Here is a 56,064-nt window from a genome sequence, read left to right as displayed (position 1 = left end):
AGCCGTTCGGCGCCGCCGACGTCTCGCTCGCCGAGGAACTCGTCGCCCGCACCGCCCTGGCCATCGACAACGCCCGGCTCTACCGGCGCGAACGCGAAACCGCCCTCACCCTGCAGCGCAGCCTGCTGCCGCAGGAGATCCACCGCACCCTCGGCCTGGAGATCGCCCACCGCTACCTGCCCTCCAGCGTGGTCAGCGAGGTCGGCGGCGACTGGTTCGACGTGGTCCCGCTGTCCTGCGGACGGGTCGCCCTGGTGGTCGGCGACGTGATGGGCCACGGCATCCGCGCCGCCGCCACCATGGGCCAGCTGCGCACCGTCGCCCGCACCCTGGCCACCCTCGACCTGTCGCCCGAACAGGTCCTCGGCCGGCTCGACGAGACCGCCTCGGCGATCGGCGACGGCCAGTTCGCCACCTGCGTGTGCGCCGTCTACGACCCCGTCGACCGCAGCGTGGTGATCGCCTCCGCCGGCCACCTCCCGCCGGTGCGGGTCGACCTCGACGGCACCTCCCACGTGATGCACCTGCCGCCCGGCGTCCCGCTCGGCATCGGCGGCGGCGCGTTCGAGTCCACCGAGTTCACGCTGCCCGCCGGATCGACCTTCGCGCTCTACACCGACGGCCTGGTCGAGCGCCGCGGCCGCGACATCGACGAGGGCATCGACCTGCTCGCCCGCACCCTCGCCACCCCCGGCCGCACCCTGGAGGAGAGCTGCGACGCGGCCCTGTCCGCGCTGGTCACCGACGGCACCGAGGACGACATCGCGATGATCATGGCCCGGGCGCTGCCCGTGCCCGCCGACCGGATCGCCACCCTGATCCTCCCCACCGAGGGCCCGCTGCCCGCCCGCGCCCGCCGCTTCACCCGCGCCACCCTGGACGGCTGGGGCCTGTCCACCCTCACCGACTACGCCGAACTCGTGGTCAGCGAACTCGTCACCAACGCCCTGCTGCACGCCGACGCCCCCCGCCGGCTGCGCCTGTTCCGCGACCGCACCCTCACCCTGGAGGTCTCCGACGCCGGCGGCCAGCCGCCCCGGCTGCGCAGCTCCGCCGAGGAGGACGAGGGCGGCCGCGGCATCCACCTGGTCAGCGAACTCGCCCACCGCTGGGGCACCCGCCCCACCAAGCACGGCAAGGTGGTCTGGGCGGAGATCGAACTGCCCTACCGGCCCGGCTGAACCGGGCCCGCAGGCACGCCGGGAAGGCACCCGCCCGGCGGACAGCGCTCGCCCGCACGGCGGGGCTGACGGACAGTCGGAGAAACCCCTCCACCGTCCGGAAGGCCCCGCCGTGCACCTCCGCCTCCCCGCCGCGCTCGCCGCCCTCGCCCTCGGCCTGGCCCTTGCGACCGCCGCCATCGCCGACGAGGACCCCGACGCCTCGGACACCGACACGGTCGTCGAGATCACCGAGGTCACCATCGACCCGGAGAGCCCCGACCTGGTCCGGGTCGACCTCAGCTACACCTGCGCCCCCGCCGACGGCCCGCGCTCCCTCAACACCTCCGTCGAGCAGACCGACCCCGAGGACCCCGCCACCATCGCCTTCGGCTCCACCCGCACCTTCCCCGCGCAGATCGAGTGCGACGGCGCCGAGCACAGCCAGACCGTCGTGGTGCAGTCCAAGACCAGCGACTGGCTGGCCGGCGTGGACGCCGTGGTGATCACCACCCTCACCGACCTCGGCGCGACCCCGCCCGCCTCCGCCGACGCCCAGCAACTCGTCCTCGACCTGCCGTCGGACGACTGAGGACTCCTGCCGGTCCGTCAGCCGACCGGCCGTCAACCCCGGCGCGCCGCCCGCCCGCCACCGCCCGGGCCGCCCAGACTGGACGCCGGACGGAAGGACACCACGCATGGCGCACCCCATCACCGCCGGTGACCGGAGCACCGAGGTGCGCCGCTGGCGGGCCCTCGCGGTGTGCCTGGTCGCCGGCTTCATGACGCTGCTGGACGTGTCGATCGTCAACGTCGCCCTGCCGTCGGTGCGCACCGGCCTGCACATGTCGGAGGCCGGACTCCAGTGGGTGCTGTCCGGCTACTCACTGGCGTTCGGCCTGGTCCTGGTGCCCGCCGGGCGGCTCGGCGACGCGATCGGCCGCCGTCCGGTCTTCCTCACCGGCCTCGCCCTGTTCACCGCCACCAGCGCGCTGGCCGGCGCCGCCCAGAACGAGGCCTGGCTGGTGATCGCCCGGCTGCTCCAGGGCATGTCCGGCGGACTGCTGGTGCCGCAGGTCTCCGGCTTCATCCAGCAGCTGTTCCGCGGCGGCGAACGCGCCCGCGCGTTCGGCCTGCTCGGCACCACCATCGGCTTCTCCACCGCCGTCGGCCCGCTGCTCGGCGGCCTGCTGATCGCCGCGTTCGGCGCCGAGGAGGGCTGGCGCTGGGTGTTCTACGTCAACCTGCCGATCGGCCTGACCCTCCTGCCGTTCGCCGGCCGCCTGCTGCCCGCCCCCACCCCCGACACCTGCGCCCGCCGCGACTTCGACCCGGTCGGGGTGCTGCTGCTCGGCACCGGCACCGTCCTGCTGCTGCTCCCGCTGGTCCAGGCCCAGTGGCACGACCTTCGCAAGTGGCTGCTGCTGGCCGGATCGGTGGTGCTGCTCGCCGCGTTCGCCGGGTGGGAGCACCGGTATGCCCGCGACCGCGAACCGCTGGTCCACCCCGCGCTGTTCCGCACCCGGTCGTTCACCTCCGGCTCGCTGGTGTCGCTGCTGTACTTCGCCGGGTTCACCGCCGTGTTCTTCGTCTTCACGCTGTACCTGCAGGCCGGCCGCGGCTACAGCGCGCTGTACGCGGGCCTGGCGATCACCCCGTTCGCGCTGGCCTCCGCGGTGGCCTCCACCGTCGGCGGGCGGATCGTGGTCCGTTACGGGCGGCGGCTGATCGCGTTCGGCCTGGCCACCGTCGCCGTCGGCCTGGCGTTCGCCGCGCTCGCCGTCCACCTGTTCAACGGCCCGTTCGTCGGCTGGGCCACCGCCCTGCCGCTGCTGGTGGCCGGCCTCGGCAGCGGCCTGGTGGTCTCCCCGAACCAGGCCCTCACCCTGAACGAGGTGCCCGTGGCCCGGGCCGGCAGTGCGGGCGGAGTCCTGCAGACCGCCCAACGGATCGGCTCCGCGGCCGGCATCGCCACCGTCGGCGCGACCTTCTTCGGCCACCTGCACACCCCCGCCGACTACCCGGGGGCGTTCCAGCTCAGCCTCGCCGTGGTGATCGCCTTCGTACTGCTGGCGCTGGTGGCGGCGGTGCGGCCCTGAGACCGGGGGACGGGCAGGTGGGCGCACAACCGGGGGCGCGGGGAACTGCGCGACAAGTGCACTTCACGTCCGCAAGGTCGCGATCAAGTGCAGGTCATTGTCCTGCGTCGCGATCTTGCGGGTGGGTGCCTTCCGCCTCGCGCAGTTCCGCCCCCTCGGCTTCGCCCGGGGGCACCCCCAGCGCCCCTGGTTGTGCGTCCCTCACCGCCGTGGCCCGGCGAAGCCGTACAGCGCGGTGCCGACCACCAGCAGGGCCGACGCCGTCACGGTGGCCTCCGTGGTGCCGGCGGGCTGGATCAGCCACATGCCGACCCGGCCCGCCGGGCCGCCCAGCGGGGGGACCAGCATGGTGAAGGCGAGCCAGCCGGTCGGCAGCGCCCACGCGTAGGTGGTGCCCCAGCAGGCGGCGCCGAGCGCGGCCAGGCCCGCCAGGCCGGCGCTGTCGCGGAGCACCACCGAGGCGGCGGCCAGGTGGGGCCCGGCGGCCTGGACGGCCAGCAGGGCCGCGCCGCCGACGACGCCGATCAGCAGGACGTGCGCGGCCCGTCGCGGCGCCCAGCGGATCGCGGCGGTGCGGTCGAGCACCACGTCCGACCCGCCGAGGCCGACGACGGCGGCCAGCACGTTCGCGGTCAGCACGAACGCGGTGGTCCCCAGGTCCTCCGAGCCCTTCGGGGCGCCGTCCACCAGCGCCCACACCGTCAGCGCGACGGCCGCGACCACGGCCGCCGACAGCGGCACCTGACGCGAACGGGCGTACAGCACCAGCCAGTTCATCGGGCCTCCGATCCGGCCAGGACAGGCAGCGGGTGCTTCGTCGAGCAGGACAGCGCGGCGTCGTGCAGCGCGGCGATCCGCGCGCGCTGTTCGGCCGGGGGCGCGGCGGCGAACGCGGTCCAGGCCGCCCGGGCGTCCTCCCAGGCCTGCCGGTCGTACGAGTTGGCGCTCGGGGTCTCCACCGGCACCAGGGTGCTCTCGCCGAGCGCCCAGCTCGCGGCGACGCTCTGCGCGGCGGCGTCCTCGACCAGGCCGCCCTCCCGGTCGGTGCGGGCGTAGCAGGTCGGGACGAGGCCCTGCGCGACCAGGGCGCGGGTGAGGTCCCGGCCGCTCGCGCGGACGAACTCCCGCTCGTCGAAGTCCACCAGGACCGTCCCGGCATCGACCTGCCTCAGGTCGCCGAGGCCGCGCAGCGCGCCGTCCTCGCGGATCGCCCGCGGCGCCCCGTCGCCCAGGACGTCGTGCAGGATCCGCAGCGCCTCCGCGCCGCGCGCCGACAGCTCGGGCAGCCGGTGCCGGTTCGCCGCGGTCACGCACACCGGCCCCTCGCAGACCGGCCGGGCCGCCGCCGCGTCCACCACGTACGTGCCGCGGGCGTCGCCGGGCAGCACCCCCAGCGCCAGGGCCGCGCCCACCAGCACCGGGACGAGGGACAGCAGCCGGGCGCGGCCGTTCGCGGCGACCAGCAGCGCGAAGCCGGTCGCGGCCAGGCCCAGCAGCCACAGCGTCTGGCCGAGGTGGACGGAGCCGGACAGCGTGAGCAGCGCCTCGCGCGGCTCGACCGTCACCGGGGAGAGCAGGGCGAGCCGGTTCGGCCCGACGATGGGCCGGGGCGTCGCGTCGTCGCCGCCGAACCGCAGCAGCGCGGCCACCGTCAGCAGGGCGAGCACCACCAGCGCGGGCGGCGTCAGCACCGACGGCACGGCCCGTGCCACGCCCATGCCGAACACCGCGGCCGCCGCCAGGGCGAGCGCCGCCACCAGCGAGATCGGCATCCAGCCGAGCGGCCGGTACCCGGTGTCGCCGAGCGCCACCTGCACCCCGCCGGCCGCCACCACCAGGCCGAAGCCCGCCACCAGCACCCCGGCCATCGCCCCGGCGGGGAGCGCGGCGCGCCGCCAGGCCGGCTTCGGCACGGTGCCGAACAGCTCCGCCGTCCCGGAACGCTTGTCGCGCAGGCCGTACAGCGCGCCGACACCGACCGCCAGCGGCCACCAGAAGGACAGCAGCCAGCGCGTCCACATCGCCATCGACGTCCACTGCGCCGTCCAGCCGGCCGTGCCGCGCCACCAGATGCCGTCGATTCCGAACAGGATCGCCAACGAGCCGCCGAGCACCAGCAGTCCGGCCCACGGCGCGGCCGAGCGACGCAGCTCGGTCCGCAGGACACGTGCGTTCACCAGATGCCCCCGGGCTGCTCGGTGTGGCGGAGCAGCGCCGAGTAGCCGCGCTCCAGCGGGCTGTCGCCCGGGTGTTCGGGCCCGCCGGCGGCGGCGAGGTCGTCCGGGGTGCCCTGGAAGACCAGGCGGCCGTCCGCGAACAGCACCACGTCGGAGCAGGCGGCGGCGACGTCCTCGACCAGATGGGTGGAGACCACCACGCAGGTGTCCCGGCCGAGTTCCTGCAGCAACTCGCGGAAGCGCAGCCGCTGCGCCGGGTCCAGCCCGGCGGTCGGCTCGTCCAGCAGCAGCAGGTCGGGGTCGTTGACGATGGCCTGGGCGATGCCGGCCCGCCGCACCATGCCGCCGGACAGCGTCTTCATCCGGTGGTCGGCGCGGTCCGCGAGACCGACCCGCTCCACCGCCCGCTGGACGGCGCCCGGGATCTCGGCCTTCGGGACCTCCTTCAGCCAGGCCATGTACTCGACGAACTCGCGGACGGTGAACCGCCGGTAGTAGCCGAAGTCCTGCGGCAGGTAGCCGATCCGGCGGCGCAGCGCCCGCAGCTCGGCGTGCCCGGCAGGAGTGCCGAGCAGTTCCAGCTCGCCGCCGGCCGGGCGCAGCACGGTGGCCAGCGCCCGGATCAGCGTGGTCTTGCCAGCCCCGTTCGGGCCCAGCAGGCCGTGGGCACCGGTGCCCAGGGCGAGGTCGAGGCCGTTGACGGCCATCTTCTTGCGTCCGGCCCGGACGAGCAGGCCCTCGGCCCGGATCTCCCAGGCGTGGGTTTTGGGCGCGACGGAGGCCGCGCTGACGGCGCGTGGCATGGAGGTGGTTCCTTCCGGAAGGGGGTGGGTCGGGTACGGGGCGCCGCGCAGGCGCGGCGGCGGAGGAGCACGGTGGCGGTGCGGAGGACGGGCAGCTGCTCGGGCTGCCGGACGGAAGGGGGTGGGTCAGGTGCGGGGTGCCGCGTGGGCGCGGCGGCGGGCGAGCACGGTGCGGAGGGGGTGGGTCAGGTGCGGGGTGCCGCGTGGGCGCGGCGGCGGGCGAACACGGTGCGGAGGGGGTGGGTCAGGTGCGGGGCGCCGCGTAGGCGCGGCGGCGGGCGAACACGGTGGCGGCGCCGAGGGCGAACAGCAGTGCCCAGCCGGGCAGTTGCTCGGGCCGCAGCACGAACGGCAGGCGGCCGGTGGCCCAGACGGGGGCCGCGACGGCGGCGGCCCAGACGGCGACCAGGGCGGCGGCGGCCCGGCCGACGCCGACGACGCTGCCCAGGGCGAGCGCGGTGGTGGTGAAGGCGAGCGAGGGCAGCAGCCACTGCGCGGCCGCCATCTCCCCGGTCAGCGCGCCCGCCGCCAGCAGCACCGGCACCACCGCGGCCAGCGCGGCGGCGGTGCGCCGCAGCAGCAGCGGGAGGCCGGAGCGCGGAGTGGCGGCGGTCAGCTCGTGCGCCGGGTCGAGGCCGGGCGCCCAGGCCGCGGCGGCCGCGCACAGCGGCAGCACGGGCGCGACCAGCAGCAGCGGCGACACCTGGCCGTGCGGGTCCGGCGGCCCCGAGGAGTCCAGCGCCAGCGCCAGCAGCACCACCGCGAGGGCGGTCAGCAGCCAGGGCACCACGGCCGGCGCGGCCCAGGCCGGCCGCCACGCCAGTGGGCGACGTACGGGCGCCGGGCGGGCCGCGTCCAACTGCGGTCCGAGCGCGGCACGGACGGAGTCGACGAGCGCGGCGACGTCGGGCGCCGCGGCGGGCACTGCCGTCGCGAGCAGGCCCCGGCAGGGCGCGCAGCCCTCCAGGTGCGCCTCCAGCGCCCAGACGGTGTCCGCGGGCAGGTCGGAGCCGCCGCGCAGGTACGCGCCGATCAGCCCGGCCGATGCGTGTTCCGCGCTCATGCCAGTTCCTTCCGCATCGCGATCCGGGCCCGGCGGGCACGGGTCTTGACCGTGCCCTCGGGCAGTCTGAGCAGGACGGCGGTCTCCCGGACGGACAGCCCGTCCAGCACGGTGGCCTGCAGCACCGCGCGCAGCTCGGGGGCCAGGCGCCGCAGCGCGTCCCCCACGTCGCCGCCGATCGCGGCGGCCAACGCCTCGTCCTCGGCGGCCGGGGCGTTGGCCAGGTGGGCCGCGGCGGCCGGCGGCTCGGCGTGGTGCGCCCGGCGGCGGAACGCGTCGACCAGTCGGCGGGCCGCGATGGTCCACAGCCAGCCGACGGCACTGCCGCCCACCACGCTGCCCGCGAACGCGCCGGCCGCGCGCCACACCGCCAGGAACGTCTCCTGCATCACCTCGGCGACGATCTGCTCGTCCGCGCAGCGGCGGCGCAGGCGCACCGCCAGCCACGGGGCGGTGCGTCGGTACAGCTCGTCGAACGCCCCGCGATCGCCTTTCGCGACCAGGCGGAGCAGACGTTCCTCGTCCAGCTCGTCCAGTGCTCTCCTGCGTGCTCTCACACCTGCCAGACGCGAGGGCTTGCGCCCGGGTTCTCGTTCTGGCGTGATGCCCGTCACATGCTGCGCGGGAGGGGGTGAAACCAGGGAGAGCACCACTGGGGGCGGGTGGAACTGCGCGAAGCGGACGGGCTTTGCGCTTGTCGCGGGCAGTTCTCCGCCAGCCCCGGCGGGCCGGGAGGTGCCCTCGTGCGCCCGTGGTGGTGCTCTCCCCGGTGTGCCCACCTGCCCGCGCGTCAGGCCAGCCCCGCGACCCCGCGGACGGCGACCCGCAGGGCCGCGGCCGGGTCGCCGACGGCGCCGGTCGCGCGCCAGCCGACGAAGCCGTCGGGGCGGACCAGGACGGCGCCGCCGGGGTGCAGGCCGTAGGCCTCGGGCCAGGTGGTGGGGGAGACCGGGCCGGTGGGGCGGGCGCCGGAGGGGAGGCCGGCGGGGGGTTCGGGCAGCAGGTCGCCGCCCTCGCCGATGAGCAGGCAGCGCAGTGGTACTCCGGTCTGCTCGGCCACCTGCCGGGCGGCCGTCGGCCAGGCGCTCCCGCCCACGGCGGGGGCCAGCAGCAGCGGGCCGTCGTCGAACAGGTCGAGGGTGGACAGCCGCGTCCCGGCGGCGTCGCGCAGCCACACGTGCGGGGCACGGGTGCCGGGCTCGCCGGTGGCGGCGAAGCGCTCGGGGACGACGCCCGCCGTGGCGTCCGCGCCGACCAGCGCGCCCTCGGGGTAGCGGTAGCCGAGCGCCACCGCCAGCACGTTGGTGCGCGGCCCGCCGGCGGGCGCCGCGTCGAAGCCGGGGTGCTGGTGCTCGACGGAGCGGGCCGCCGCCCGGGCCGCGGTCTGCACGGCGACCGGACGACGCTCGCTCTCGTAGGAGTCCAGCAGCCGCGGCCCGCCCCAGCCGGCCAGTACGGCGGCCAGCTTCCAGGCCAGGTTGTGGGCGTCCTGGATGCCGGTGTTGGAGCCGAACGCGCCGGTCGGCGGCATCTCGTGGGCGGCGTCGCCGACCAGGAAGACCCGGCCCGCGCCGTACCGGTCCGCGACGCGTTCGGCGGCGTGCCACGGAGCCCGGCCGGTGATCTCCACCTCCAGGTCGGGCACTCCGGCGGCGGCGCGGATGTGCGCGACGCAGCGGACGTCGGTGAAGTCCTCGACGCTCTCGCCGCGTTCGGGGTGCCAGGGCAGGTGGAACACCCACTGCTCGCGGTTGTCGACGGGCAGCAGCGCGCCGGCCCCCGCAGGGTCGGTCAGGTAGCAGGCGATGAAGCGCCGGTCGCCGACCACGTCCGCCAGCCGCTTGGCCCGGAAGGTGACGCTGACGTTGTGGAACAGGTCGCCGCGCCCGGACTGGCCGATGCCCAGGCGTTCCCGGACGGGGCTGCGCGGCCCGTCCGCGGCGATCAGATAGTCGGCCCGAACCTCGCGTTCCTCGCCGGTGGCCCGGTCCAGCAGTCGCGCCGTCACCCCGTCGGCGTCCTGCTCGAAGGAGAGCAGCTCGGTGTTGAACCGGACGTCGCCGCGCTCGGCGGCATGCCGCAGCAGCACCGGCTCCAGGTCGTTCTGGCTGCACAGGCACCACGCGGAGGGACTGAACCTGGCCAGGCCGCCGCCGGGGTCGATCTCCCGGAACAGCCACTCCTGTTCGCCGCCGGACAGCGTCTCGGCCTGCAGGATGCCGTGGTTGTCGGCCAGCACCGACGCGGCCGCCCGGATGTCGTCCTCCACCCCGGCGGCGCGGAACAGCTCCATGGTGCGCAGGTTGTTGCCGCGCCCGCGCGGGTGCCGGGAGGTCTCGGCGTGCCGCTCCACCAGCAGGTGCGGCACGCCGAGCCGGCCGAGGAAGAGGGACGCCGACAGCCCCACCAGGGAACCGCCCGAGATCAGGACCGGAACCCGGTCCGCCATCTGTGTGTTCATCAGCTCTGTTCCATCCGTGCGGGGCGCTGGATGCGCCAGACCCTGCATCCATCCCCCGCCGCCGACGGTCACGCAGGGTGCTTCGCCCGGATGGCCGTGAAGTCTCGCGCCCGCCCCGGACCCCCGTTGACGATCGAGTGCGAACCAGGCCCCGCCCGCCGACCGGACCCGCACCGACGACCGGCCGAGGGCCCCCAGTGCGAACCAACGACAGGATCCGCAGCCATGACCCTGCTCTCCGAACCCGAGGAGACCGCCACCACCGTCCGGCCCGCCGCGGGCCGGCTTCGCGTCGTCCTGATGCTCGACGTCCACGACGGCGCGCAGGACCACTTCCTGGACGTCTACGAGTTGCTGCGCCATCAGGTGTCCGCCGTCCCCGGCCACATCAGCGACCAGCTCTGCCAGTCCATCGACGACCCGGCCCGCTGGCTGATCACCAGCGAATGGGAGGACGCCGCGCCGTTCCTCGCCTGGGTCGACAGCCCCGCCCACCGCGACATGGTCAAGCCGCTGCACGGCTGCGTCCGCGACACCCGCTCGCTGCGCTACACCGTGCTGCGCGAGACCCACGGTGAGCGCACCTTCGACAGCCCCGCCGCCCCGCTGCGCACCGGCGAGCACCACCCCGGCGTGCCCGCCGCGCCCCGGCCCGGCCCCGACGGCGTGGTCCGGCACGCGCTCAGCTTCACCGTCAAGCCCGGCACCGAGGCCAAGGCCGCCGAGCTGCTGGCCGGCTACCGCTCCCCGCAGGCCCGGGTCGACGACACCACCCGGCTGCTGCGCACCTCGCTGTTCATGCGTGGCAACCGGATCGTGCGCTGCGTCGAAGTGGCCGGCGACCTGGTCGCCGCGCTGCGGCACGTCGCCCAGCAGCCCGAGGTGCGGGCCGTCGAGGAGGCCATCAACCCGTACCTGGAGGAGGACCGCGACCTGGACGACCCGATGTCCGCCCGGGTGTTCTTCCAGCACGCCGCGCTGCCCGCCGTCCACCACCACGCCGCGCTCAAGTCCGGCCAGGTGCAGCGGCACGCCTACCTGTACCCGGTCCGTCCCGGCTGCGGCGCGGCGCTCGCCGAACTGCTGGCCGGCGAGGACGCGCACGCCGCCGCCGACCCCGGCTCGCCGCTGGTGCGGGCCACCGTCCACCGCCGCGACGACCTGGTGGTCCGGCTGGTCGACCTGCTCACCGACCCCGCGAGCGACCCCGCCACCGCCCTCGGCGTGGCCGGCCCGCGCGCCGCCGCGGTGCTCGGCAAGCTCGCCGACATCCCCGCCGAACACCCCGTGCCCAGCGCCGACGGCCTGCGCCACCTGCTCGCCGAGTGCGCGATGACACCCGTCACCGACCGCCGCTCGGCCGACGTCTGACCCCCCGCCCGTTCAAACCGCCACGCCGGAGAGGAAGCCCACCATGACCACCGAGATGCCACGAGTCGTCCACATCGACGACGCGCCCCCGAATCGCAAGCGCGGCGGCGACCTGCGGGCCATGCTCACCCCGCCGGTGGTCGGTGCGACCAGCGGATTCATGGGAGTGGCGATCATCGAGCCCGGAGAGCGGATCGGCGAGCACTACCACCCGTACTCCGAGGAGTTCGTGTTCGTGATGTCCGGCGAACTCGAGGTCGACCTGGACGGCAAGACCCAGCCGCTGCGGCCCGACCAGGGCCTGATGATCCCGATCGGGATGCGGCACCGGTTCCGCAACGTCGGCGCCGGCCAGGCCCGGATGGTGTTCCACCTGGGGCCGCTGGCACCTCGCCCCGACCTCGGCCACGTCGACACCGAGGAGCACTGCGGCACCGAATCGGGGCCGCCGGAACCCGCCGGGGCGGCCTCGTGAACCGCCGCGTCGCGGTGACCGGGATCGGCGTGGTCGCGCCCGGCGGCATCGGCGTCCCGCAGTTCTGGGCGCTGCTCACCGACGGGCGCACCGCCACCCGCGGCATCACCCTGTTCGACCCCGACGGCTTCCGTTCCCGGATCGCCGCCGAGTGCGACTTCGACCCCGCCGCCCACGGACTGACCGCCGACCAGATCGCCCGCAACGACCGCTACGTGCAGTTCGCGCTGGTCGCCGCCGACGAGGCGATCGCGGACGCCGGACTCGACCCCGGGCGCGAGGACCCCTGGCGGATGGGCGTCTCGCTCGGCACCGCGGTCGGCGGCACCACCCGACTCGAACACGACTACGTGCTGGTCAGCAGCCGCGGCGAGCACTGGGGCGTCGACCACCGGCCCGCCGAACCGCACCTGGAACGGGCGTTCACCCCGGCCACGCTGGCCTCCGCGGTCGCCGAGCGGATCGGCGCGCACGGCCCCGTGCAGACCGTCTCCACCGGCTGCACCTCGGGCCTGGACGCCGTCGGCTACGCCGCCCTCGCCATCGAGGAGGGCCGCGCCGACGTGATCGTCGCCGGAGCCTGCGACTCGCCGATCTCCCCGATCACCGTCGCCTGCTTCGACGCCATCAAGGCCACCTCCGCCCGCAACGACGACCCCGAGCACGCCTCCCGCCCCTTCGACAAGAGCCGCGACGGCTTCGTGCTCGGCGAGGGCGGCGCCGTCGTCGTGCTGGAGGAGTGGGAGCACGCCGAGCGGCGCGGCGCCCGGATCTACGCCGAACTCGGCGGCTTCGCCACCTTCGGCAACGCCTACCACATGACCGGCCTCACCCAGGAAGGCGTGGAGATGTCCGAAGCCATCGACCGCGCCCTCGCCCACGCGCGGCTGCCCGGCGACGCCATCGACTACGTCAACGCGCACGGCTCCGGGACCAAGCAGAACGACCGGCACGAGACCGCCGCCGTCAAACGCTCCCTCGGCGCGCACGCCAGGCGCACCCCGATGAGCTCCATCAAGTCGATGGTCGGGCACTCGCTCGGCGCGATCGGCGCCATCGAACTGGTCGCCTGCACCCTCGCCCTGCACCACGGCGTGGTCCCGCCGACCGCCAACTACACCGAACGCGACCCCGAGTGCGACCTCGACTACGTCCCCCGCACCGCCCGCGAACTGCCGCTGCGCCACGTGCTGTCGGTGGGCAGCGGCTTCGGCGGCTTCCAGTCCGCGGTGGTGCTGAGCAGAGCGGAGGCGGCATGAGCCCCACCCGCAGTGCGGTGATCACCGGCGTCGGTGTGATCTCCCCGCACGGCATCGGCGCCGACGACTACTGGAAGGCCCTCGGCGAGGGCCGTTCCGCGCTGTCCCGGATCGACCGCGAAGGCTGCGAGAACCTCCCGCTGAAGATCGCCGGCCTGGTCCGCGGCTTCGACGCCGAGGAGTACGTCGAGCCGCGCTACCTGGTGCAGACCGACCGGTTCACCCACTTCGCGATGGCCGCCGCCGAACTCGCCATGTCCGACGCCGACCTGACGTCCCACCCGGACGACCCGTTCCAGGTGGCCGTGGTCACCGCCGCCGGCTCCGGCGGCGGCGAGTTCGGCCAGCGCGAACTCCAGCACCTGTGGGCCGAAGGACCCCACCACGTCGGCCCGTACCAGTCGATCGCCTGGTTCTACGCCGCCTCCACCGGCCAGATCTCCATCCGCGGCGGCTTCAAGGGACCGTGCGGCGTGGTCGCCTCCGACGAGGCCGGCGGCCTCGACGCGCTCGCGCACGCCGCCCGCGCCGTCGGCCGCGGCACCGACACCGTGCTGGCCGGCGCCGCCGAAGCACCCATCGCCCCGTACTCGATGGTCTGCCAACTCGGCTACCCGGGGCTGTCCACCGCCGACGACCCCGACCGCGCCTACCGGCCGTTCGGCTCCGACGCGGTCGGCTTCGTCCCCGCCGAGGGCGGCGCCATGTTCGTGGTCGAGGACGCCGAGAGCGCCCGCCGGCGCGGCGCCCGCACCCGGGCCCGGATAGCCGGACACACCGCCACCTTCACCGGCGCCGCCCGCTGGGCCGAGAGCCGCGAAGGGCTCGCCCACGCCGTCCGCGGCGCCCTCGCCGAGGCGCACTGCGCGCCCGACGAGATCGACGTGGTCTTCGCCGACGCCCTCGGCGTCCCCGAGGCCGACCGCGCCGAAGCCCTCGCCCTGGCCGACGCCCTCGGCGACCACGCCGAGCGGGTACCCGTCACCGCCCCCAAGGCCGGCTTCGGCCGCGCCCACTGCGGCGCCCCCGCGCTGGACGTGGCCGCCGCCGTGCTCGCCCTCGAACAGGGCCTGATCCCGCCCACCCCGCACACCGAGGACTGCCCGTACGGCCTCGACCTGGTCATCGGCCACCCGCGGCCCGCCGAACTGCGCACCGCCCTGGTGCTCAGCCGCGGCCAGATGGGCTCCAACACGGCCCTCGTGCTGCGCCGGGCCTGACCCCACCCCACCGCAAGGAGCAACAGATGGCATCCGAGATCACCTACGAGGAACTCGCCACCCTGATCAAGGTCCGGGCCGGCGTCCAGGTCACCGTCGACGCACTCGCCGACCCGGGCTGCATGTTCCTCGACCTGGGCGTCGACTCGCTGGGGGTGCTCGGCGTCCTCTCCGACCTGGAGAACCGCTACGGCGTCTCCATCGACTCCTCCGAACTGCTCGGCCGTCCCGTCGCCGAGTTCCTGCAGACCGTCAACTCCACCGTGAAAGCTGGTGCCTGAGATGCCCGGACACACCGACAACACCATCCTCATCAACGCCCCCGTCGACCTGGTCTGGGACATGACCAACGACCTGGAGCAGTGGCCGCAGCTGTTCAGCGAGTACGCCTCCGTCGACGTCATCGACCGGCAGGGCCAGCGGGTGAAGTTCCGGCTCACCATGCACCCCGACGAGAACGGCCAGGTGTGGAGCTGGGTCTCCGAACGGGAGACCGACCGCGACGCGCTCTCCGTCCGCGCCCGCCGCGTCGAACCCGGCCCGTTCGAATTCATGGAGATCCGCTGGGAGTACGAGGACCTCGCGCAGGCCACCCGGATGCGCTGGGTCCAGGACTTCGCGATGAAGCCCACCGCCCCCGTCGACGACCTCCAGATGACCGACATGATCAACCAGAACTCCAAGGTCCAGATGGAACTGATCCGCGCCAAGGTCGAACACCGCGCCGGCGCGGCCGGATGACCGGCATGCACCGCGCCCTGATCGTCGCCCGGATGAAGCCCGGCACCGCCGACCACATCGCCGGCGTCTTCGCCGACTCCGACCGCGGCGCACTGCCCGGCCTGATCGGCGTCCGCGGCCGCAGCCTGTTCCAGTTCGGCGACGTCTACCTGCACCTGATCGAATCCGACCGCCCCGCCGGACCCGAGGTCGCCAAGTACGCCGAGCACCCCGAGTTCCGCGACGTCAGCGAACGGCTCGCCGTCTACGTCGACGCCTACGACCCGGCGACCTGGCGCAGCCCCAAGGACGCCATGGCGCACGAGTTCTACCGCTGGGAACGCTGAACCACCCCCTGCCCGAGGACATCGAGCGGGGACTTGCACAGGAATTGCAGATGGGAAGGGAGAGCCGCCGTGGCCGAACAGAGCGAACCGGCGGACTGGGTGCGCTGCGAAGGCTGCGCCGGCCTGGTCTACGGCAGGCGCTACGCACGCGCCCTGCAGGTGTGCCCCGACTGCGGGCACCACGGGCGGCTCACCGCCCCGCAGCGGCTCGCCCAACTCCTCGACCCGGGCACCGCCGAACCCGTCGGACCGGTGCCCGCCGTGCACGACCCGCTCGGCTTCGTCGACAGCCGCCCCTACCAGGACCGCCTCGACGAGGCCCGCGACCGCACCGGCCTGCACGACGCCGTGCTGTGCGCCGCCGGACAGATCGAGGGCCAGCCCTGCATCGCCGCCGTGATGGACTTCCGCTTCCTCGGCGGCAGCCTCGGCTGCGCCGTCGGCGCCCTCGTCACGCACGCCGCCACCACCGCGCTGGACCGCCGCGTCCCGCTCGTCCTGGTCACCGCCAGCGGCGGCGCCCGGATGCAGGAGGGCGTGCTGTCGCTGATGCAGATGGCCAAGACCGCGCAGGCGATGGCCGAACTCGACGAAGCCGGCATCCTCACCGTCTCGGTGATCACCGACCCCACCTACGGCGGCGTCGCCGCCTCCTTCGCCACCCTCGCCGACGTCATCCTCGCCGAACCCGGCGCCCGCATGGGCTTCGCCGGACCCCGCGTCATCGAGCAGACCACCGGCGAGAGACTCCCCGAAGGCTTCCAGACCGCCGAGTTCCTGCTCGCCCACGGCATGGTCGACGACGTCGTGCCCCGGGTCGGCATGCGCCCCGTCCTCGGTCGCCTGCTCGGCCTGCGACCCCCCACCGACCCCCGGCCGCCCGGCGACCCCGCCGCCATTCTGCGCGCCGCCGACGAACTCGCCGACCGCGACCCCTGGCAGAACGTCCGCCTCGCCCGGCACCCCGAACGGCCCACCACCCTCGACTACATCCGCCGCCTGGTCGACGACTTCCAGGAACTGCACGGCGACCGGCTCACCGAGGACTGCCCCGCCATCGTCGCCGGAACCGGACGCCTGGCCGGCACCCCCGTCGTCCTGATCGGCCACCACAAGGGCGGGCCCGACCTGGGCGAACGCCGACGCCGCCGGTTCGGCATGGCCCAGCCCGCCGGCTACCGCAAGGCCAACCGGCTGATGCGCCTCGCCGCGAAACTCGGCCTGCCCGTCGTCACCCTGATCGACACCCCCGGCGCCAACCCCGGACCCGAGGCCGAGACCGGCGGACAGGCCGCCGCGATCGCCGAGAACCTGCGGCTGATGGCCCGGCTGCCCGTTCCCATCGTCGCCGTGCTGATCGGCGAAGGCGGCAGCGGCGGGGCGCTCGCGCTCGCCGTCGCCGACCGCGTCCTGGTCAGCGCCAACGGCATCTACTCGGTGATCAGCCCCGAAGGCTGCGCCGCCATCCTGTGGAAGGACCCGCAGGCCGCACCCGCCGCCGCCGCCTCGCTGCGGATGCACCCCGGCGACCTGCTCAGCCTCGGCGTCGTCGACGGCATCGTCCCCGAGCCGCCCGAAGGAGCCCACCAGGACCACGCCGCCGCGGCCGACCTGCTGGAGGCCGCCGTCACCGAGGCCCTGCGCGAACTGATCCCCTGGGACCCGGACCGGCTGCGCGCCGCCCGCCGGGCCCGCTTCCACCGCTACGGCGCCGACACCGGCACCGGCGCGGCAGATTGGAGCCAGCCATGACCGTCGAGGTGAAACACCCGCCGTCCCACGGACGGATCGCCCTCACCGGTGACGGATCCGGCGGCCCCGACCAGGTCGCGGACCTCGCCGAACTGTGCCGCAGCGTCGCCGAACTGGCCCGCACCAGCACCCGACCACCGCGCCGGATCCGGCTCGAACACCTCGGCACCGCCGTCGAGGTCGAATGGGACGACCCCAGCGCCCCCGACGGCGGTGGCGTGCCGATGGCGGACGGTCAGGCCTCCTCGGCCGGACCGGAACCCGGGGACGGCCTGCACCACGTGTGCGCCCCGATGATCGGCACCTACTACCACGCGCCCGAACCGGGCGCGTCGCCGTTCGTCGCCGTCGGCGACACCGTCACCGCAGGCCAGCCGATCGGCATCCTCGAAGTGATGAAGATGATGAGCCCCGTCGAGGCCGACATCGCCGGCCGGGTGGTGGAGATCCTCGCCGCCGACGGCGCCGCAGTGGAGTTCCAGCAGCGACTGATCGCCGTCGAACCCGCGTAGGGGGCCCGCATGTTCACCACCGTGCTGATCGCCAACCGCGGCGAGATCGCCCTGCGGATCGCCCGCACCTGCCGGGAGATGGGCATCCGCACCGTCGCCCTGTACTCCACCGCCGACCGCGACTCGGCGGTGGTCCGCTTCGCCGACCGGGCCGTCCACCTCGGACCGGCCGCCGCCAGAGCCAGCTACCTGCACATCCCGTCCATCGTCGAAGCCGCCCGGCTCACCGGCGCCCAGGCCGTCCACCCCGGCTACGGGTTCCTCTCCGAGGACCCCGACTTCGCCGAGATCTGCGAAGCCAACGGCCTCACCTTCATCGGCCCGCCCCCGCAGGTCATCGAACAGCTCGGCGACAAATCGGTGGCCCGCCGACTGATGGCCGAAGCCGGCCTGCCCGTGCTGCCCGGCTCCACCGGCGCCGTCCGCAGCCCCGCCGAAGCCCGCGAGATCGCCGCCCGCACCGGCTACCCCGTCATCCTCAAAGCCGTCGCCGGGGGCGGCGGACGCGGCATGGCCGTCGTCCGCGACCCCGCCGACCTGCCCACCGCCTTCCAGGAGACCCGGGCCCACGCCCGCGCCGTCTTCGGCGACGAGCGGCTCTACCTGGAACGCTACGTCGACGGCGCCCGGCACATCGAGGTCCAGGTGCTCTGCGACCGCCACGGCAACGCCGTCCACCTCGGCGAACGCGACTGCTCCGTGCAACGCCGGCACCAGAAGCTCATCGAGGAATCGCCCGCACCCAACCTGCCCGACCCGCTGCGCCACGAGATCTGCGCCGCCGCCGTCCGCGGCGCCCTCGCCGTCGGCTACGTCGGCGCCGCCACCTTCGAGTTCGTGCTCGCCCCCGACGGGGCGTTCCACCTGATGGAGGTCAACTGCCGCCTCCAGGTCGAACACCCCGTCACCGAGATGGTCACCGGCATCGACCTGGTCCGCGAACAGCTCACCATCGCCGCCGGCGAACCCCTGACGCTCCGCCAGGACGCCGTCCGACCGCGCGGCGCGGCCGTCGAGGCCCGGGTCAACGCCGAGGACCCCGAACGCGGCTTCCTGCCCACCCCCGGGCTGCTCACCGAATTCGTCCCGCCCGGCGGCCCGTTCGTCCGGGTCGACACCCACGCCTACCCCGGCTGGCCGATCGGCCCCGACTACGACTCGCTGCTCGCCAAGACCATCGCCTGGGCGCCCGACCGGGAACAGGCCGTCGCCCGCCTCGACCGCGCCCTCGCCGAGTTCCGCATCGACGGCCCGGGCGTCCGCACCACCACCGACTACCTGCGCCGCACCCTCGCCGACCCGCGCTTCCGGGCCGGCCGGCACACCACCGGGCTGGTCGCCGAGATGGCGGCGGAGGCCGCGGCCGGATAGCCGGTTCCGAAACGTCAGAAGCCGTCCGGACCAGCTGGTCCGGACGGCTTGCTTCTGGCCGACTGCGCCGTGGGCGCGGCTCAGGGGACGGCGCAGGTGAACGCGTGCAGGTACGCGTTGACCGGGGCGACGGCCTTCAGCAGCAGGCCGGACTCCTCGATCAGCGCGGTCAGGCTGCCCAGGGTGTGCTTGGCGCCGCCCACGTTGAGCAGCAGCAGCAGGTCCATCGCGGTGGTGAACCGCATCGACGGGGAGTCGTCGACCAGGTTCTCCACGATCACCACCCGGGCGCCCGGGCGGGCCACCTGACGCAGGTTGCGCAGCGTGCGGCGAGTGGATTCGTCGTCCCACTCCAGGATGTTCTTCACCAGGTACAGATCGGCCTGCACCGGGATCGCCACCCGGCAGTCGCCCGGCACCAGCCGCGCCCGGTCGGCCAGCGGGCCGCCCGGCAGCAGCCGCGGATCGGCGTGCTCGACCACCTTCGGCAGGTCCAGCAGCGTGCCGTGCAGGCCCGGGTGACGTTCCATCAGGGCCGCCAGCGCCTGCCCCTGGCCGCCGCCGATGTCGGCCGCCGTGGCGATGCCCGCCAGGTCCAGGAAGTCGGCCAGGTCCTGCGCGGACTGCCGGCTGGACTGCGTCATCGCCCGGTTGAACAGGGCCGCCGAGTCCGGCGCGTCGTCGTGCAGGTACTGGAAGAACTCCTTGCCGAAGGCGTCGGCGAACACGCTGCGCCCGGTGCGCACCGCGTCGTCCAGCCGGGACCAGGACTGCCACGTCCACGGCTCGGTGCACCACAGCGCGATGTCGCGCAGGCTGCCGGGCTCGTCGGTGCGCAGCAGGCGCGACAGCGGGGTGTGGCGGAAGCGGCCGTCACCCGTCGCGGCGAACACCTCGTAGCAGACCAGGGCCCGCAGCAGGCGCTCCAACGGGACGGCCGGGACATCCAGGCGAACCGCCAACTCCTCTGCGGTGGCGGGTTGTTCGTCCAACGCGTCGGCCAGTTTCAGGCTGGCGGCGGCGCGCACCGCGCCCGCGCAGGCGGCGCCAAAGGCCAGCTCGCGCAACAGCATCGCGGGCGGCACGGCGGGTGCGGCGGCCGCGCCGTCGGGTGCCGTGGTGGCTGCGACGGCGGGGGAGGAGGACAGGACGGGTCGGGTCGGGGCGGAGGTCATGGGCGCGTCGGCCTTTCGTCGGGGCTGGAGGGCTCGGAGGGCCGGTCAGCAGTGGCCGGCGGACGGGTCAGCAGTGACCGGCGGGCTGGGAGGTGCGGCAGGAGTTGGTCATGAACGAGCTCCCGTTGCGCTGGTCGAGATCGGCGAGGTCGACCGGCAGGTTGTCGGCCAGGATGTTGTCGGTGACCACGGCGCGGGCGTTCGGCGCGCCCACCACGCTCGGGTACAGCACGATGCCGCCCGACATCGGCGACGTTCCGGAGTGGTCGGTGATCAGGTTCTCGGAGACCACCACGTCCTCGGTGCCGGTCAGCAGGATGCCCGTGCCCTGCACCGAGTCCAGGCGCGGATTGGGTTCGCAGTAGCGGTTGTTGGCGCGCACCACGTTGTTGGCGACGCTCAGCGAACCGGCCCGCGGCACCCCGTCGTCACCGACCACGAAGATGCCGCCGCAGTTGCCGGACGCCAGGTTGCCGGTCGCCGTCAGGTCCCGCACCCGGCGCAACTGCAGGCCGATCCGGTTGCCGGTCAGCCGGTTCGCCGCCACCTGGGTGCCGCGGGTCTCCAGCGCACCGCCCTTGCGGTCGAACCAGTTGGCGACGAAGATCCCCGCCTGCCCGTTGTCCCGGGCCTCGTTCTCGGTGAGCACGGTGCGGGTCGACATCTCCACGCTGATGCCCTGCAGGCCGTTGTCGTGGGACGCCACCTGGTGGACCGTCAACTTGTCGGTGACGGCGGCGGCGATCCCGTTCTTCGCGAAACCCGCCACCGCCAGTGACTCCACCACCGCGCCCGACACCGGCCGCACCGGCATCCCGCGGTCGTCCGCCACACCCGTCACGCACAGCCCGTTGCCGGCCGCGGCGCAGGCGCTGTGGTCGGCCGGGTCGGGCACCAGCACGGAGCGGTTGCCCTGCCCGCGCAGCGTCACCCCGTCGGTGGCGATGGTGACGCTGCCCGGGTAGTTGCCCGCCGCCAGCTCCACCACGTCACCCGGGTGGGCCGCGTCGACGGCGGCCTGCACGGAGGCGCCGGGCTGGACGCGGTGCACGTTCGGTCCGGCGGCGTTCGGTCCGGGGGCGTTGGGGCGGGTGGCGTCCGGGCGGGTGAGGTTCGGGCGGGCCACGGTCGGGGCGGTGGCGATCGGGAAGGCCGGGGACGCCACGGCGAACGGCGAAGCCGGCACCGGGGCGGCGGCCAACAGGGTCGGCACGGTGGCGGCAGAGGCGAGCAGAACGGCGGTGAGACGGGTTCGCGGGCGTTTCGAGGTGAAGAGAGGAGTCATCTGGGGGAGCCGATTTCCAGGGGTCGCGGTCGCGGACGGCGTTGGCGCGCGCCCGCCGCCTCGAAGCTATGGTCGCGCCCCGCCCGCGGCCAGCCGGGTTCGGTCGCAAGGGTTGCCCGCGCCCGCCGAACGGATGGCCGACCGGCGCGCCTGAAGGACGGTCGATCGGACGGCGGCCGGGAGGGCGGCTGGGCGGGCGGTCGGGACGGTGGCCGGGACGGCGATCGGGAGGATGGAACCACCCGTACACCCGATCGGGGGGAACTGCGGCCGGGCACCGGGCCCGCCCGGGCGGGCCGAACCACTATGGACGCATGACTCTGCACCGTGGACGAATCGCCGAGAAGACCGACCCCGCCCCCGACGACCTGCGCCCCACCGGCGTCGGCCGGACCGAGCTGTTCCCCGCCGAGCCGCACTCCGCCGACCACTACCGCACCGAGCGGCAGCGCAGCGAGGAGTACCGGCTCGACGAGGAACTCGCCGCCCGGCACGCCGTCGTCGAGGTCGGCCCCGAGACCGAAGTGGAGACCGCGAACTGGCCGGACACCGACGACCCCGCCTGGGACTACGACGACGTCATTCTCCGGTCGGTCAACTGAGTACCCCTCAGCGCGCTGTGCCCGCCGCTCGACCACGGTCGGACGGCGGGCACAGCGCGCTGAGGGGCATTCGGCGACGGTGCGTTCGTCAGTAACGCTGGGCCTTGACCACCACCGGGACCAGCGTGGTGTCCGAGCTCTTGGTGGAGAACGCCACCGGGTTCTCGGTGGCGCCCGGCGCGAGGTTCTCCACGCCCACCACCGTGGAGTCCACGGCCTGACCCGAGCCGTCGGTGAAGTCCACCTGGATCGCGTACGAGCGGGTCTCCGGGGTGCTGTTGGTGACCGTCACCTTCGCCGCCGTCAGATTGCCGGTCACCTGGGTCGGGATCCCGGTCAGCGTCACATCGCCCAGCGCGTTGCCCGCGTCCGGGACGGTCGCCAGCACCTGCCGCGCCTTCTCCCGGCCCGCCGCCAGCTGGGCGTTCGCCGACGCCTCGAACTCCGCCGCCTGCCGCGACGCCGACTCCCGCGCCGCCGACACCGACGCCAGCGCCGAGGAGTGCAGCGAGGCGAGCGGGGAGGCCGGCTCGCCCGAGAAGTTCTCCGCCCCCACCGTGAACGTCGACATCGCCGCCTGCACCGGGTCCTCGCCCGAGCTGCCGCCGCAGGACGCCATCACCGCCATGCCGGTCGCGGCCGCACCGAGCGCCAGCACGAGCCGCACGCCCCGCCGAGCGCCGCCCCGCCGAGCGCCGCCCCGCCCGGGACGGGTCTGCCGGACGGGCGGGGCCACTCGTCCCTGGCGCAGCAGCGGTCGGCGGGGCGCGGGCTGCCGGATTTGTCGGGTGGTAGGGGCTTCAGCCTCGGTGAAGGCCGGTGGATCGACGGGCCTCGGTTCCCGGGCGGAACTGTTCTGATCCGCGTCTCGCATCGCGCTGCACCCTTTCGCTCAGAACCGCGCCGGCCACTCCGCGCCGCGGTCGATCCGGCGAGCCGTCGGCCCGCACCAGGACGTGCGGAACCAGCGCTCCGCTCTCCGTCCCCATCGTCGGAGCCCGGCAACCCCCCGGGCCAGCGGCGCTGCGCCATTGGGGGGAGTCCGACGGTCCGTCAGATCTACGGCTGTGACGGCGAGATACGTATGACCGGTGGTCGGCGGCTTGGCGGGTGACGGGTGACCGGCGCTCGACGGGTGACGGCGTGCGATGAGGGGAGGTAGTGGGCAGTGGGGGAGCAGCGGATCGTGCGGCGCATGCCGAGTTGGAGCGCGCTGGTCGGGGCGGTGCTGTTCTACTGCCTGTCCTTCACACCGTCGCTGCTGCCCCGCCCCTGGCTCCTGCAGGCCGCCGCCGGGGCGATCACCGCGTTCTTCGGCTACGGGCTCGGCGCGTTCTTCGGCCTGGTCGCCCGCCGGTGCGGGCTGCTGCCTTCGCCGGCCGTGCGGCGCGCCGGGTGGTGGCTGCTGGCCGGAGTCGGCGGCGGCGCCGTCGTGGCGATCACCGCCTGGAGCGTGCGCTGGCAGGGCGACGCGCGGCGCGCCGTCGGGCTCGACCCGCGGATCGGCTGGTGGCAGTGGACGCTGGTGTTGCCGGTCGCCCTGCTGCTCGGTGCGCTGCTGGTGCTCGCCGCACGGGCCGTCCGGCTCGGCACCCGGACGCTGCGGCGGATCTTCGCCCCCGCCGTCCCCGGCTGGGCGGCCGCCGCCGGGGCCGCCGCGCTCGCCGCCGCGCTGGTGGTCGGATTCGTCCAGGGCTTCCTGCTGCGCGGCCTGCTGGGCCTCGCCGAACGCGGCGCCGCCCTGACGGACCGTTCGACCGCCCCGGCATCGTCCGGCCGGAGCTCCCCACCCTCTCCGCCAGTCCCGACTCGTACGAGAGCTGGGACAGTCTCGGTGCGAAGGGCCGCGACTTCGTCGGCCAGGCCCCCACCGCCGCCCGGATCTCCGGCTTCACCGGACGTCCCGCCAAGGATCCCGTCCGGGCCTATGCCGGCCTGCGCTCCGGCGAGGGAATCGGCCTCACCGACCCGGAACGCGTCCTGCAGGAACGGGCCCGGCGCGCCGTCGCCGAACTCGACCGGGCCGGCGGCTTCCAGCGGAAGGTCCTGGTGGTGATGGGCACCACCGGAAGCGGCTGGGTCAACGAACGCATCGCCCAACCGCCCGAGTACCTGTACGACGGCGACAGCGCCGAGGTCGCGTTCCAGTACTCCTATCTGCCCAGCTGGATCTCCTTCCTGACGGAAGGCAAGGCGAGCGAGGCCGGCCGCGCCCTGTACGACGCCGTCCGCGCGCACTGGTCGCAGCTGCCCGCCGACAGTCGCCCCCGGCTGCTGGTGGCCGGCGAGAGCCTCGGCTCCTACGCCGTCGAACAGGCCTTCCCCGGCGGCGTCGACCAGCTCACCACGGAGACCGGCGGGGCGCTGCTGGTCGGCCCCACCCCCGACAACCCGCTGCGGAAGACCACACCGGCGGGCGGGCGCCCGGCAGCCCCGTCTGGCGGCCCGTCCACCAGGACGGCCGCACCGTGCGCTTCGCCCAGCAGACCTCCGACTTCGCGATCCCCGACGCGCCCTGGCCGCAGCCCTGGGTGGTCTACCTGCAGAACGGCAGCGACCCTGTCGTGTGGTGGCAGCCCGCGCTGATCTGGAGCCGACCCGCCTGGCTGAACGGGCAGCGCGCCCACGACGTCCCACCGACCACGCGCTGGTACCCCGTGGTGACGTTCTGGCAGGTCACCTGCGACCTGGCGGCGTCCGAGGCGGTGCCCGAAGGGCACGGGCACCGCTACGGACTGATGCCGGTCGAGGCCTGGTCCCGGATCGTCCCGCCCGACGGCTGGACCCCGCAGGACACCGAACGGCTGGTGGCGTACCTGCGGGAGCAGCCCTGACGCAGTGGCCGACGCGATGTCGGACGCGATGCCGGACGGGGCGTCAGTGGTGCGCCGGCTCGGGGTGGGTCTCCGGGAGGCCGGGGGCCGTCGGAGTGGTGTCGGTGCCGGTGTCGTTGCTGTTGCGGGGGCGGAGGAGGTGGCGGGCGAAGGCGGCGGAGGCCAGCAGTAGGGCGGCCGAGACCCAGGCGGCGATGTTGATGCCGTGGACGAAGGCGTTGTTCGCGCTGGTCAGCAGCTGCCCGGCGAGGTCGCCCGGCAGGGTCGCGGCGGCCTGCACCGCGCCGCCGAGGGACTGGCCGGCCTGGTCGGCCAGCGCCGGGTCCGTGCTGGGCGGGACGGTGAGCGACCCCGCGTACAGGGCCGTCACGACCGAGCCGACCAGTGCGATGCCCAGCGCCGCGCCCAGCTCGTACGCCGTTTCCGACACCGCAGAGGCGGCGCCCGCCTTGTCGGCCGGGGCGGTACCCAGCACCAGGTCCGAGGAGAGGGTGTACACCACGCCTTCGGCGGTGCCCAGCGCCAGGAAGGACGAGCCGATCAGCAGGTACGCGCTGTCCACGCGGATCAGGCCCAGCACCGCGATGCCCAGCCCCATCACCAGCAGACTGGCCGTCAGCACCCGGCGCGCACCCGCGCGCCGCGCCAGCCGGGCCGTCAGCAGACCGCCGACCACCGAGCCGACGAAGGCCGGGAGTTCGGCGACACCCGCCGAGAGCGGCGAGTAGCCGCGCACCAGCTGGAGGTACTGCGACATGAAGAAGATCACACCGGACAGCCCGATCAGGCTGATCAGCGAGGACACCACCGCCGCCGTGAACCGCGGGTCACGGAACAGCCGGACCTCCAGCAGCGGAGTCGGCAGGCGGAGCTGACGCCGTACGAACAGCGCCAGGGCGGCCGCGCCCAGGACGAACGTCGCCGGAGTGGTCCAGGAGGCCAGGCCGTGTGCGGCGAACTCCTTGATCCCGTACACCGCGCCGATCACGCCCGTCATCGACAGCAGCACGCTCGGCATGTCCCAGCGGCCCGGACGAGGATCGCGGGACTCCGGCAGCAACCAGGCGCCGAACACCAGCAGCAGCACCATCACCGGCAGGTTCAGCAGGAACACCGACCCCCACCAGAAGTGCTCCAGCAGCACCCCGCCCACCAGCGGGCCGAGCGCCGCACCCGCCGTCGCGCCCGCACCCCAGATGCCGATCGCGGTCGCCCGCTCCCGGGCGTCCGGGAACAGTGCGCGGATCAACGACAGCGTGGACGGCATGATCGTCGCACCCGCCACACCCAGCAGCGCCCGGGCCAGGATCAGCCAGCCCGGACCCGGCGCGTACGCCGCCAGCAGCGAGGCCGCGCCGAATGCCGCCGACCCCGCCAGCAGCACCCGCTTGCGCCCCAGCCGGTCGCTGAGCGCACCCATCGACACCAGCAGGCCGGCCAGCACGAAGGAGTAGGCGTCGCCGATCCAGAGCAGCTGGGTGCCGGACGGGCGAAGGGTCTCGGTGATCGACGGGATGGCGAGGGACAGCACCGTCGCATCCACCGCCACCAGGGTGACGGCGAGCACGAGGACGCCGAGACCGGTCCAGCGGTGGCCGGACCGGCGGTGGTCGAACCGGCCGTCCCCGGTGTGGTCGGGGCGGACGGCGAGGGGGGAACTCATGGGGTATCAGGTCTCCGTAGAGCGCCGTCGAGGAACAACTCGGCGAGCGAGAATGCACTTTCGCGAGGGGCGAGCCGGCCTTCCTGGACGGCCCAGCCGATGCCGGCCACCAGATCGAAGAACGCCTCGCTGAGCCAGCCGGCCGAGAGCTCGACCCGGAACGTCCCTTCCTGCTGCCCGCGCAGGAACAGTGCGCGGACCCGGGCGTCCTGGAGCTCCCACAGGTCATTGATCTCGGGATCGTCGTACAGCTGGTTCTCACCGGCCAGGAACGCGCACAGCGCGGCATCCGGCACCACCGCGTCCACCAGTCGACGCAACGCCGCCTCGGCGCTGCCCTGCTCCACCTGCGCGACATCCAGCGCGGTGGAGAACCGGCGCAGGCCGAGGGCGCCCACCTCGCGGATCAGCGCCTCCCGGCCCGGGAAGATCCGGTGCAGGGTGGCGCGGCTGATGCCGGCGGCGCGGGCGATCTCGTCGAGATGCGCCGTCGGGCGTCGGGAGAGGACGCCGACGGCTGCCTCAAGGACGGAGTCGCGGTCGGTAGCCATGAGAGCAGCATAACGCAGATGAGACGTTTGTGTCTCACTCTGGAGCTGGGAGTCTCAATGACGGTAGGGGTGGTGCAGACTTTCGAGGGTTCTCGGGGTGGTGCGGGCTCTTGGGGTGGTGCGGGTTTCTGCAGGTGGTGCGGGTTTCCGGGGCGTGTGTGGGGTGCCTGCACGTCGAAGACCCCGCGCGGGGCGCGGGGTCTTCGGGGGTGACGTGCTGTGGGGCTGTGCCGTTGCGGCCGGTCGGGCCGCCGGCCGGGCTCAGCTCTGGTTGTAGAAGCCGGTCTCGTCGAGCGGGCGGTCGATGACCATCACCTCGACGTCCGCCGGCGTGAGCAGGAACACCCGGCGGGCGATCCGCTCGATGCCGCCGCGGGTGCCGAAGATCAGGCCGGAGGCGAAGTCGACCATCCGCTTGGCCTCGGCGTCGTTCATCTCGGTGAGGTCCATGACCACCGGCGTGGCGGCACGGATGTGCTCGCCGACGGTGCGGGCGGCCTCGAACCCGGTGGGCCGGAGCGAGACGATCTTGGACGGCCCGATCTGCCCGCCCGGCAGCGTCTCCTCGCCGTCCCACGCTTCCTCGTACATCGCGGCCGGGTAGCTGCCGGAGGGCATAAGCCACCCGTTGTGGTGCTCGTCGCGAAGTGCTCCCATTAGCCGCGCCTCCCTGTCTCGTTCCGTACTCGTCCCCCGGAGGACAACGGGTCGTTTTGACACGTCATCCACTTGTTGGAACTGTCCGAGTATCGCACTGATCACCGTAGAAGTGCCCGCACGCGCTCACCCGACGGGTTGTGGCGCGGGCGAAAATCCGTGCTTACCCGGATATTCGTAACGACGCCGGCGGCCGGTGAACGGTTGCGCGCGACGACACTATCGGTGGCGGCCGGAGGACAGTTGACTGCGTGTCAACAATCATGTAACGGCTTCACCTGATGGGGTTGGTTTCGGGCCACGGGCCCCCGGTTCTTTCCTCGGGGCCGCGTGTCGTGCGTGGCGTTCGTCTCGTCTGTGCTGTTGGGCGTGTCGCGTACGTCGGCGCGTCGGGAGCCCGGTGGGGTCGGTCGCGGATCGCGCCGACGATCCGTTTGCGCAGCAGGTTGGCGTGGCTGTTGTGCCGGGTGTACTCCTCGACCAGGTGGAAGAGGAGCCAACGGAGCGTCACTTCATTGCCGCGCCACGGACGCTTGGTCACGGTGTCCAACGACACACCCTCGATCGTGGCACGGGTGCAGGCGACGTCCTCCTGCCGGGCGGCAGTGTCGGCCACCGGATCCGCGTCGTCGGCCAGGGCGAAGTCGCCGTCCGGGAGCGCGTCATACCAGTACCGGTCGGCCGGCTCCAGAGTCTCGCCGTTCAGGTACCGGCGGAACCAGTGCCGCTCCACCTCCGCCAGGTTGTCGGATCAGCCCGAGCAGTGACATCGGGGACGGAGGACAGGACTGTTCACGGAGCTGGTCCGGCGTCAGCCCCTCGCGCTTGAGGGCGAGGGTGGCGTGGTGGAAGTCCAACCAGGCGCTGAGCATGGTTGAGCGTGGTCGCCTCGTCGGCGGCGAAGGGTGGAGTGATGCGGGGAGGGGTGCGGGGGGCGTTGGCGTCCGTCATGCCGTCATGGTGGGGGACGGGTGGTGGGGTGTGCGAGCTGTTTTCAGGTGGGTGGCGGCTTGGGTTGAGTTGGTCCGGGTGGGCGCAAGGGGTGGTGCGATGATCGGATCTTCAGTGCTGGTTGATGCGGGTGGGGTGTGGGTGTGCGCAAGGTGATGACGGGGGTGCAGTTGACGCTACGTCTGCTGCTGGAGTTGGCCTCGCTGGTCGCACTGGCGGTCGGCGGGTACGGGCTGTGGGGTGGTGGACCCGTGGCGGTACGTGTGCTGATCGCGTTGGTGCTGCCGGTGGCCGCGGCCGTGCTGTGGGGACGTTACGCCGCACCGCGACGGCCGGTGCGCGACTCGGCGGTGGCCTGGTACGGCGTGCAACTGCTGATCTGGGGCGGATCGGTGGCCCTGCTGGCGGTCACCGGCCACGCGAGCTGGGCGATCTGGCTCGGCGTGCTGATGATCGTCAACACGGTGTGGCTGCGGCTGGTCGGCGAATGGTCGCCGGCGATCGAGCGGTAGGCCGGCGACGGCGTCCGTGAGGTGGCGTGGGCCCGGGCTCCGGTCGCCGGTCCGGCTCCTGTGGCGATGTGCGGCGGGCGGCGGCGGGCAGTGGCCGGGCGGTCAGGTGGTGCGGCGGGAGCGGGCGCGCCAGAGTGAGACGGCGCTGAACACACACATTGCGGCGATCACCGACGCCGAGATCAGGAACGCCGGGGATCCGGGCGAGCTCGCACTCGCCCCCGCGATCACGTACGCCGCGGTGGTCGGGACCACGCCGAGCACGGTCGCCGCCAGGTACGGCCAGAACCGGACCCCCGAGAACGCGCAGGCGAAATTGCCCGCCTGGAACGGCGCCCCCGGGAACAGTCGCACCAGCAGCACGCTGCGGAAACCCTGCTCGGACAGCCGGCGGTCGATCTCGATCAGCACCTTGCCGCGCACCAGCGGCCGCAGAGCGTCCCGGCCGAGCGACCGGCCCAGCGTGAATGCCACGATCGCGCCCACCGCCGAACCGGCGACCGCCAGCGGCACGCCCCACAGCGAACCGAACAGCAGACCCATTCCCGCGTTCAACGCCGGGCGCGGCAGGAATGCCACGGTGCCGAAGGCGTAGGCCGCCAGTGCGATCGGCATCCGCCACGGACCGGTCGCCGCCGCGAGCACCGCCGTCGGATCCCAGAGCAGCAGCGAGGCGGCGGCAGCCGCGAGGACGGCCGCGAGCAGGCCGAGGCGCAGCAGCGCGTGGCGGTGCGCGCGAGGGTGCGGGGCGGGCTCGGCCGGGGTGGCGTCCGCAGCCGGGGTGACGGTGCTGGTGGCGGGGGTTGTGTCGGTGGCGGCTGTGTTGGCGGTGGTTGCGCTGGTGTCGGTTGCGTTGGTGTCGGCCGTGCGGACGTCGGTGTCGCCGTCGGCATGGACGAGGAGCGGCGCGGTGGGGCCGGATGTCGGCTGCGGGGCGGGCACTCGGCGAGCTTAACCGGGGCCGTCGTGATGGTCCGGCGAGGGTGTGCGGTAGTCGGTGCGCGGCCCCGGGCGGGCGGCGACGGCGGCGGACGGGCGGGGGCGGAACCCGTGGGGGGCGTCGGCGGGTGCGGGCTCAGACGGTGGGGCGGCGCAGTTGCTTCAGCAGGGCGATGTCGGCGGCATGCCGGACACCTTCGACGCGGTTGGGGTCGTGGCGTCCGTCCGGGGTCTCGATGATCAGCGGGACGCCGGCGGTGGCCGGGTGCGCCAGTAGAGCCCGGAAGGCGGCGGCGCCGATGTGACCGGCGCCGATGTTCTCGTGGCGATCCTTGCGGGCGCCCGCGACGTCCTGCGAGTCATTGGCGTGGATCAGCCGGAGCCGGCCCGGGCCGACCGCCTGGTGCAGGGCTTCGAAGAGCTCGTCGACCCCATCGGGGGCGGCCAGGTCGTGGCCGGCGGCGAAGGCGTGGCAGGTGTCCAGGCAGACGCCGACCAGTGGGTGGTGGTCGAGCGCGTCCAGGTAGGCGGCGAGATCCTCCATCCGGGCGCACAGCGAGCTGCCCTGGCCGGCCGTCGGCTCCAGCAACAGCCACGGGGCGTCGTCCCCGTACCGATCGAGGCCGTCCAGGATCGGCATGACCTGCGCGCGAACCTCGGCCAGCGCCTCCTCCCGGGTACCGCACAGCGCCGAACCGGTGTGAACCACCGCGCCGAGCGCGCCGATCGCCGCCGAGCGGTGCAGCGAGTGCGTCAGCGACTCGACCGAACGCTCACGGGTCGCCGGCGAGTCGGAGCCGAAGTTGATCAGGTAGGGCGCGTGGACGTACGCCGGGATGCCCTGCTCCGCGCACGCCGTACGGAACGCCAGGTCGTGCGCGGGATTCCCGGCCGGAGTGGCCCACCCGCGCGGGTTGGCGACGAACACCTGCACCGCCTCCGCACCGACCTTGGCGGCGTAAGCCAGCCCCGTCCCCGCCAGACCCTTTCCGGCCACGGGAACATGGGCGCCGATCGGGTTTCGCGGGGCGGAATTCATGGCCCCGAGCATCCCACGGCAGGATGGACCAGCAGGTCACCGGGGTCGTCGACGGCTTTCTCTCCCGTGGCCGGCCATTCGGCGGAGCTCGCACGGGCCTGCCGAGCGGGTTTGCCGAGCGGGCCGGGGCGGCCCCGCGGAGTCGGTCCGAGGATGCCCGCCGGACAGTCGGCGGGTGACCGAGTTCGACCGAACGGTTCATGGGCAGACGACGGGACGGAGAGGCGAAAGCAGATGGACGAGTCACTGGCGCGGGCACAGCGCGGGCACTGGGAGCGGACGTACTCCGCCCACCCCGGCATGTACGGGGACCAGCCGTCGGAGTCGGCAGAGCATGCTGCCACGGTGTTCCCGCCCCGTGGCGACGTGCTGGAACTCGGCGCCGGACACGGACGCGACGCGCTGTTCTTCGCCCGCCAGGGCTTCACGGTGACCGCGGCCGACTTCAGCCCCGTCGGCCTCGACCAGCTCGCCGCGCGGGCGGCCGCCGACGGCCTGACGGTGACCACCCTGGTGCAGGACGTCCGCCGACCGCTGGGCCTGCCGGACGGATCGGTCGACGCGGTGTACGCGCACATGCTGTTCTGCATGGCGCTGTCCACGGCCGAGTTGGAGGCGCTGGTCGGGGAGGTGCGGCGGGTGCTGCGGCCCGGAGGTGTACTCGTGTACACCGTGCGGCACACCGGCGATGCGCACTTCGAGACCGGGACCGGCCACGGCGACGACATCTGGGAGCAGAGCGGCTTCGCCGTGCACTTCTTCTCGCGGGAGCTTGTGGACCGCCTGGCGGACGGCTGGACCCCGGCCGAGGTCGAGCCGTTCGAGGAGGGCGACCTGCCGCGCCGACTGTGGCGGGTGACGCAGCGCCGGACGGACAGAGACGTTGAACGTCTGGGGTGAGCTGAGCCTTCGCCGGTGCTGATCCGGGCCCGGGCCCGGCCCCGGGTGCGCGGGACTGCGGGCGGGCTTCAGGCCTGGGCACGCCTGCGGTGAGGGGCAGGATCGGCTCTCCTGCTCCTCACCCCGGCGGCGTCGGTCGGTCGGTGACTCGACCGGTGGTGCCGGTGGCCTTGCCGGTGGTGCGAGCGGCGGCCCGGGTCGGACTGTCTCAGCGGGTGGGCTCCAAGGAGCCGGACGGGGTTGCGGAGCCCGCGGAGTTGCGGTGGCGCATGGCCGTGGCGGACGGAATCAGTGCGGCCGCCAGCAGGGTGACGACGACGAAGGAGACCGTCAGCGAACTCGCCTGGGCGATGCCACCCACCACGGCCGGGGCGACCAGGCCGGAGGTGTACGTGATGGTGGCGACACCGGCGATGGACTGACTCGGGTTGGTGCCGGCCCGTCCGGCGGCGGCGAACGCGAGCGGAACCACGACGGCAATGCCTATGCCGATCAGCGCGAACCCCGGAATGGCCAGGTACGGAGTGTGGGCGAGAACCACCAGCACGCCGCCGACGGCGGCGACCACACCGCTGATCCGCACCGTGAGCACCGGGCCGAGGCGTCGGATCACCGCGTCGCCTGCCAGGCGGGCCGTGGCCATGGTGGCGGCGAAGGCCGTGAAGCAGGCAGCGGCGGTCGATGCGGAGGCACCGGTGATGTCGCGGAGATAGACGCCGCTCCAGTCCATCGAGGCGCCCTCGGCGAAGACGGCGCAGAAGCCGACCAGCCCGATGACCAGTGCTTCCTTCGGCGGCAGCGCGAAGCGGGGCGGCGCCTCCTCGTCGTCGGTCGGTCGGACGTCGAGCAGGCCGCGCGACACGACCTGGGCGATCAGCACCAGGATCAGCGCCGTCACCGCGTACTGGATCCGGGCGTCCATCTGCTGATGCGCCGCCAGTACACCGAAGCCGGAGCCGATCAGGCCGCCCAGGCTCCACATCCCGTGCAGGCCCGACATGATCGAGCGGCCGAGCCGCTCCTCGACCTCGACGCCCTGGGCGTTCATCGCCACGTCCGACATGCCGGCCGTCGCGCCGTAGAAGAACAGGGAGAGGCAGAGAACCACCAGGTGCGGGGAGAGCGCCGGCAGCGCCAACGAGAGGCACCACAGGGAGAGCAGGCCCTGCAGCGCGGCCCGGGCCCCGAAGCGGTGCACGATGCGACCGGCCAGCGGCATGGCGATCGAGGCGCCGATCGCCGGGAACACCAGGGCGACACCGAGCTGGCCGGGACTCAGATCCAGCTGGTCCTTGATCCACGGGATGCGGCTGACGAAGGTGCCGGTGACAGCACCGTGGACGGCGAACACCAGCGCCACGCTCAGTCTTGCGCGCCGGACATCCTTGAGAGCTTCGCCCATTCTGGGCTCCCCCTTGGGTCGATCGGATTCGCAATAAACTATCAGGGACCCTGCCTGATAGAAACCTCTGGAAGGATGCAGGCTCATGACGACCGCTCGCACCGCCACGCCGAGCACCGCCCGGGCCATCAACGACAGGCTCGCCCTCGACCTGCTGCTCGAACGGGGCCCGCTCACCGCATCCGACCTGCGCACGCTGACCGGACTCTCCCGGCCCACTGTCGCCGACCTGCTCGAACGGCTCCAGCGCAGTGGACTGGTCGCCCAGGCCGGGGAGAGTGCCGCGCTCCGCCGTGGCCCCAATGCCCGTCTGTACGGACTGGTCGCCGATCGAGCGCACCTCGCCGGAATCGACATCCGCGCCACCGGTGTCAGCCTGGTGGTCGCCGACCTGACCGGGCGGGCCCTCGGCACGGCCACCATCGCGGCACCGACGGGAGGCGAGCCCGGCGGGCCGGGCCGGCTGCCGACCGGCGAGGCTGCTTCGGGTGTCGCGACTGTCGCGACCGACCGGCCGGTTCGGGCGCTCGGGGCAGTTGGAGTGGTCGGCGCGGGGGCGACCGGCCCCGCAGGAGATGAGGCGGGGGAGGGCGATCTGCTCGTGGAGCGGACCGTCGACGTCCTGCTCGCGACCGCCGCCGAGGCCGGTGCCCGCGAACTGCACACCGTGGCGGTCGGCGCACCCGGCCTGGTGGACCCGGTGAGCGGCGCGCTCAACAACTCCGGGAAGCTGCCCGAGTGGCACAGCAAGCTGCTCGCCGCCCTGCGGGCCCGCCCCGGGACGGAGGTGATCCTCGAGAACGAGGTGAACCTGGCGGGGATCGCCGAGCATCGGATGGGCGCAGCCCAGGGCCGGAAGGATTTCGCCCTGATCTGGCTGAGCCACGGCGTCGGCGCGTCGGTGGTGCTGGACGGCCGACTACGGCGCGGGGCGTCCGGCGGTACCGGCGAGATCGGGTTCCTGCCCGTCCCCGGAACCATTGGCCTGCCGGACGCCACCCGGTGCGACGGTGGGTTCCACTCGCTGGTCTCCAGCGCGGCGATCTGTGAACTCGGGGCCCGCCACGGACTGCGCGCCGAGCCCGACGGGCCGGCGCCCGGCGCCGAGGCCGTCGTGCGCCTTGCTGTCCAGAGCGGAGCCGACGCCTTCCTGGAGGAATTGGCCGGACGGATCGCGATCGGAGCCTCCGCCATCTGCGTGGTGCTCGACCCCGGCTGCGTGGTGCTGGGCGGCGAGATCGGCCAGGCCGGCGGGCCCGAGCTGGCTGCCCGAGTCGAACGCCACCTTGCCCGGCTCTCTCCGCTCGCCACCGAAGTCCGTGCCGGTACGGCGGGCGGAGGTGCTGTGCTCGCCGGCGCGGTGCTGACCGCCGGTGACGCGGCGCGCCGCGAACTGTTCGGAGGCGAGTGAGGCTCCGGCCGCGGCAGGTGAGCAGGCCGAGGACCGGGGCTCCGTGCAGCTGACGGGTCGTCGGGTCGCGTGGTCGAGGACCGCCGGTGGTGGGGTGTGTATGCGGTCGGTTGCCGGTACGGCAGGATGACGGGGTCTGTCCCGCTTTCCGTCAGCCGCCCAGGAGCTGCATCCATGGCCATCCCCGACCGGCCTGTCCATCCGTACCGCATCGGCGAGGCGGCCTCCATGCTGGGGGTGAGCGCCGACACCATGCGGCGGTGGGTGGACGCCGGGCGCCTGCCGGCGACCCGTGACGAGCACGGCCATCGGATCATTGCCGGTGCCGAACTCGCTTCCTTCGCCCGGGAGCTGGCGCGTCCGGAGAACGGCGAGGCGGAGGGGCGTTCCTCGGCGAGGAATCGGTTCCCCGGCATTGTGACCGCGGTGGTGCTGGGCGACGTGGCCGCGAAGGTGGAGATCCAGGCCGGGCCGTTCCGGGTGGTCTCGCTGATCAGCCGGGACTCGGCGGAGGAGCTCGGACTGGTTCCCGGCGCCCCCGCCACCGCCGTCATCAAGTCGACCAACGTCGTCATCGAGCGCCGCTGACCCACTGCCCGGTTGGTGCGTCGCCGCTGCAGGTTTGCCAGTCTCCCGGGCAGGCCGGACGCGACGGCCGTCACCAGGTATCGGAGGTGCCTGCGCAGTGGCGAAAGGATGCCGCCTAGGATGCGGAGTTCTGCGGCCAACCGCCGGCGAGGCGGACCGTGGTGTGAGTTGCCCGACTGTGCGAGAGGACGACCCCGTTGAAGAGCCGCGTGCGCGCCGTTGCCCACCGTGGTGACCCGTACCAGCACCGCGAGAACACCCTGCCAGCGGTCACTGCCGCTCTTGCGGCGGGAGCGGACGCCGTTGAGGTCGACGTCCAGCTCACCAAGGACGGCGCGCCTGTACTGCTCCACGATCAGACGTTGGAACGGCTCTGGAACGACCCGCGACCGATCAACCGCGTGACCTCCGAACAGCTCGCGGAACTGGCCACGCCCGGCCTGCGGATCCCCACCCTCGCCGAGGTGCTGCCGGTCGTCGCGCAGACCGACGGCCGACAGTTGCTGATCGATCTGGACGACGCCCGGCCTGCCGCTGCGACCTGGCGCACCGTCAGCGACCTCAATCTGACCGACCGCGTCGCCTTCTGCGGGTCGGTCGCCGCGATGCTCGCCGTGCGGGAGCTCGCGCCCCGGGCGGAGATCTCGCTGACCTGGAACCGACTTCAACTGCCCAAGCAGCGACTGCTGGAGGAGCTGCGCCCCAGCTACCTCAACCCTCCCTTCGGACTGGTCGACGAGCGCTTCGTCGCGGCCGTGCACGACGCCGGCCTCGGCCTCGCCACCTGGACCGTCGACCTGCGCCGGACGATGCGACGCATGCTCGACGTCGGCGTCGACTCGCTCACCTCCAACCGGGTGGCCTTGCTGCGCCGCACGATCGACCAGCACCCCGACGCCCGACGAACCCCGTGAGACGCCACCATCTCCGGCGGCGCGCCGCAGAGCAGGTGACTGCCAGCTGCGATGACCGTTTCGTGTTGAAATAAGACGACCATGGCGGCTTTCCGGCGGCGGAGGTGGCGGTGGCAACGGGCGACTCTCCGGAACCACACGAATCGAACGAGCATGCCGAGCCGCAGACACCGTCCGGCGAGCGGGGAGGCTCCAAGCAGCCCAACGTGAACGACTCGGATCGGGGCCCGTCGGCTGCAGAGCCGGATGACCACCCCGGTGCGCCGGGGTCGGCCGGTCAAAGCGGATCAGCTGGCGGACATGCCGGTCCAGCCGAAGGTGCCGGAGCCGGTGCGGCCAGCGGAGGACGGGCCGACGGTCCTGTCTCCGGTGAGCGGGCCGAGGGTGACCGCGGTCCCGCCAGTGCGGCGTCGGCATCCGGCGAACGATCGACATCAAGTGAGAACACCTCCATAGGTACTGAGAGCCCGTCGGGAACGGGTGCAGTAGTGGCAACCCGCATGGCGGGGTCGGACGATCGGAGGCCGGCCCTGATGCTGCCGCCATCCGTTCGTGCGGCCGCTGCCTGGTCGGCGGCGGTGATTCTCCTCATCACCGTCGCCGGGTTCGCGGTGTTCGTGGTCGTGGAACTCAGGGCGGCGACCATCCCGATGCTGGTCGCGCTACTGGCCACCGCCCTGCTCTACCCGGTCATGCCATGGCTGGTGAACCACGGCGTAAGCCGCGGCGCGGCAGCTGGACTGACCTGTGCGACTCTGGTGCTGGTCGTCACCAGCGGCATCGCACTGCTCGTCAACTCCCTGGTGGACAGCGCTCCGCAGATCGCCGCCGGACTTCAGCAGGCGGGCGACCGGATCGCCTCATGGCTCGGACCGCTCGGCGACAGAATCCAGTACGCGCTCCGTCAGAGCGCCGGTTCGGGAAGCAATCTGGTGGACTCCCTCGCCAATGGTGTGCTGTCCGGACTCGGCCTGGTCACTCAACTGCTCACCGGAGGGGTGCTGGCCCTCGCCCTGATCTTCTTCTTCCTGCGCGACGGCCACCGGTTTGGTGACGCCATTCACGAGTTGATGCCCGGCAAGCACTCCGACACGGTGATCGCCTGCGGTCAGCAGGCTTTCGCGGCCATGGCCGGGTTCATGCGCGGCACCACGTTGATCGCGCTGATCGACGCGACGTTCATCTCCATCGGACTGCTGCTCCTCGGTGTCCCGGGCGCGGCCGGATTGGGCGCCCTGGTTTTCATGGGGTCCTACATCCCGTTCGTCGGGGCCTTTCTCTCCGGAACTGTGGCGGTACTCGTGGCCCTCGCGAACGGCGGCCTCGGTACTGCCCTCTGGGCGCTTGGTGTGGTGCTGGCGGTGCAGGCGATCGAGGGCAACATCCTTCAGCCGGTCATTCAGAGCAGGACCGTCGAGCTCCACCCCGCGACGATCATGATTGCGGTGGTGGCGGGCTCCGGGATCGCCGGAATCATCGGAGCCCTCCTCGCCGTTCCGGTCAGCGCGGCCGGCCTCGGCGTGGTGTCGGTACTGCGCGGCAGTGCGAAGACGCCTGGGGCGCCGACGAACCGTCGCAGGCGACACCGCTCCGAGAGCCAAAGTCCTGAGAGCTGAAGCTTCGAATCCGATCGTTGATCAGTGGCGGGCTTCCCGGCTGAGGGCCAGGTGGGTGGGTACCTGGCGGATGGTCGTTGGTGGCAGCGCCGGGGCAGCCCCGGTCAGCGGCCCCCGGCCGTGCTGAGACGGTCAGGGAGCGGGGAAGTAGGCGGCGAGCCAACGGTCCAGTTCGGCGAACACCTGCGCCCGGACGGCCTCGGACGAGAGAACCAGGTCATGGACACCGCCTTCGATGCGAATGATGGTGACGTGTCGGCCGAGACGTGGTGCGAGCGAGGCAATGTCGTCGGCGCGCAGGACCCCGTCGGTGTGCATCAGTGCGGGATCCCACCGGCTGGTGACGGTGGACGCCGTGGAGGCCATCATCAGGATCGGACAGTCGACGGAGAGCCCGCGTCGGACCGTGCGGTGTCCGCGCTGGATCGCCGCCAGCCAACCGGCATAGAGCGGAAAGCCTTCGGCCGGCTTCAATGTGAGGTCGAATTCCCAGCTGCCGCGGTGCTCCCGGTGAAGGCTGTGGACGTAGTGCGGGTTGAGTGGTGTCGGTAGCTTCCGGGTGGGAGTGGCCCGACCGAGGGCATCGAGTGCAGGCGCCCCGAGGGTGCGAACCACGGGCGAGGCCGGCATCGACAGGAACGGGCTGTTGAGGAACAGGCCGTCGACCAGTCCACGCCCACCACGCCGGGACGTCCACAGCGCCGCCACCAACCCGCCGGTGGAGTGTCCGTTCATCAGCACCCGGGTGTGGCCGTCGACTTCCCGGATCACACGGATCGCCTCGTCCAGTTCCTCGTCGTACGCGGTGAGGTCAGTGACGAAGTTGGGGGACTGGTGGGGTCGAAGCGATCGGCCGTACTTGCGCAGATCCAGGGCGTAGAAGGAATAGCCCGCGGCCGCGAAATGGTCGGCGAGGTGAGTCTGGAAGAAGTAGTCGGTGTAGCCGTGCAGGTACAGCACCGCCTGACGGGATCCCGGAACCAGCCTGCGGATCAGCGTGGCACTGACTTCCCCTTCCTCGTCCGGGATCAGAGGGAGCTCCGCCGCTTCGTACGGGGCACCCAGGATGTCTTCGCGGAACTCCATGTCAGCCACACCCACTTCCTGCTCTGCTGCGCCGCCCCGGGGCCGTCCGGGGTGGTCCATCTCCGCGACCATACCGGTCGGTAGATCGCTCGGTTTGGGAAGACTGCCCTGGTCGGGCCTAAGCTGCCCGCATGGTTGTCCCTTCGTCGATCGTTCTCCGCCCCGTCACACTCCGGAGGCCTGCCCGATGACCGGGCCGACCGCCGGCCTGCCCGACCCGCGCCCCGTGGAGCGCCAGGTGGCGCTCGGGACAGCCAAGCTGATGCCCGACATCGACGACGAGGGCGGTTGGCTGCTCACCCTCGACGGCACCCCGCAGTCGTATGTCGACCTCCAGGACCCCACGCACCTGGAGTTCGAGTACGTGCAGCGGATCGCCCACCTGCTGGACGTGGTCGCAGACTCGGGGGAGCCGCTCGACGTCCTGCACCTCGGTGGTGGTGCGCTCACCCTGCCCCGATACCTGGCCCGGACTCGGCCTGGCTCGCGGCAGCAAGTGGTCGAGGTCGACGGGCCGTTGACCGAGTTCATCGCGGAGTACCTCCCGTGGCCGTCCGGTATCGACGTGGTGGTCGGCGATGCGCGGTCGGCGCTCGAATCCGTGGCGCGAGGGACGTTCGACGTTGTGGTGGCGGACGTCTTCCGCGGATCGCGGACGCCGGCGCACCTCACGAGCGTGGAGTTCGTCCGGCTGGCCGCGGCCACGCTCCGGCCCGGTGGGTGCTACGCAGCGAACCTCGCAGATGGTCCGCCACTCGCGTTCGCCAAGGCCCAGACGGCGACCGTTGCTGCCGTCTTCGCCCACGTCTGCCTGGTGGCCGAGCCCAGCGTGCTGCGCGGCCGACGGTACGGGAACGTTCTGCTGATCGGCTCCGATGAGCCTTTGCCCACGGGGGAGTTGAGTCGGCTGCTTGCCTCCGATCCCTTCCCCGCCCGACTGACGGAATCGCCGCAGCAGGCGTCCGAGCCGGTCACGGATGCGACCGCGGAGGATTCGCCGCCCCCACCCGCTGGGGCGTTTTCGTTGAGCTGAGCCGGACAGCGGCTCTCGCGGGGTGCTGTGCAGGAAGTCGTACTTGATGCCGCGCTCCATTCCCTGGAAGACGGGACGGCGGGTCAGGAATTGGCCAGGACGAGCATCGGCTGAACGGAACGCCGGACAGCGGCGGTGTGGGCGTGCCGTTCAGCCGATGGCAGACATGGCTGGCCAAGCGGACCGGATACGAGTGAGCTGATCAGTCCGCGGAGAGAACGAGTCGGCGCGCTGTTTCGCGGTAACCGAGCAGCTCGAAGGCGGCAATCATGGGGTGGTTGGTGAGGTCCGTGTCGGCACGGACGACGGACTCCTTGGCCTCGTCGGCGAGGACTCTGGTGACTTCGGCGAGGATCTCGGCCACGAAGCCCCGTCCGCGGAATTCGGGAAGGACTCCGAGATAGCCCACTACAGGCGCAGTGGGGTTGCGTGACGGGATCCCGAAGCCGACCACCTGCCCGCTGGACGTTCGAGCTATTCGCCACCAGGAGCGCTCACCGAGCATGTCGTGGTGGTAGAAGGCGACATCGTTCCGGGCCTGTTCCTCCGGCCCGAGAAGCAGCGCCTTGTGTGTGGTGGCTGCGTCCAGGCTGCCGGGCAGGACTCGGCGGAAGAGATCGACGAACACCTCGTCGTCGGGCTCCGGCGTGAACACCAGTCGGTCCGACAGGGTGGGCACCGGCCGTTCCGCAGTCCACTCGAAACGGAGACGCTCGGTGGAACGGCGAAGGCCGGCCGCTTTCGCTGCCTCGCGGCGCCACTCCACTGCTGCGGCAGCCTCGGGCTGACCACGCCAGGTCGGCGGCAGAAACAGATGGTAGTCCGGCGGGACAGCGAGGCCGTCAGCGGCGAAGCCCTGGTGGGCAGCCCCAAGGAGGGCGGCAGCAGCTGCGGTGCGAGAGTCACCGGACAGCGGGGGTGGCTGCAAACCTTGCGCATCGAGAGTGGCGCGAGCCGATGGAGCGCCGGTGATGAACAGGGCGTCCAGGCTTCGGGGGCGAGCATCGCCGGGCATGCCCCACCAAACGGCGACCACCAACGGCATTCGCTCGGGCCGTGCCTCGGCAATCCAGATCCACTCCGGACGGTACTCGCCTTCGGCAAGCCGGGCGCGGACGACATCGGCGGAGACCATGGTGGACGGGTCGAGCTGGATGCAGGAGAGGACAGCGTCAAGCTCCTGGGAAAGGATCGGACGGAAGATCACAGTGCCTCCGGGACAGGGAAGGGTGGGAGGCGAGCCCGATCGTTGCGACGCATGATGACCGTTGAAGTGGAGACGGATCAGGCGGTCGCACGAGTCGGGTGCGCCGTGGGAGGGAGATGAACTATCGGCACCACCACGGGACCTCCTCTCGAAACCCTGACAGCGTGCGTGCAGTGCCAGGTCGCCAATGAGTCACTGCCAGACCGTCGATGGAGCTGATCCACCGTCAGTGTCCCGGATCTTAGAAAGACCGGCCGACGGTCCGCAAATTATTTTCCGGCACTTCTTCCGAGATCTCTGAGCGATCTCGGAAACCACCGGTCGGGGCGGCTGGCGGCGACGCGAAGGCAGGATTGGTGGTCTGATGCACCGGACAAACGGGCAGGTTACGGTGAATTACTCGAAAGAGTGGTTCCGGAGATATTGGCGGCTAGGGAGGTTGGCGTCGATCTGGCGAAGGTAGAAATGCCCATGGCGGTGTTGAATCCAAGGGGAGGTGTCGGTCGATGAGTGGGCGGCTTGGAAGGCCGGCGCTGGCAGGTACCGGCCGTTAAGGGTGGTGCGAGCTGTCCCGCGGAGGCGCCGAGGGCCAGGTGCGGCCACTGAGGGCGAAGCCGCCTCCGGTTGCGGTGGATCGGATCTCCCCGCCGCGCAAGGGGCGTCTCGGCTCGATGGTCATTGGATCCGTCCGCGCGTCGGTGTCGAGGGTTCCGCAGGCCGGCCTGTGGGTGCAGGCGGCGGCGGACTGATTTTCATTCTGATCGGAGAGGAATTTAAATGTTGAATTGTTTGAGAAATCTCGCTACGGTCGGCCGCGCCGGCGGCCTCGGCGGTCGGCAGGGAAATTTCAGAAGAATTAGGAGGTGGCAGTGGTCGTGGAATTTTCCGCGGAGCCTGCATCCCGCAGGTCAGCCGCGCATGGACTGAGCGCACCGACGGTGCGCCTGGCCGGGTCGATCCTGGTCGGGCTTGCCGCAGGTCTGGTGCTCCAGGCTTGGACGGTCGCGTTTCTGGGGCGCTTGGGCGGCGAGGCTCTTTACGTTCGCTCGGTCTACACGCCGATCGGGTATCTCGCGTTGGCCGTGACGGAGGGCCTGGTGGTCGCTGCACAGGTATCGGCAGGTCGTGCGGCAAGCAGCGGTCGACACAGGGAGGCGCTCAAGTCCGTTCCGACCTTCTTCGTCGCAGGCGGAAGCCTGTTACTGCTTCAGGCGGCAGTCGTGGCAGTGGCACCTGGTGCCGTGCCGGCGGTGCTGGGGGTGGCATCGGACGAGCAGCGGCCGGTGATGGTGTTCATCGTTGCGACAGCAGTGAGCAGCGCTGTCGGCCTGATCCCCTACCTGGGGGCGGGAGTGCTGCGGGGTCTCGGGTTCACCGGGGCAGCTGCCTGGCTCGGCGTCGCGTTCACCGTCCTTTCCATCGCGGGAATGACCGCGCTCCACTGGGCGACCGGGCTCGGGGTTCTGGCCGTCCCGATCGGGGGCCTGCCGGCCACAGTGCTCGTGGGGGCAGTCACCGCAATCGTGCTGAGGCGGAAGGGACTTGGGTGGCCTGTGCTTCGAGGGGATCGACAGGCAGCCGGGGAGGTCTGGAAGCTCGGCGCGCCGGTTGCTGCCACGTTCCTGCTGCTCTCGGCGGCCACGCTCGGATATTTGACGGTACTGCAGTCCGCCGGGCCCACCGAAGTCGCCGGGTTCAGCCTCGGGCAGATGGCAAGTTCGTTGGTGATGGTGGTCGCTCTGGCGATCGGTTCGGGCGCGGCAATCGCCGTGACGCTGACGCCGGGTGAGAACCGACAGGGCATCAGCCTTGCCGGCCTGACCACAACCCTGCGGCTGTCCCTCCCGCCGTACCTGGTGATCGGCGCAGGTGTCTTCCTGTTCCGGGGAGCGATAGCCGGGGCTCTGACGAGCGACCGGGCGACGGCTGCAGTGACAGCCGAGTACTTCGCCTGGACCGGGCCGACGCTGGCATTGTTCGGCGGAACGCTGGCGCTGCTGACCTACCTGGAACAGATCGGCCGGGCCGGCATGGCGTTCACGCTGAACGCGGTGTACTTCGCGCTGATGGTGGCCGCGGCGTTCCTGATGCCGGGGCAGGTGACAAGCGGTGATCTGGCAAGGTTGACCGCGACCGGGAACCTGCTGGGGTTCGTCAGTCTCTGGTTCAGCGCACGGTTCCTGATACGTCGCGGCTGAGGACGCTGACGGGCGCACCGAGCATCGGGTCCGGGGAAGTACAGAGACGGCGAGCGACATGGATGGTCACATGGGTGAGGCAGTGGGACGCATCATCTTCCTCAACGGCACGTCCAGTTCGGGGAAGTCGAGCATCGCGGATGAGTTGCTGGACCTCCTCGACGACGAGGTCTGGTTCCATCTCGGCGTCGACATGTTCAACGCCATGCGGACCAAGCGTGCGATGGAGCAGGCCCAGTTCGACGAAGCGCTGAAGCGGACCAGGATGGGATTCCATCGATCGATCGCTGCGATGGTGGAAGCCGGCAACAGCGTGATCGTCGACCACGTCCTGAGCGAACCGTGGCGGCTTGCGGACTGCTTGGACGTTCTCAGTCCCTATCAGGTCCTGTTCGTCGGGGTCCGCTGCGACGTGCGGGAACTGACGCGACGTGAGACCGCGCGGGGTGACCGGCCATCCGGTCTGGCAGCCCAGCAGTACGACCTGGTGCACCGTCACGGCGACTACGACCTCGAATGTGACAGCGGGGCGTACTCGCCGCGTGAATGCGCGGAGCAGATCAAAGCGTTTCTTCCGAACCAGTCGGGCTGGACCGCCTTCGAGCGTCTCCGGGCAGGCGCAGGACGGTAGCACCCGCGATCCGGGACAGGCGGTGAAGGAGCAGTGAGACCTTAGGCTGAGCCAGGGTCGGCAGTGGCGGTCGGTCAAGAAGGGGAGTGCCAGGGTGGCGGGCAAAGACAGCGTGCCTGGGCAGGTTCGGGTGGCGGCGGCGCAGTTCGAGTGTGTGCCGGGAGATGTGGAAGCGAACGTCGGACGGATCACGGCGCTGGCGCGGAAAGCGCGGGAGGCCGGTGCGGCCGTGATGTTCGGGCCGGAGCTGTGCCTCACGGGATATGAGCTGGCGATGATCGCTGCGGATCGGCGGCTGTGGACGGAGCCGGACGATGTGCGACTCGATCCGATGCGTGGCATCGGCATAGCCGTGGTGGTCAATGGCGTTGCTGCGGGGCCCGAGGATCAGCCGCAGATCGTCAGCACCGTGTACGGGCCGGACGGAGCTCTGGTGACGACGTACGCGAAGGAGCATCTGTACGACAACGAGCAGGAGGTGTTCACGGCAGGCAGCGGCGGTGGCAGGTTCTGGCTGGACGGGGTCGGATACTCGCTCGCCACGTGCTTCGACAACCACTTTCCCGAAGTGGTAGAGCGAAATGCGGCGCTGGGGTGCCAGGTTCATCTCGCCAGTTCGCTGTACGGCACCGGAGGCGGGCGGGAAGAGCGGCGGACAGTGCATCCATCGATCGCGAAGACGACCGGCATGCACGTGATGTTGGCCAATCACGTCGGCGTCGCCGGACCGTGGACGGGCTGCGGCGGCAGTGCTGCCTGGGCGCCGGACGGGACGTTGGTGGCAGAGGCGGACGAGACTGGGCCGAAGCTGCTGGTGGCCGACCTGGAGGTGGAGATGAGCAAGTGAGGACGGGCGGAGGGCCGGTACAGGGCGCTGAGCGTCAGCGGTAGTCGTCGTCGGGCACCCGGTCGGCCAGGTCGTCGAGGACGGTGAAGCGGACTGCTTCGCGCAGCGGCTCGTCGGGAGCTGCGTCGTCGAACTCGGCCTCGGCGTCCTCATCCGGGTAGACCAGGTGCACGGCGGCCTCCTCGGCGCTGGCCGCCCCGCCGTCAGGGCCCACGTCGGAGCCTGCGGTGTCGATTCCGTCCTCGACCAGGCGCCCGGCGCGCGGGGACGGACCGGCGGTCCAGCGGTCGTCGACCTCCTCGGGGTCTTCGTCGGGCTCCTCCTCGGACAGCAACTGCTCCAGGGACTCCCCGCGTGCAGCCTCTCCAGGCGTCGTGCCGTACGCGATCGCGCCGTGGTACGAGTCGGCAGGCACGACTCCCGTGTCCAACGGGTCGTCGTCGAGCCGGTCGGTGAGCAGGGAGTCGGCCGGTTCGAGAACGCCGTCGTCCTCGGCGGGTTCCGGGTCCTGGGCGTCCCAGTCGGTCATAGCAGCACCTGTCCTCGTCACTCGGGGTGAGCTTCCACCCAGCCTCTTCATGCTCGCCAGGGAGCGACCGGGCTCGCAACACGGCGCGGTGGCGGTGCCCCGAGAGGGCAGCCGCAGACTGTCTGGCAGCCGGTGTTGCCGACATGTGCGGTCGGTGACGCACGGTGCCGTGCGGTGACCGGCCCTGCTGTGAGGATCTGGAGGCCGGAAGTGTCGGTGGACGGAGCGGTCGGTCTGCGAGCGACATGCCGAGGTGGCCAGCGGACCGGGTTGATGGCGGCGGAAGGCGACGGGCGGAGCCGGTCGGGTCGATGGTGCGGCAAGGGATGATGGGCGGCGAGGACGAAACGCGCTCTGGCCGGTTGGTGAGGTCGGCGAAGCGGACGGGGTCGGACCGGGTGGACGGAGGAGGTGTGCAGTGGTGAGGGTCGGTGGCGTGCCAGGGTTCGTCGGGCGGCGGCATGAGCTCGCGCGGCTGGTCGGGGCATTGCGGGCGGCGCCTTCAGTGGTGCTGGTGGAGGGCGAGGCCGGTGCCGGGAAGTCCGCGTTGGTCCGGCAGGCGCTGGCAGAGGCCGGTGTGGCGCCGGAGCGAGTGCTGACCGGGTATTGCCACCCGCTCGCCGAACCGGTGCCGCACGGGCCTGTGCTCGATGCGTTGCGTCGCAGCGGCCCATTGCTGTCAGAGGTGTCGCCACTGCCGCCGAGCACGGGCGCGCTTCGGCCGTGGCTGCCGGATCTCGGGGTGTGGCTCCCGCAGGAGGTAGCGGGCGGGGACGAACGGTACCGACTGGTGCAGGGCGTGCGGGCGCTGCTCAGTGTGCTGGGCGGAGCGGTGCTGCTGATCGAGGACGCACAGTGGGCGGACCGGGCGAGTCGGGACCTGTTGTTGCTGCTGGCACGGGATCCGCTGCCGGGTCTGTCCTTGGTGGTGACCTACCGGGCGGAGGAGACGGAGGCGGGTGTGCCGGTGCTGGGAGCGGTCTACCGCTGCCCGCCGGGGGTGGCCGGCGGGGCGGTCCAGCTCGGGCCCTTGGAAGAGACAGCTGTGCGGGAGCTGGTCGCCAGGGAGTGGGGCGCCGACGTGGCCCCCGAGCTGGCGGCGGTGCTGAGCGAACGGTCCGGTGGCCTACCGGCGGCCGTCGTGGAGGATCTGGCGGCTCTGCGCACCAGCGGCCCGCACACGGAGCCGGTTTCGGCACTGGCCACCGCCGAACTGCCGCGGGGCCTGCGGGACACGGTCGTCGAACGGCTGACCAGGCTCGGCCCGGACGCGCTCGCGGTGGCGGAGACGGTCGCGGTGCTGGAGGAGTCGGCCGGTGAGGAGACGATCGGCGAGGTGGCGCAGCTGTCGGCCGAACGGGTGTCGGCGGGCCTGGTCGAGGCGCTGCGAGCGGGGGTACTGGCCGAGCCGACTTCGGCCCGATACGGATTCCACGGCGAACCTGCCCGGCGGGTGGCGTACCGGCGCATTCCGGGGCCGTTGCGGTCGGCGCTTCACCGGCGTGCCATCGCGGTGCTGGACGGTCGCGAGCCGCGGCCGCTCGCCCGGATCGCCGAACACACCCGGGCTCTCGGCGATCGTGAGGCCTGGCAGCGGGTGGCCGAAGCGGCGGCGGAGCAGGCGGCCGAACAAGGTGACCCGGCGGCTGCGGGTCTGCTGCTGCGTGAACTGCTCGCGGAGGCCGAGCTGGCCCCTGAGCGGCGAGTGCGGGCCGCCCGGGCGCTGTCGGCGATCACCGCGAACGCCGCCGACGACACCGCCAGCACTGCGGCGCTGGCCGGAATCATCGCCGACCCGCGCCTGCCGATCGCCGACCGGGGCGAGATCCGGCTGACGCTGGGCCTGCGGATGGCGGTGCAGGGCGGCGACCGAGCGGGGTTCGCGCAGATCGAGCGGGCCGCCGACGAGCTCGCCGAGCGTCCCGCCAGGGCGGCGCGGGCGCTGGTGGCGCTGGCGATGAACGAACGCGACGGCGCCGGAGCCGCCGCCCGGGACCGGATGGCGCATGCCGCCGCCGCGCTGGAGGTCGAGCCGGACGAGGAGGTCACCGCCGCCTACCGGGCCACCCTGCTGACCTTCCAGGCCCGCGAGGGCGACCCCGAACTGTGGCCCGAACTGGACCGGCTGCCCCGCGACTCCACCAACCCCGAGGTGGTCCGGCAGACCACCCGCGCGCTGTACAACGTCGGCGACATCGCCCTCGACACCGGGCACGACCAGCGGGCGGGTCGGTTGCTCGCCGAGAGCCGAGCACTGGCCCGGCAGGCGGCGATCGCCTATGTGGAGTGCTACAGCCGGATCGCCCTGCTGCGCCTGGACGGGTTGGCCGGGCGCTGGCAGGGGCTCGAAGAGCGGTTCGCCGCCCTGGGGACGGAGTTCCCGGACGTCGCGATGGCAGGCGCCGAACGAGCCATGCTGCTGGGCCGGCTGGCAGCCGCACGGGGGCGGCTGTCGGTGGCCAGGGCCGAGTTCACCAGCGCGGCCAGGTACGGCGAGCGGGAGTCGCAGGTCACCGCCGCCATCCGCGCAGCCGCCGGTCTCGGTGCGCTCGAACTGGCCGAGCGCGGTGGGGCGGAGGCTGCCGTCGTGGTGGCACCTGCCGTGGCGATCATGCGTCAGGCGGGGGCCTGGGCGCGTAGCGCGGAGCTGCTGCCGCTGGCGGTCGAGACCGCGCGAGCGGTCGGCGACATCGATGCCGCCCGACACCTCACCGAGGAGGCGGCGGAGGTATTGGTGGGCGTCGATGCACCGGCCGCACACGCGGGGCTCGAACTGGCCCGGGGCTACTTGCTGGACGGCCTCGGAGGCGCGGGGGACGACGGCGCGGCCGAGGCCTTCCGGCGGGCGCGGGACGCGTGGCGGGCGATCGGTCGCCCGTACGAGGCCGCCCGCGCGGAGGAGCGGCTGGCCCGGGTACTGGCCGAACACGATGCGCAGGCCGCGGCCGAGCGGCTGGCCGCCGCGGAAGCGACGTTCACGACACTCGGGGCCGCGTCCGATGCGGCGCGCTGCCAGCACGTTCGGCGCGACCTCGGCCTCGGGCGGATGGCGTCGCCGGGCCGACGGGGCTACGGCGAGGCGCTGTCGCCACGCGAGCGGCAGGTCGCGGAGCTGGTCGGACAAGGGGCCAGCAACCAGGACATCGCGCAGGCGCTGTTCCTGTCCCCACGTACGGTCGAGCACCACGTGGCGAGTGTGCTGCGGAAGCTCGGGGTGGGACGGAAGGACGTCGCCGAGGCGTTGGCCGCGAGGTGACGGCCGGTGAGCCGACGGTCGTGAGCGGCGAGTCGGCGGCTCCGGCGGCGGATCGGGGACGCGGCAGGGCTGAGGGAGGCTCAGGTCCGAGGCTGATGGGGCAGACGGGCGAGGTAGGAGAGCGTGGCACGGCGGGTCTGGCGTTCGACGGTGCCGCGCCGGGGACAGCGCGGGGCGGGGGGCTCGGTGAGGGCGGTGAAGTGCTCGCTGGCGTAGAGGCGGAAGCGTTCGCGGCGGGTCATCCGGATCTCCTGACTGGGGGTGGGGAGAGCGGTTACCAGCTTTGCGGTGCAGCCGTGGGCTGATCAATGCGTAGGGGATACCCATCCCGGACGACGAAGGGTACGTAGTCGCGGGGTGGGCTTGGCCGGGAGGAGGATTCAGCGGATGACGTGCGGGAGGAAGCGCGCGCCCTGGTGGGTGATGGGGCTGTCGTCGGTCTCGCGAATGCCGAGGCCGGCGGATTCGCCGTCGACGACCCAGGCGCCGAGGACGGGGCGGTTGCCGTCGAAGTCGGGGAGGGGGTGGTACTGCTGGTAGCAGTGGCCTTCCGCGCCGTAGCGGTCGGGATCGCCGGCCCAGTCGGCGAGCCGGGTCTGGGTGCCGTCCGGCTCGACGATGCGGATGCCGGCGCCCTCGCGGCCCAGCAGCGGCTTGGCGGCGTAGCCGGGGCCGTCGGGGTCCGCGAGTTCGCGCGGGCCGTCGAGGTAGGCGGGCAGCAGGTTGGGGTGGCCGGGGTTGAGTTCCCACAGAACGGCCAGCAGCGCCTTGTTGGACAGCAGCATCTTCCACGCGGGCTCGATCCACAGGGTGGAGCCGGTGCCGCCGCCGAGGTCGATGACGTCGAGGAGCTGGTCGGCGAACTCGTCCTCGACGAGCCACTCCCACGGGTAGAGCTTGAACGCGGAGCGGATGAAGCGGTGTTCCAGGTCGACGAAACGGCCGGTCAGGCCGTCCCAGCCGATGTCCTCCATAGCGATGCCGACGGTCTGCAGGCCGGCCTGTTCGGCACACTCCTGGAGGTAGAGGGTGGTCAGCCAGTCCTCGCCCTCGGTGTCGCCGCGGGAGTGCGCGAAGTGCAGGGGCCCGGGCGGGAGCAGGTGCTTCTGGCGCTGCCACGAAGCGATCAGGCGTTCGTGCAGGGAGTTCCACTGGTCGGCATCGGGGAAGCGGTCCTCCAACCAGAACCACTGCGGCCCGGCGGCCTCGATCAGCGAGGTGGGGGTGTCGGCGTTGTACTCGAACAGCTTGGCGGGGCCGGTGCCGTCGTAGGCGAGGTCGAACCGGCCGTACACGCTGGGCTGTTCGTCGCGGCGGCGCCAGGATTCGGCGACGACTGCGGCGAGCCGGGGGTCGGTGATGCCGAATTCGGCGAAGCGGCCAGTGCGCACCACGTGGTCGGCGGCAGCGAGGGAGAGTTCGTGGAGCTCCTCGACGACCTCCTCCAGGGCCTCGACCTCGGGCAGGGAGAACTCGTAGTAGGCGCTCTCGTCCCAGTAGGGGTGCGGGCCGCCCTGGTTGCAGGGGTCGGAGCACATCGCGTACACGAGGCCCTGGGATTCGACGGTGGCCAGCCAGTCGGGGCGCGGGGTGATGGTGTGACGGCGCATCAGAGGTCAGCCGCCGCCCGAGCCGCTGCTGCTGCCCTTGGGACAGCCGAATCCGCCACGCTTGGTGGCGGCCTTGTCGAAGGTGCCGCCGTTGACGGTGTCGGTGCCGTACCCGCAGTAGTACCAGCGGCCTGCACCGGAGCCGCCGGCCGAGCAGGAGTGACTGTCCAGCACCTTCAGCGTGGTCGGGTCGACGCACCGGCTGGGCGGGGCACTGGAGGAGGAACAGCCGGAGAGGGTGAGGGCGAGCGTGCCGACCATCCCCAGCGTGACGACGCCCGACCGGCGGCGAGCGCCGGGTATCGGTCGGTCCGGGGCGACAGCGGCGGGCGGAGGCGGTGTCATGGCGGATCATCGTACGCGGAAGATGTGATGGTCGGTCCATTGCGGTCGGAAAATGATGATCACCCAGAACCTGGGTTATCTTTTGCCGATCCTTGACCATGGTGCGGCCCGGTGCGGCTGCCCGATCCCGGGGGAGCCCCGCTGATGAACGAGATAGTCCACGGCCTGGGCGCGGCCACTGTGTACGGCCTGGTCGGCCTGGTCCTCCTGCTGCTCGGCTACCTGCTGATCGACGTGCTGACCCCGGGCAAACTCGGCCGGCTGATCTGGGCCGAGGGCAACCGCAACGCCGCCCTGCTGCTCAGTTCGGCGCTGCTCGGCGTCGGCGGCATCGTGTACACCGCGATCCGCACCACCTACGACGACTTCGGCAAGGGCCTGCTCTCCACGGCGGCGTTCGGCGTCCTCGGACTGCTGTTGATGGCGCTCGCGTTCTGGCTGCTGGACCTGCTCACCCCCGGGCGACTGGGCGCGATCCTGGTCTCGAACGAACCGCACCCTGCGGTGTGGGTGTCGGCCAGCTGCAACCTGGCCGCCGCGGCGATCGTCGCGGCCTCGATCGCCTGACAGCCGGTCGTCCGAGCCGTACCCCTCGATCGCCTGACGGTCGGTCGTCCAAGCCGCACCCCTCGGCCACCTGAGCAGGACGGTCGCCCACCTGTGCAGGACGGTCGGCCGCCTGAGTCGGACGGGCCACGGCCACCGCCGAGGCGTTGACGCGCAGTCATAGGCGGCCGCCCGGCAGGAGTTCGGCGAGCAGCGGGGCAACCTGCTCGGTCTCTAGCAGGAAGCCGTCGTGGCCGTACGGCGAGGAGATCACTCGCAGGGCGTCGGCGTGCGGCAGGTGCGCGGCGAGTTCGGCCTGCTGGGCGGGCGGGTAGAGCCGGTCCGAGTCGACAGCCGCGACCAGTGCGGGCGCGGACACCCGACGCAGGGCGGCGACCGTCCCGCCCCTGCCGCGGCCGAGGTCGTGAGCGTTCATCGCCTCGTTGAGGACCACGTAGCTGCCCGCGTCGAAGCGGTGCGCGAGCTTCGACGCGTGGTGGTCGAGGTAGGACTCGACGGCGAACCGTCCGCCGCGCCACGGATGTTCGCCGGCCTGTGGGGTGCGACCGAAGCGGGTGGCGAGCTCGGATTCGCTGCGGTAGGTGATCTGGGCGAGCCGGCGGGCCAGGCCGAGGCCGTGGTGCGGCCCGGCGCCGGGCGGCAGGTGGTGGTAGCCGCCGCCGTGCCAACCGGGATCGGTACGGATCGCGTGCAACTGCGCGGAGGCGTGCGCGATCTGTTCGGCGGAGGCCGCCGCCGTCGTGGCCAGCACCAGCAGCGCACCCACCCGGTGAGGGTGCGTCACCGCCCATTCCAGCGCCCGCATCCCGCCCATCGACCCGCCGACCACCAGCGCCCAGCGCGCCACGCCGAGCGCGTCGGCGAGGAGCGCCTCGGCGGCGACCTGGTCGCGCTGGGTCAGGAACGGGAAACGCCCGCCCCAGATCCGCCCGTCGGGCGCGGCGGAGGCGGGGCCCGTGGAGCCCTGGCAGCCGCCCAGTACATTCGGCGCCACCACGAACCAGCGGTCGGTGTCCAAGGCGCGCCCGGGGCCGACCAGTTCGTCCCACCAGCCCGCCGTGGGGTGCCCGGCCCCGGCGGGCCCGGCGAGGTGGCTGTCGCCGGTCAGCGCGTGCAGCACCAGGACGGCGTTGGAGCCGTCCGGCGCGAGCGACCCCCAGGTCTCGTACGCAAGTCGGCCGCCGGGCAGGGTGCCGCCCGCCTCCAGGTCGAGCGGTCCCGGCAGCGTGAACCAGCGTCGTCGGCCGACCGGGTCGCCGTCCCGCCAGGCCCCGGTGGCGGGCGGGACGGCGATGCCCAAGGTGCTGTTCAGGACGCGCCCTTCGCCGAGCGGAAGCCCGCCTCCAGGTCCGCCTTCAGGTCGGCGACGCTCTCCAGTCCGACCGACAGGCGCACCAGGCCGGGCGCGGTGCCGGTGGCCGCCAACTGCTCGGCGTCCAGCTGGCTGTGCGTGGTGGACGCCGGGTGGATCACCAGGCTGCGCACGTCCCCGATGTTGGCGAGGTGGCTGAACAGCTCCAGCCCGTCCACGAACCGCCGTCCGGCCTCGACGCCGTCGCGCAGTTCGAAGGAGAGCACCGCGCCCGCGCCGCGCGGCAGGTAGTGCTGCGCGGCGGTGTGCCAGCGGCTGGACGGCAGGCCCGGGTAGTGGACGGCCGCGACCTCGTCGCGCGCCTGGAGCCAGCGGGCCAGCTCCAGCGCGTTGGCGGTGTGCCGCTCCAGCCGGAGCGACAGCGTCTCGATGCCCTGCAGCAGCAGGAACGCCGAGTGCGGGGCGAGCGCCGGGCCGAGGTCGCGCAGCAGCTGCACCCGGAGCTTAGCCGCGAACGCGCCCGGCCCGAGGGCGTCCCAGAAGCGCAGGCCGTGGTAGCTCGGGTCGGGCTCGTTGAACCCGGGGAAGCGATCGGGGTGGGCGCCGAAGTCGAAGGTGCCGCCGTCCACCACCACGCCCCCGATGGTGGTGCCGTGCCCGCCGAGGAACTTGGTCGCCGAGTGCACGACCACGTCGGCGCCGTGTTCGATCGGCCGCAGCAGGAACGGCGTCGGCACGGTGTTGTCGACGATCAGCGGCACCCCGGCGGCGTGCGCGACATCGGCGACGGCGCGCACGTCCAGCACGTTGCCGCGCGGGTTGCCCAGCGACTCCGCGAACAGTGCCTTGGTGTTGGGACGGATCGCCGCCCGCCAGGCCTCCACGTCGTCGGGGTCCTCGACGAAGCTCACCTCGATGCCGAACCGGGGCAAGGTGTGCCGCAGCAGGTTGTAGGTGCCGCCGTACAGCGAGGCCGAGGAGACCAGGTGGTCGCCCGCCCCGGCCACGGTCAACAGCGCCAGCGTCTCGGCGGCCTGCCCGGACGCCAGAGCGACCGCGGCCACACCGCCTTCCAGGGAGGCCAGCCGCTGTTCCAGCACGTCGGTGGTCGGGTTGTGGATCCGGGTGTAGATGTTGCCCGGCTCGGCGAGGGCGAACAGGTCCGCGGCGTGTGCGGTGTCCCTGAACGCGAACGAGGTGGTCTGGTAGATCGGCACCGCCCGGGCCCCGGTCGCGGGGTCGGGCTGCGCGCCCGCATGGATCTGCCGGGTCTCGAACGACCAGCCGGGAGTGGCGACGGGGCTCTGCTCGGACATGCTGCTCCTGTACGCGTGCGGGGAGGGGGGACGGCTGCGCGGGCAGGGCGAAGCCGTCGCGGAGGCGAATTGACGGACCGTCGGAAATGAGCGGAGGCGGCGGAGGAAGGCCGCCGGGACGGTCACGGCGTCAGGTAAGCACAGCGCGGAATCGGCGCGCCAGCGGATCGCCGGAGCGGACACGCGGGGACATCTGGCGACACATCGCGGAGACCTGCCGGGCCATCATCCGACAGTCGTGTCGAATGACTTCTGACCTTTGACTTCAGGCGGCCGGTGCCGTGGCGGGGATGCCCAGCAGGTCGAGGAAGGCGGCAGTGGCCGGTGTCAGACCCGAGCGGCTCCACACCACCGTCTCGATCCGGGTCGGCGCGTCCGTGACCTCCACGGCGGCGACGCCCGTCAATCGGTCGACGTACGCGGCGGGCAGCATCGCCACGGCCAGGCCGGGGCCGACCAGCCGAGGCATGTACGCGGCGTCGGTGACCTCGAACGCCACGTCACGGACCAGGCCGGCCGCGCTGAACGCCAGATCGGTCTGAGCGCGGCCGGCCGTGCCCGCCGGCAGGTCGACGAACGGCTCGGCGGCCAGCTCGCGCAAGGTCACCCGGCTGCGGGCGGCCAACGGATGGTCCGGCGCCACGACCGCGACCAGGCAGCCGCGGGCCAGTTCACGGGCTGTCACCCCCTGCGGGCGCATGGTCGGGGGCAGGCCGAGGAAGGCCACGTCCAGCGTGCCCTGGCGGACCTGGTCGACCAGGTCGTCGCTGGCGCCGACCCGCAGGCCGATCCGCACCTGCGGGTGGCGATCGCGGAACGCGTGCAGCCCGGTCGGGATGTCCACGGCCGTGACGGTGGGGATCAGACCCACGGCGAGCCGCCCGCGCACCTCGCCGACCGCAGCCGAGACCTCGGCGGCCGCCCGCTCCGCCGCCTCCAGGCACTGTCGGGCGGCCGGCAGGAAGGCCTCGCCGGCGGCGGTCAGTCGCACTCGGCGGCTGGTGCGTTCGAACAGCCGGGCGCCCAGCTCCTGTTCGAGGCGGGAGATCTGATGGCTGAGCGCCGACTGCACCACCAGGCAGCGCTCCGCGGCGCGGGTGAAGTTGAGCGTCTCGGCGACCGCGACGACGTAACGCATCTGCTGGAGCTCCATGCGCCCATCCTGTATCGATCGCCGAACGAGATCAATGCGTTGACAAACATGTGTTGGACTCATCGATCGGGTGAACGCGAGACTTTCCGGCATGACAGCGACCAGCACCACCCCGTCCGTCGACCCGCTCATCACCGGTGCGCCGTCCGGCAGTTCGGGCCGTGGCCTCGGGACCCTGCCACGCACCGTGCTGACCGCGATCGCCCCTGCGGTGTGGGGCACCACCTACGTGGTCACCACCGAACTGCTGCCCCCGGGGCACCCGGTGTTCGCCGCTCTGCTGCGCGCCCTGCCCGCCGGCCTGATCGCCCTGGCCGTCACCCGGACGCTGCCGCGCGGAAGTTGGTGGGGGAAGGCCGCCGTCCTCGGCGTACTGAACATCGGACTGTTCCTGCCGCTGCTGTTCACCGCCGCCGAACGCCTGCCCGGCGGAGTCGCCGGAACCCTCGCGGCCGCCCAGCCGATGATTGTCGCCGTGCTGGCCGTGGCCGTGCTGCGCCAACGCCTTTCCGGCCGAAGGCTGCTGTGGGGCCTGGTCGGCGTACTCGGCATCGGACTGGTGGTGATCGGCCCGAGCGCGGCCCTGGACGCCGCTGGCGTGGCGGCCGGACTCGGCAGCGCCGCCACCATGGCGCTCGGCATCACCCTCACCAAGCGCTGGGGCCGCCCCGAAGGCGTCTCCCCGCTCGCGCTCACCGGATGGCAACTCACCTCCGGAGGCCTGTTCCTGCTGCCGCTGACCTTCCTGTTCGAAGGCGCCCCGCCGGCCGTCGACGGGCGAGCCGCACTCGGCTACCTGTGGCTCGGCCTGATCGGCGGACTGCTCACCTACGCGCTGTGGTTCCAGGGCATCACCAGCCTTCCGGTCACCAACGTCGCGGTGCTCGGATTGCTCTCTCCGCTGGTGGCCGCCCTCCTCGGTGCGATGGTGCTCGACCAGACCCTCGGCCCGGTCCAACTGGTGGGCTTCGCTCTCGCGCTGGCCTCGATCGTCGCCGGACAGTTGCCCGATCGCCGCCCCGCCCCCGCTCGGAGCTGATCGGCGATCAGGCGCCAGGGCCTCGGCCCTGGCGGTCAGACCCGGCGGATGACGTTGATCGAAATGGCGTCGACCTTCATGACCTTCACCACGTCACCGGCCTTGG

52 protein-coding genes and 1 pseudogene (1 of these 53 cut by a window edge) are annotated in these 56,064 nt (G+C 72.6%); 28 read left to right on the top strand and 25 right to left on the bottom strand.

The annotated features are described in order from the left end of the window. From IEZ12_RS18830 to IEZ12_RS18820, 3 genes are all read left to right on the top strand, one after another. Positions 1-1,181 carry the 3' end of a SpoIIE family protein phosphatase gene (locus IEZ12_RS18830; protein WP_229847670.1) on the top strand. The gene continues 1,426 nt to the left of window position 1, outside the view, so 1,181 of the gene's 2,607 nt are visible here — the last part of the coding sequence; its start codon lies beyond the left edge, outside the window; its stop codon occupies positions 1,179-1,181. Positions 1,182-1,293: 112 nt separating this feature from the next. Further along, positions 1,294-1,752 (top strand): hypothetical protein, encoded by a 459-nt coding sequence (locus IEZ12_RS18825; protein ID WP_189273031.1) that lies wholly within the window; start codon positions 1,294-1,296, stop codon positions 1,750-1,752. Between the two features lie 106 nt (positions 1,753-1,858). Beyond that, positions 1,859-3,259 carry an MFS transporter gene (locus IEZ12_RS18820; RefSeq protein WP_189273030.1) on the top strand — a complete coding sequence of 467 codons (1,401 nt, stop codon included), beginning with the start codon at positions 1,859-1,861 and terminating at the stop codon, positions 3,257-3,259. A gap of 201 nt (positions 3,260-3,460) precedes the next feature. On the opposite strand, the gene IEZ12_RS18815 is transcribed toward IEZ12_RS18820, so the two are convergent. From IEZ12_RS18815 to IEZ12_RS18790, 6 genes are all read right to left on the bottom strand, one after another. After that, complete coding sequence (locus IEZ12_RS18815; RefSeq protein WP_189273029.1) at positions 3,461-4,036, bottom strand: hypothetical protein; 576 nt, start codon at positions 4,034-4,036, stop codon at positions 3,461-3,463. Next, the gene (locus IEZ12_RS18810) at positions 4,033-5,436 is read right to left on the bottom strand and encodes a hypothetical protein (protein ID WP_189273028.1); all 1,404 of its coding nucleotides are present in this window, start codon (positions 5,434-5,436) and stop codon (positions 4,033-4,035) included. Before IEZ12_RS18810 ends, IEZ12_RS18815 begins: the two co-directional genes overlap by 4 nt. Next, positions 5,433-6,239: an ABC transporter ATP-binding protein gene (locus IEZ12_RS18805; protein ID WP_100584266.1), complete on the bottom strand. Its 807-nt coding sequence runs from the start codon at positions 6,237-6,239 to the stop codon at positions 5,433-5,435. The genes IEZ12_RS18810 and IEZ12_RS18805 overlap by 4 nt, the downstream gene beginning before the upstream one ends. Positions 6,240-6,483: 244 nt before the next feature. Then, the gene (locus tag IEZ12_RS18800; RefSeq protein ID WP_189273027.1) at positions 6,484-7,302 is read right to left on the bottom strand and encodes a zf-HC2 domain-containing protein; all 819 of its coding nucleotides are present in this window, start codon (positions 7,300-7,302) and stop codon (positions 6,484-6,486) included. Then, positions 7,299-7,859, bottom strand: a complete 561-nt coding sequence (locus tag IEZ12_RS18795) for an RNA polymerase sigma factor (RefSeq protein ID WP_189273026.1) — start codon at positions 7,857-7,859, stop codon at positions 7,299-7,301. The genes IEZ12_RS18800 and IEZ12_RS18795 overlap by 4 nt, the downstream gene beginning before the upstream one ends. Before the next feature lie 233 nt (positions 7,860-8,092). After that, positions 8,093-9,763, bottom strand: a complete 1,671-nt coding sequence (locus IEZ12_RS18790; protein WP_189273025.1) for an FAD-dependent oxidoreductase — start codon at positions 9,761-9,763, stop codon at positions 8,093-8,095. A gap of 225 nt (positions 9,764-9,988) precedes the next feature. On the opposite strand from IEZ12_RS18790, the gene IEZ12_RS18785 reads away from it, so the two are divergent. The 10 genes from IEZ12_RS18785 to IEZ12_RS18740 all read left to right on the top strand — a co-directional run bounded on the left by IEZ12_RS18785 (position 9,989) and on the right by IEZ12_RS18740 (position 18,790). After that, positions 9,989-11,134 carry a SchA/CurD-like domain-containing protein gene (locus IEZ12_RS18785; protein ID WP_189273024.1) on the top strand — a complete coding sequence of 382 codons (1,146 nt, stop codon included), beginning with the start codon at positions 9,989-9,991 and terminating at the stop codon, positions 11,132-11,134. Between the two features lie 43 nt (positions 11,135-11,177). After that, positions 11,178-11,609, top strand: coding sequence for a cupin domain-containing protein (locus IEZ12_RS18780; RefSeq protein WP_189273023.1), 432 nt, complete (start codon positions 11,178-11,180; stop codon positions 11,607-11,609). Then, positions 11,606-12,868 carry a beta-ketoacyl-[acyl-carrier-protein] synthase family protein gene (locus IEZ12_RS18775; protein WP_100584261.1) on the top strand — a complete coding sequence of 421 codons (1,263 nt, stop codon included), beginning with the start codon at positions 11,606-11,608 and terminating at the stop codon, positions 12,866-12,868. The genes IEZ12_RS18780 and IEZ12_RS18775 overlap by 4 nt, the downstream gene beginning before the upstream one ends. Next, a complete protein-coding gene (locus IEZ12_RS18770; protein WP_189273022.1) occupies positions 12,865-14,088 on the top strand; it encodes a beta-ketoacyl synthase N-terminal-like domain-containing protein in 1,224 nt (407 codons plus the stop codon). The genes IEZ12_RS18775 and IEZ12_RS18770 overlap by 4 nt, the downstream gene beginning before the upstream one ends. 26 nt (positions 14,089-14,114) lie before the next feature. Beyond that, entirely contained in the window at positions 14,115-14,369 is a 255-nt protein-coding gene (locus IEZ12_RS18765; protein WP_100584259.1) for an acyl carrier protein, read from the top strand. Position 14,370: 1 nt separating this feature from the next. Continuing rightward, positions 14,371-14,829 carry an SRPBCC family protein gene (locus IEZ12_RS18760; RefSeq protein ID WP_043912013.1) on the top strand — a complete coding sequence of 153 codons (459 nt, stop codon included), beginning with the start codon at positions 14,371-14,373 and terminating at the stop codon, positions 14,827-14,829. Positions 14,830-14,834: 5 nt separating this feature from the next. After that, positions 14,835-15,155, top strand: coding sequence for a TcmI family type II polyketide cyclase (locus tag IEZ12_RS18755; RefSeq protein WP_100584984.1), 321 nt, complete (start codon positions 14,835-14,837; stop codon positions 15,153-15,155). Positions 15,156-15,224: 69 nt separating this feature from the next. Further along, complete coding sequence (gene accD / locus IEZ12_RS18750; protein ID WP_189273021.1) at positions 15,225-16,907, top strand: acetyl-CoA carboxylase, carboxyltransferase subunit beta; 1,683 nt, start codon at positions 15,225-15,227, stop codon at positions 16,905-16,907. Further along, on the top strand, positions 16,904-17,419 hold the full coding sequence (locus IEZ12_RS18745; protein ID WP_189273020.1) for an acetyl-CoA carboxylase biotin carboxyl carrier protein: 516 nt from the start codon (positions 16,904-16,906) through the stop codon (positions 17,417-17,419). Before accD ends, IEZ12_RS18745 begins: the two co-directional genes overlap by 4 nt. Before the next feature lie 9 nt (positions 17,420-17,428). Continuing rightward, on the top strand, positions 17,429-18,790 hold the full coding sequence (locus IEZ12_RS18740) for an acetyl-CoA carboxylase biotin carboxylase subunit (RefSeq protein ID WP_189273019.1): 1,362 nt from the start codon (positions 17,429-17,431) through the stop codon (positions 18,788-18,790). An 80-nt stretch (positions 18,791-18,870) separates the two neighbouring features. Here IEZ12_RS18740 and IEZ12_RS18735 read toward each other — a convergent pair whose 3' ends face one another. Next, entirely contained in the window at positions 18,871-19,965 is a 1,095-nt protein-coding gene (locus IEZ12_RS18735) for a methyltransferase (protein WP_189273018.1), read from the bottom strand. 67 nt (positions 19,966-20,032) lie between these two features. Next, positions 20,033-21,250 carry a right-handed parallel beta-helix repeat-containing protein gene (locus IEZ12_RS18730; protein ID WP_189273017.1) on the bottom strand — a complete coding sequence of 406 codons (1,218 nt, stop codon included), beginning with the start codon at positions 21,248-21,250 and terminating at the stop codon, positions 20,033-20,035. A gap of 314 nt (positions 21,251-21,564) precedes the next feature. Between IEZ12_RS18730 and IEZ12_RS18725 the strand changes: the two genes are divergently transcribed. Then, a complete protein-coding gene (locus IEZ12_RS18725; protein ID WP_043912019.1) occupies positions 21,565-21,852 on the top strand; it encodes a hypothetical protein in 288 nt (95 codons plus the stop codon). An 88-nt stretch (positions 21,853-21,940) separates the two neighbouring features. On the opposite strand, the gene IEZ12_RS18720 is transcribed toward IEZ12_RS18725, so the two are convergent. Continuing rightward, positions 21,941-22,519 (bottom strand): hypothetical protein, encoded by a 579-nt coding sequence (locus IEZ12_RS18720; RefSeq protein WP_189273016.1) that lies wholly within the window; start codon positions 22,517-22,519, stop codon positions 21,941-21,943. A 528-nt stretch (positions 22,520-23,047) separates the two neighbouring features. On the opposite strand from IEZ12_RS18720, the pseudogene IEZ12_RS40615 reads away from it, so the two are divergent. Continuing rightward, positions 23,048-24,686 (top strand): annotated as a pseudogene (locus IEZ12_RS40615) (alpha/beta-hydrolase family protein). 43 nt (positions 24,687-24,729) lie between these two features. Here the strand turns inward: IEZ12_RS40615 and IEZ12_RS18705 are convergent. The 4 genes from IEZ12_RS18705 to IEZ12_RS18690 form a co-directional block, all read right to left on the bottom strand. Continuing rightward, positions 24,730-26,349, bottom strand: a complete 1,620-nt coding sequence (locus IEZ12_RS18705) for an MFS transporter (protein WP_189273013.1) — start codon at positions 26,347-26,349, stop codon at positions 24,730-24,732. Beyond that, positions 26,346-26,900: a TetR/AcrR family transcriptional regulator gene (locus tag IEZ12_RS18700; RefSeq protein ID WP_189273012.1), complete on the bottom strand. Its 555-nt coding sequence runs from the start codon at positions 26,898-26,900 to the stop codon at positions 26,346-26,348. The genes IEZ12_RS18705 and IEZ12_RS18700 overlap by 4 nt, the downstream gene beginning before the upstream one ends. 261 nt (positions 26,901-27,161) lie before the next feature. Continuing rightward, entirely contained in the window at positions 27,162-27,518 is a 357-nt protein-coding gene (locus IEZ12_RS18695; protein WP_189273011.1) for a cell division protein SepF, read from the bottom strand. 313 nt (positions 27,519-27,831) lie between these two features. Next, positions 27,832-28,290 carry a mycothiol transferase gene (locus IEZ12_RS18690; protein ID WP_268250258.1) on the bottom strand — a complete coding sequence of 153 codons (459 nt, stop codon included), beginning with the start codon at positions 28,288-28,290 and terminating at the stop codon, positions 27,832-27,834. Between the two features lie 361 nt (positions 28,291-28,651). Between IEZ12_RS18690 and IEZ12_RS18685 the strand changes: the two genes are divergently transcribed. Further along, positions 28,652-29,020 (top strand): YrdB family protein, encoded by a 369-nt coding sequence (locus IEZ12_RS18685; protein ID WP_189273010.1) that lies wholly within the window; start codon positions 28,652-28,654, stop codon positions 29,018-29,020. Positions 29,021-29,122: 102 nt separating this feature from the next. Here the strand turns inward: IEZ12_RS18685 and IEZ12_RS18680 are convergent, their stop codons facing one another. Then, positions 29,123-29,962 (bottom strand): TVP38/TMEM64 family protein, encoded by an 840-nt coding sequence (locus tag IEZ12_RS18680; protein WP_189273009.1) that lies wholly within the window; start codon positions 29,960-29,962, stop codon positions 29,123-29,125. 133 nt (positions 29,963-30,095) lie between these two features. Continuing rightward, complete coding sequence (locus IEZ12_RS18675; RefSeq protein WP_189273008.1) at positions 30,096-30,998, bottom strand: deoxyribonuclease IV; 903 nt, start codon at positions 30,996-30,998, stop codon at positions 30,096-30,098. Positions 30,999-31,232: 234 nt separating this feature from the next. On the opposite strand from IEZ12_RS18675, the gene IEZ12_RS18670 reads away from it, so the two are divergent. Then, positions 31,233-31,898 (top strand): class I SAM-dependent methyltransferase, encoded by a 666-nt coding sequence (locus IEZ12_RS18670; protein WP_189273007.1) that lies wholly within the window; start codon positions 31,233-31,235, stop codon positions 31,896-31,898. A 208-nt stretch (positions 31,899-32,106) separates the two neighbouring features. On the opposite strand, the gene IEZ12_RS18665 is transcribed toward IEZ12_RS18670, so the two are convergent. Beyond that, the gene (locus tag IEZ12_RS18665) at positions 32,107-33,300 is read right to left on the bottom strand and encodes an MFS transporter (protein ID WP_189273082.1); all 1,194 of its coding nucleotides are present in this window, start codon (positions 33,298-33,300) and stop codon (positions 32,107-32,109) included. Positions 33,301-33,385: 85 nt separating this feature from the next. Between IEZ12_RS18665 and IEZ12_RS18660 the strand changes: the two genes are divergently transcribed. The 4 genes from IEZ12_RS18660 to IEZ12_RS18645 all read left to right on the top strand — a co-directional run bounded on the left by IEZ12_RS18660 (position 33,386) and on the right by IEZ12_RS18645 (position 37,829). Continuing rightward, positions 33,386-34,711 (top strand): ROK family transcriptional regulator, encoded by a 1,326-nt coding sequence (locus tag IEZ12_RS18660; protein ID WP_189273006.1) that lies wholly within the window; start codon positions 33,386-33,388, stop codon positions 34,709-34,711. 174 nt (positions 34,712-34,885) lie between these two features. Then, on the top strand, positions 34,886-35,299 hold the full coding sequence (locus IEZ12_RS18655) for a TOBE domain-containing protein (protein ID WP_189273005.1): 414 nt from the start codon (positions 34,886-34,888) through the stop codon (positions 35,297-35,299). A gap of 197 nt (positions 35,300-35,496) precedes the next feature. After that, a complete protein-coding gene (locus IEZ12_RS18650; RefSeq protein ID WP_189273004.1) occupies positions 35,497-36,213 on the top strand; it encodes a glycerophosphodiester phosphodiesterase in 717 nt (238 codons plus the stop codon). Positions 36,214-36,746: 533 nt separating this feature from the next. After that, a complete protein-coding gene (locus IEZ12_RS18645; RefSeq protein WP_229847668.1) occupies positions 36,747-37,829 on the top strand; it encodes an AI-2E family transporter in 1,083 nt (360 codons plus the stop codon). A 132-nt stretch (positions 37,830-37,961) separates the two neighbouring features. Here the strand turns inward: IEZ12_RS18645 and IEZ12_RS18640 are convergent, their stop codons facing one another. After that, positions 37,962-38,915: an alpha/beta hydrolase gene (locus IEZ12_RS18640; protein WP_229847687.1), complete on the bottom strand. Its 954-nt coding sequence runs from the start codon at positions 38,913-38,915 to the stop codon at positions 37,962-37,964. 187 nt (positions 38,916-39,102) lie between these two features. On the opposite strand from IEZ12_RS18640, the gene IEZ12_RS18635 reads away from it, so the two are divergent. Continuing rightward, entirely contained in the window at positions 39,103-39,948 is an 846-nt protein-coding gene (locus IEZ12_RS18635; protein ID WP_189273002.1) for a spermidine synthase, read from the top strand. A gap of 202 nt (positions 39,949-40,150) precedes the next feature. Here the strand turns inward: IEZ12_RS18635 and IEZ12_RS18630 are convergent, their stop codons facing one another. Beyond that, positions 40,151-41,155 carry a GNAT family N-acetyltransferase gene (locus IEZ12_RS18630; RefSeq protein ID WP_189273001.1) on the bottom strand — a complete coding sequence of 335 codons (1,005 nt, stop codon included), beginning with the start codon at positions 41,153-41,155 and terminating at the stop codon, positions 40,151-40,153. Between the two features lie 863 nt (positions 41,156-42,018). Here IEZ12_RS18630 and IEZ12_RS18625 point away from each other — a divergent pair. The 3 genes from IEZ12_RS18625 (at position 42,019) to IEZ12_RS18615 (ending at position 44,831) form a co-directional block, all read left to right on the top strand. Then, the gene (locus IEZ12_RS18625) at positions 42,019-43,353 is read left to right on the top strand and encodes an MATE family efflux transporter (RefSeq protein ID WP_189273000.1); all 1,335 of its coding nucleotides are present in this window, start codon (positions 42,019-42,021) and stop codon (positions 43,351-43,353) included. 70 nt (positions 43,354-43,423) lie between these two features. After that, entirely contained in the window at positions 43,424-43,984 is a 561-nt protein-coding gene (locus IEZ12_RS18620; RefSeq protein WP_189272999.1) for a chloramphenicol phosphotransferase CPT family protein, read from the top strand. A 94-nt stretch (positions 43,985-44,078) separates the two neighbouring features. Next, entirely contained in the window at positions 44,079-44,831 is a 753-nt protein-coding gene (locus IEZ12_RS18615; protein WP_229847667.1) for a carbon-nitrogen hydrolase family protein, read from the top strand. Between the two features lie 34 nt (positions 44,832-44,865). On the opposite strand, the gene IEZ12_RS18610 is transcribed toward IEZ12_RS18615, so the two are convergent. Continuing rightward, complete coding sequence (locus tag IEZ12_RS18610) at positions 44,866-45,360, bottom strand: DUF5709 domain-containing protein (RefSeq protein ID WP_052509425.1); 495 nt, start codon at positions 45,358-45,360, stop codon at positions 44,866-44,868. A 418-nt stretch (positions 45,361-45,778) separates the two neighbouring features. On the opposite strand from IEZ12_RS18610, the gene IEZ12_RS18605 reads away from it, so the two are divergent. Beyond that, on the top strand, positions 45,779-48,616 hold the full coding sequence (locus IEZ12_RS18605; RefSeq protein WP_308431051.1) for a helix-turn-helix transcriptional regulator: 2,838 nt from the start codon (positions 45,779-45,781) through the stop codon (positions 48,614-48,616). A gap of 80 nt (positions 48,617-48,696) precedes the next feature. On the opposite strand, the gene IEZ12_RS18600 is transcribed toward IEZ12_RS18605, so the two are convergent. From IEZ12_RS18600 to IEZ12_RS18590, 3 genes are all read right to left on the bottom strand, one after another. Next, positions 48,697-48,858, bottom strand: a complete 162-nt coding sequence (locus IEZ12_RS18600; protein ID WP_157815345.1) for a hypothetical protein — start codon at positions 48,856-48,858, stop codon at positions 48,697-48,699. A 138-nt stretch (positions 48,859-48,996) separates the two neighbouring features. Beyond that, positions 48,997-50,226, bottom strand: coding sequence for a glutathionylspermidine synthase family protein (locus tag IEZ12_RS18595; protein WP_189272997.1), 1,230 nt, complete (start codon positions 50,224-50,226; stop codon positions 48,997-48,999). A gap of 6 nt (positions 50,227-50,232) precedes the next feature. Continuing rightward, the gene (locus tag IEZ12_RS18590) at positions 50,233-50,571 is read right to left on the bottom strand and encodes a hypothetical protein (protein ID WP_229847666.1); all 339 of its coding nucleotides are present in this window, start codon (positions 50,569-50,571) and stop codon (positions 50,233-50,235) included. 144 nt (positions 50,572-50,715) lie between these two features. Between IEZ12_RS18590 and IEZ12_RS18585 the strand changes: the two genes are divergently transcribed. After that, complete coding sequence (locus IEZ12_RS18585; protein ID WP_189272996.1) at positions 50,716-51,138, top strand: DUF350 domain-containing protein; 423 nt, start codon at positions 50,716-50,718, stop codon at positions 51,136-51,138. A gap of 157 nt (positions 51,139-51,295) precedes the next feature. Here IEZ12_RS18585 and metX read toward each other — a convergent pair whose 3' ends face one another. The 3 genes from metX to IEZ12_RS18570 form a co-directional block, all read right to left on the bottom strand. Then, positions 51,296-52,438: a homoserine O-acetyltransferase MetX gene (gene metX, locus IEZ12_RS18580; RefSeq protein ID WP_189272995.1), complete on the bottom strand. Its 1,143-nt coding sequence runs from the start codon at positions 52,436-52,438 to the stop codon at positions 51,296-51,298. An 8-nt stretch (positions 52,439-52,446) separates the two neighbouring features. Further along, the gene (locus IEZ12_RS18575; RefSeq protein WP_189272994.1) at positions 52,447-53,766 is read right to left on the bottom strand and encodes a bifunctional o-acetylhomoserine/o-acetylserine sulfhydrylase; all 1,320 of its coding nucleotides are present in this window, start codon (positions 53,764-53,766) and stop codon (positions 52,447-52,449) included. A 265-nt stretch (positions 53,767-54,031) separates the two neighbouring features. Then, the gene (locus tag IEZ12_RS18570) at positions 54,032-54,919 is read right to left on the bottom strand and encodes a LysR family transcriptional regulator (RefSeq protein WP_189272993.1); all 888 of its coding nucleotides are present in this window, start codon (positions 54,917-54,919) and stop codon (positions 54,032-54,034) included. 91 nt (positions 54,920-55,010) lie between these two features. Between IEZ12_RS18570 and IEZ12_RS18565 the strand changes: the two genes are divergently transcribed. Beyond that, positions 55,011-55,958, top strand: coding sequence for an EamA family transporter (locus IEZ12_RS18565; RefSeq protein ID WP_189272992.1), 948 nt, complete (start codon positions 55,011-55,013; stop codon positions 55,956-55,958). Positions 55,959-56,064: the final 106 nt, after the last annotated feature.

The organism is Kitasatospora griseola (assembly GCF_014648555.1).
Taxonomy (GTDB): Bacteria; Actinomycetota; Actinomycetes; order Streptomycetales; family Streptomycetaceae; genus Kitasatospora; species Kitasatospora griseola.
The sequence above is the reverse complement of the archived record's forward strand: the minus strand, read 5'-3'. Positions and strand labels throughout refer to the sequence as shown.

Excerpts from the sequence above, each read along its gene's own strand:
- IEZ12_RS18820 (WP_189273030.1), top strand. The coding sequence starts at position 1,859 with ATGGCGCACCCCATCACCGCCGGTGACCGGAGCACCGAGGTGCGCCGC.
- IEZ12_RS18815 (WP_189273029.1), bottom strand. The coding sequence starts at position 4,036 with ATGAACTGGCTGGTGCTGTACGCCCGTTCGCGTCAGGTGCCGCTGTCG.
- IEZ12_RS18805 (WP_100584266.1), bottom strand. The coding sequence starts at position 6,239 with ATGCCACGCGCCGTCAGCGCGGCCTCCGTCGCGCCCAAAACCCACGCC.
- IEZ12_RS18800 (WP_189273027.1), bottom strand. The coding sequence starts at position 7,302 with ATGAGCGCGGAACACGCATCGGCCGGGCTGATCGGCGCGTACCTGCGC.
- IEZ12_RS18790 (WP_189273025.1), bottom strand. The coding sequence starts at position 9,763 with ATGAACACACAGATGGCGGACCGGGTTCCGGTCCTGATCTCGGGCGGT.
- IEZ12_RS18785 (WP_189273024.1), top strand. The coding sequence starts at position 9,989 with ATGACCCTGCTCTCCGAACCCGAGGAGACCGCCACCACCGTCCGGCCC.
- IEZ12_RS18780 (WP_189273023.1), top strand. The coding sequence starts at position 11,178 with ATGACCACCGAGATGCCACGAGTCGTCCACATCGACGACGCGCCCCCG.
- IEZ12_RS18770 (WP_189273022.1), top strand. The coding sequence starts at position 12,865 with ATGAGCCCCACCCGCAGTGCGGTGATCACCGGCGTCGGTGTGATCTCC.
- IEZ12_RS18765 (WP_100584259.1), top strand. The coding sequence starts at position 14,115 with ATGGCATCCGAGATCACCTACGAGGAACTCGCCACCCTGATCAAGGTC.
- IEZ12_RS18760 (WP_043912013.1), top strand. The coding sequence starts at position 14,371 with ATGCCCGGACACACCGACAACACCATCCTCATCAACGCCCCCGTCGAC.
- IEZ12_RS18755 (WP_100584984.1), top strand. The coding sequence starts at position 14,835 with ATGCACCGCGCCCTGATCGTCGCCCGGATGAAGCCCGGCACCGCCGAC.
- IEZ12_RS18745 (WP_189273020.1), top strand. The coding sequence starts at position 16,904 with ATGACCGTCGAGGTGAAACACCCGCCGTCCCACGGACGGATCGCCCTC.
- IEZ12_RS18740 (WP_189273019.1), top strand. The coding sequence starts at position 17,429 with ATGTTCACCACCGTGCTGATCGCCAACCGCGGCGAGATCGCCCTGCGG.
- IEZ12_RS18735 (WP_189273018.1), bottom strand. The coding sequence starts at position 19,965 with ATGACCTCCGCCCCGACCCGACCCGTCCTGTCCTCCTCCCCCGCCGTC.
- IEZ12_RS18730 (WP_189273017.1), bottom strand. The coding sequence starts at position 21,250 with ATGACTCCTCTCTTCACCTCGAAACGCCCGCGAACCCGTCTCACCGCC.
- IEZ12_RS18725 (WP_043912019.1), top strand. The coding sequence starts at position 21,565 with ATGACTCTGCACCGTGGACGAATCGCCGAGAAGACCGACCCCGCCCCC.
- IEZ12_RS18705 (WP_189273013.1), bottom strand. The coding sequence starts at position 26,349 with ATGAGTTCCCCCCTCGCCGTCCGCCCCGACCACACCGGGGACGGCCGG.
- IEZ12_RS18700 (WP_189273012.1), bottom strand. The coding sequence starts at position 26,900 with ATGGCTACCGACCGCGACTCCGTCCTTGAGGCAGCCGTCGGCGTCCTC.
- IEZ12_RS18695 (WP_189273011.1), bottom strand. The coding sequence starts at position 27,518 with ATGCCCTCCGGCAGCTACCCGGCCGCGATGTACGAGGAAGCGTGGGAC.
- IEZ12_RS18675 (WP_189273008.1), bottom strand. The coding sequence starts at position 30,998 with ATGAATTCCGCCCCGCGAAACCCGATCGGCGCCCATGTTCCCGTGGCC.
- IEZ12_RS18670 (WP_189273007.1), top strand. The coding sequence starts at position 31,233 with ATGGACGAGTCACTGGCGCGGGCACAGCGCGGGCACTGGGAGCGGACG.
- IEZ12_RS18665 (WP_189273082.1), bottom strand. The coding sequence starts at position 33,300 with ATGGGCGAAGCTCTCAAGGATGTCCGGCGCGCAAGACTGAGCGTGGCG.
- IEZ12_RS18660 (WP_189273006.1), top strand. The coding sequence starts at position 33,386 with ATGACGACCGCTCGCACCGCCACGCCGAGCACCGCCCGGGCCATCAAC.
- IEZ12_RS18655 (WP_189273005.1), top strand. The coding sequence starts at position 34,886 with ATGGCCATCCCCGACCGGCCTGTCCATCCGTACCGCATCGGCGAGGCG.
- IEZ12_RS18645 (WP_229847668.1), top strand. The coding sequence starts at position 36,747 with ATGCTGCCGCCATCCGTTCGTGCGGCCGCTGCCTGGTCGGCGGCGGTG.
- IEZ12_RS18640 (WP_229847687.1), bottom strand. The coding sequence starts at position 38,915 with ATGGAGTTCCGCGAAGACATCCTGGGTGCCCCGTACGAAGCGGCGGAG.
- IEZ12_RS18635 (WP_189273002.1), top strand. The coding sequence starts at position 39,103 with ATGACCGGGCCGACCGCCGGCCTGCCCGACCCGCGCCCCGTGGAGCGC.
- IEZ12_RS18620 (WP_189272999.1), top strand. The coding sequence starts at position 43,424 with ATGGGTGAGGCAGTGGGACGCATCATCTTCCTCAACGGCACGTCCAGT.
- IEZ12_RS18610 (WP_052509425.1), bottom strand. The coding sequence starts at position 45,360 with ATGACCGACTGGGACGCCCAGGACCCGGAACCCGCCGAGGACGACGGC.
- IEZ12_RS18600 (WP_157815345.1), bottom strand. The coding sequence starts at position 48,858 with ATGACCCGCCGCGAACGCTTCCGCCTCTACGCCAGCGAGCACTTCACC.
- IEZ12_RS18595 (WP_189272997.1), bottom strand. The coding sequence starts at position 50,226 with ATGCGCCGTCACACCATCACCCCGCGCCCCGACTGGCTGGCCACCGTC.
- IEZ12_RS18590 (WP_229847666.1), bottom strand. The coding sequence starts at position 50,571 with ATGACACCGCCTCCGCCCGCCGCTGTCGCCCCGGACCGACCGATACCC.
- IEZ12_RS18585 (WP_189272996.1), top strand. The coding sequence starts at position 50,716 with ATGAACGAGATAGTCCACGGCCTGGGCGCGGCCACTGTGTACGGCCTG.
- IEZ12_RS18575 (WP_189272994.1), bottom strand. The coding sequence starts at position 53,766 with ATGTCCGAGCAGAGCCCCGTCGCCACTCCCGGCTGGTCGTTCGAGACC.
- IEZ12_RS18570 (WP_189272993.1), bottom strand. The coding sequence starts at position 54,919 with ATGGAGCTCCAGCAGATGCGTTACGTCGTCGCGGTCGCCGAGACGCTC.
- IEZ12_RS18565 (WP_189272992.1), top strand. The coding sequence starts at position 55,011 with ATGACAGCGACCAGCACCACCCCGTCCGTCGACCCGCTCATCACCGGT.